The organism is Streptomyces sp. NPDC091376 (genome assembly GCF_044757085.1).
Lineage (GTDB): Bacteria > Actinomycetota > Actinomycetes > Streptomycetales > Streptomycetaceae > Streptomyces > Streptomyces pratisoli.
Window position 1 is genome coordinate 1 of sequence record NZ_JBIVUF010000028.1, and the last position, 50,841, is coordinate 50,841.

Consider the following 50,841-nt stretch of genomic DNA (forward strand, 5'->3'; position numbering starts at 1 on the left):
TCTTCAGATCCGGTACCGTATCTACCCATGGAGCTCATCGCCCTGGGGGACAGGGGCCAAGACATGGTCAGGGCAGCGACCTACGAGCGGCAAAGCCACCGTAGCGAGACTGACAGCCAGGCGTCACCGCAGATGCAGCGTGAAAAGAGTGTCGCGTTCATCAAGTCACAAAACAACTGGACGCACGTCGACACGGACTACTCCGACGTCGGGCTGTCGGGCTATGACCCCAACGTCGTCCGCCCCGGCTTCGAGCGGCTCATGGCGGACGCGAAGGCGGGGAAGTTCGACGTCGTAGTGATCTACATGCTCTCCCGATTGACCCGCCAGGGCGCCGCCGAAGCGCTACGAATTCAGCAGGAGTTGGCGAAGTGCGGAGTCGCGCTCGTCTCCACACAAGAGCCCTTCATCAACACGTCCGACGATAACCCCTTCGGTGTCGCCTTCTTCGCCCTCATTGCCGGCCTGGCACACCAGGAGTCGAAGAACAAGAGCAAGTTCATTCGCGACTCCTTCGCAAAGCTCCGGGCGAAGGGGAGTCACTCCAGCGGTCCCGTGCCCTTCGGATTCCAGGCCGTTCCCGTGAATGTCGACGGGCTAACGGTGCGCATCCTCAGCCCCGGAGCTGAGGGCGGGAAGGAGTTGGGTCCGGAATCTTCGCCGGCCGACGCTGTGAAGTTCATGATCTCAAAGGCTCTTGACGGGGCCAGGGTGAACGCCATTGCGACGAAGCTGACGGAACTGCGTGTCCCGACGGCGCTCGCGAGCCTGGACGACGAGGCTGCAGCCGCACGACGGAAGGTCGCAGCACGACGTCGAAAGAGCGGCCCAGCGGACGAGGCGGGGCTCGAATGGTCCCCGACCGTCGTCCTGCGTGTCCTGCGCGACCCACGATTGGCGGGCTTCGCCATCGGCCCCGTCGACCAGAAGACGAAGCGGAGGACCATCATGCGCGATGACGAGGGCGCTCCGATCCAACCGCACACGGGCTTCATGACCGCCACTGAGTGGTACCGCCTGCAACAGATCCTGGACGGCCGGAAGCAGGAACGCCGACGCGACCGGACGGGGGAGCGGACGCTACTTGGCTCGTGGGGCATCCTGCGGTGCGGGCGCTGCGAATCCGGACTTACCGTCGCGCGGGCCACCGAAAGCTACGTCTGTAACCTCCGGCGCTCCGTGGGTGACGAGCCGAAGCACGTGCTTCGCGTCGGCATGGACCATGCGGACTCCATCGTCGCGCAACGCGTGTGGGCGCGACTGGGAGCCCTGGACCCGTCGGACCCGGACGACATCGAGTGGCTTTCCGTGGCAGCTGAGCGATTCGCTGTGCAAGGCGCGGACCCGGAAGCAGCTGCGGAGTTGGCGGAGCAGGAGGCTCAGCTCCAGCACGTTCAGCAGAGCATGGAGGAGCTCTACGCCGACCGTCGCGACGGACTCTACGAGGGCAAGACGGGGCGCACGGCCTTCGCCGACACGATCCGGAAGTATCAGCAGCATGAGGAACGCTGTGCAGAACGGATCGCGGAGCTCACGTCGTCCGCCACGTCATCCGCACGGCTTCCCGTTGACGAGTGGTTCGCCGACAGCGACGGTGACCCATTCGCCCCGGGCGGGCTGTGGGAGAGATGGGACGTCGACGAGAGGCGCGCCTTCCTGGCTCTGTTCGTCGATCGGGTGACGGTAGCGGCGTCCGAGACGAAGCAGGGGCCGGCGAAGGAGCGCGCAGAGAAGCGAATTGAGGTCCACTGGGCGACGCGAGAGGTCGAAGAAGAGGACACTCAGGTAACGAACTGATAACAGTGCGGAACGTGCCGGAAGCCGCCTCCGGCCTCCTCGTCGCCCTCCGCGTCCGCCCCGTCGACGTCAGGGAGAGGCCGCCTCGTCCACAGGCTCCTGTGGATAACTGCGCAGAGTGAGCAGTGGAGTTGATCTGGCTGCGCTGAGTGATCGCTGAGCGCCAGACTGGGTCCAAAGTGCCAAACTAACCCCTACTTTCAAGTCTCTCTATAACGCGTTAAGAGGGAAGTGAAAATAGGGGTTAGTTTGTCATTCTGTCCCGCAGTCTGGCGGGAGGACGAGCAAGATCAACAAAGTGATACACGCGCCCCATAACCAATGTAGAGGGAAAGTGCGCGACGCCGGCGACTGGCGCGGCGTCCCACTCCCTCCGACGGCCGGCGCCGCTCCTGCGCTCCCGACCTCTCCTCCGGTAGAGCGCGGTTGCAGCGGCCCCGGTCGTCCCATAATTTTCCCGTCGACGTCCAAGGGACGGACGACGGGGGAGGTGGATGCGTGCCCGAGCTGTAACCAGGCCGAAGGGTGACACCGGATAGGACGGGGAGACCGGCTCCGGGTAGCCAACGGTCGACGCGCCGTGGGTTCGAATCCCACCCATCCACTGACGAACCGGAGCGATGCGCACGCTTGCGCGGTAGCTCAGTCAGGCAGAGCGCTCGTGAGGGGATAGTCACCCCTTGCGAGAGGGCGTGGGTTCAAATCCCACCCGCGACGGCTCGTCACACACCTTTCGTAGCTCAATGGTCTAGAGCCCCGCGTTGTGGTCGCGGTGATCCCGGTTCGACTCCGGGCGGAGGGACGCGGACCCGGCAGGGTCTAGCTTGTTGGTCTCGTAGCTCAGCCTGGACAGAGCGCCGTACTACGGATGCGGTGGGCGGAGGTTCGAATCCTTCCGGGACCACGTAGGGGTTGGGAGGTGTCGACGTCAGGGGAGGCCGCACGCGGAGCCCTGACGGACCGGGGTTCGATTCCCCGCAACTCCACTGCTGTAGCACGAGGCGCCGGTAACGGGGCTACTTGCCGTGCATAGAGGTCGTGGTTTCGGTGCTGTCATCGTGGCGCGACGGCCGACACCCGGGCCTCACGGTCCGGACGAGCGTTGAGCCCTGGGAGGCAAGCGGGCCTGTAAAGCCTGCGTCTTCGGACTAGCGTGGTTCGATTCCACGGCGGCGCACTAGGTACGGGGCTGCTTCGGCAGGAAAATCCTCCTCCCCGGACGTCGGTGCCTGAACGGATGCGGGTCACCCGTAGAGATCGCAGGAGCGGCTCGACGTCGAATGGGCGTAGCTCAGTGGTAGAGCAGCGGTCTCCAAAACCGTCCACGGAGGTTCGATTCCTCCCGCCTGTGCGTAACCCACCCCGTTCCTTGTGGGCGGGGTTTTGCCTCCGTAGCTCAGCCTGGCTAGAGCGCCTCTTTCGTAATGAGGAAGTCGCGGGTTCGAATCCTGCCGGGGGCCCTGTTAGGGGCGACCTCACAGAGGCCGCCCCGTCGCTCAGGTCAGACAGTCCGCCGGATGTACTGCAGGACGGCCATACCGCCCGTGAACGTAGCCGCGAGGGTGCTGCCGCTGGCGGCGAAGATCTCCATCGGACTGCACTCGGTCGCTATGGCGACGAAGGCGGCGCCTGCTGACGTCACGGTAGATCCGAGTGCGACGATCGCGACGTTACGCACCGGATGGGCGCACGTCTGAGGGGGATTGGTGGTCAACGCTTCTCCAAGACTGCTCGCTCACTCGCTGAAGATCCAGCGAGGCGCACAACGGGCTATGGAGCCCGACACCAGCGGGTTGCTGGCAAAGGCGCGTTCGGCGAAGCGGTCAATGGAACCTCCAGGGTGCGGACCTTCGGCACCACGGTAGCGACACACCAACTCCACAGCAAACGGGACGTAGTTCAGAGGTCAGAGCGCCCGGTTTGGGACCGGGAAGTCGCGCGTTCGAATCGCGCCGTCCCGACTTGACACAACCCTCTCGACAACGAGAGGGAAGACGCAACCGATGCCCCGCCGGAGGCCCGGAAGAGGGCCGACCATCCGGAGCCACCATGCCTCGCGTAACCGTTCCCGTCCTGCAGCTCACCCGCGCCGGCGTCACACTGACCCAGACCACGGGCGACGCGACCAACAACCACTACGTCGACAACGACGGATCCACGGCTCTCATCGTGGAGAACGCTGGCGCCTCGTCGCGCGTCGTGACGTTCCACATCGTGACGAAGGTCGACGGATTCACCGTCCCGCCGCGTACCGAGACGCTCGCGGCCGGAGAAAAGCAGGCGTTCGGACCGTTCCCGCTGGCTGAGTACGGCGGGAAGTTGAAGATCGACGTCGCGCACGCGGACCTGAAGCTGACGGCCATCAGGATCTGACCCAGAGACCGGCCCCGCCGCGGAGGACGACAACCCTCACCCGCGAGCGGGGCTGAGCTATTTCAGGCGCTGTAGTCGTACTGCAGGATGAAGACGGCAGCATCCATGACGAGCTCGCTCAGCTCCACCATGGAGCCGCCCTCGTCGACGGCCAGGCGCCGCTCACAGAGGACGACCGCATCACCGCGGAGGCTCAGCGCCTGTCGCTCATGAGCTGTCGCTGAGCGCGCCGTGACGTTGGACTGAAAGCGCACTGGAGCGCGCCCCAACTCGATGAGACGAGCGAAGACGCCGCCCGGTCCTGTGTCCTCCTGCTCGATGGCGGATCCCTTTGCGATGTCGGCCGGCACGTGGGACGCCGCCAGCATCACAGGGCAGCCGTCGACCACATACCGTCGCGACCGTGCGACGACGAGGGCGCCGGCAGGGATGCTCAGCGCGTCCGCGACGTACTCCGACGCAGGCTCCCGACCGACGGACACGCGGTCGACGACGAGCGCGTCAGGGTCCACGTCATCGACCCATACAGACTTTCCCGCGCCCCACACTTCGCGAGACATGCGGCCCGACCGGCGCCGGATCCGCGGGGTGGACGACGAGGCACGGACGAAGACGCCAGCACCCTTGCGAGCGTCGGTGAGCCCCTCCGCCTGCAGAACGCTGAGCGCCTGGCGCGCTGTCATTCGCGCGACGCTGTAGCGCTCCATGAGCTCGTTCTCACCGGGCAAACGATCGCCCGCGACGAGGCGTCCCCCGATGATCTCTGACCGGAGGTCGTCCGCGATGCGCTGATACTTCGGGTGGGACGGCATGGGACGAGCCTAGTCCGTTCGCCGGAACGTCAGCGTGAACGCCCGCTGGAGCCCCTCGCCTTCGACGTCCTGATGTTCCAGGCGCCATCCGATGGCCTCCACCTTCGCGATAGCCTCCGCGACGTCCGTGTCCCGTTTCGTCGGGGCGGGGTAGAACTTGCGGACGAAGATCATGTCTCCCCGCTTGAACGCCTCACCGGCAGCAACGTCTATCGGCGGTATGGCTAGCTTCTTCAACAGCTTCTTCAGCATGCGCGCAGCGTAAGCCATGGACCCGGACGAGGGAGGCGGAATGGCGTGGGCAGGAAGTAACCGCCGGAGCCGACTTCCGAAGGACTGGGCTCGCACCGTGCGCCGCATCAAGCGCCGCGACGGCTACCGATGCATGACGGTCTTCGAAGTCTCCGGACGCTGTACGCAGCCCGGAACCGACGTCGACCACATCATCCCCGGTGACGATCACCGGGACGAGAACCTGCAACTCCTGTGCTCCTGGTGCCACACCCAGAAGAGCGCCCGGGAAGGCGGCGAAGCAGCCGCGAAGACGCGCGTGAAGACATCACGCCCGAAGCCGACGCATCCCGCGTTGGAGGACTGATGGCAGACACCATGCGCGCCGGCATCCCGGTGTACGCGCACCCCGCGACGGACAGTCGCTCATGGGCCGCCCTGGCGACGCCGGAGCTTCCCGTGTTGTGGATCGTGGTCAACCAGAACAGCGGCCCCGGAGATCCGGAAGACACCGACCTGACGGACGCTGTGAAAGCGACCATCGCGGCCGGCGTCAAGGCATGCGGCTACGTCGACCAGAACTACGGGGCGGTTGTGGACTTCACCGTCGTGGAGCAGGCGACGGAGTGGGTCTCCCGCGGAATCAAGGGCGTCTTCCTGGACCGCGTTTCTTCGCAGGCCGAAGATCTGCAGGACGTCGGGATGACGGTGCTCCGTCTGCGGAAGGCCGGGGTGGAGTACGTCGTTCTCAACTGCGGCACCCTACCGGCTCCTGGGTACCTGGACATCGCAGACGTGGTGGTCACGTACGAGGGCAGCATGAGCGCATACCGTGCGCTGAGCGTGCCGGAGTGGACGCAGAGCTACCCGCCTGAGCGCATGGCCCACCTGATCTACGAGGCCGCATCTGCTGACGTGGTGGAGGCTGTAGCCCTGGCGCGTAGGCGTGGTGTGCACCACGTGTATGTGACCGCGGGTACCTTCGCCAGTGGTAACCCATGGGCAGGACTGCCCACCTACTGGGCCACGCTGGTAGCCGCACTCACACGCTACCCTGCGAGACCTACCCACAGGTGGGCCCGGTGAGTGGCGCCCACGTGGTGCTGGTGGAGGACGACGACGCTGGCGAAGGTGGAGTCATCGTGACTCGCGTGTTCGTCAACGGCGTTGATGTTGGAGCTGTTGCTGAAGCTCCGAAGATCAATGTCGGGACGAAGAGCGCAGGGACGATCACGACGCTCACGCTGACGTTGATCCCTTCGCGCGTAGAGATCAGGGGCGAGCACGCTGACGGTGATCGTCGCGAGCCGAGAGCCGGCTTCACGGCCAAGATCGACTAGCCCATAGGGCAGGGGGTGACCCCTGGCGGGCCACCCTCCAGACCGTCAAGGTGCTGGGTCTCGCTGTCTGTACGGGTCTGGGGGATCCGGACGAGGCTCGAAGGACGCCGGCGCTGGCGGCCCGGGAGACGCCCGCACAGGGCCTCCTAGGGGCATCTGAGCGCCACGGGAGGCGCGAAGTGTGACTCGCCGGCGCTGATCCCTTGGCGTATCGCTGCAGGTGAGAGGCTTGAAAGTGTGACACGTCCCCGTTAGGATAGAGCCATGTCAATGACCAGCCCTCCCCGCTATGACTGCCCGTTCTGCAAGATCGTGCGAGGTGAGGCACCAGCTGATGTGGTGCACGAGTGGTCCGACGCGCTTGCGTTCGTGCCGCTCAACCCGGTCACGCCAGGGCATGTGTTGGTGATCCCGCGGGTGCACGTTGCGGACGTTGGCCACGACCCCGAAGTCAGTGCCGCCGCAATGCGACGAGCTGCCGAGTTGGCGGCTGACACATTCTGCAACGTCATCACCTCGCGCGGATCCGCGGCAACGCAGACGGTGTTTCACCTGCACTACCACGTAGTTCCCCGACGCCCTGGCGATGCGCTGTCGCTTCCTTGGGACGTTCGATGACCACGCGAACCTGCGAGATGTGCCCGGAGCCGATGCCGATCACGGCACGGTCTCACGCGCGCACCTGCTCGCCTCGCTGCCGGAAGGCGCTATCCCGCGCACTGAAGGCGAACGCGCTGCCCCTCGAACTGACGACCCGCGACAGGTGGGTTCGACGATCCGCGACGAAGGCGCCGCTTACGATTGCCGGCAGGGCAGCGAGCAGCACCGACCCGCGGACGTGGAGCACGCACGCAGAAGCCGCCTTGTCGACGGCCGGCGTCGGCCTGGGCTTCGTCCTCTCCGACGTCGACGACGTGGTCTGCCTTGACCTGGACCACTGTCGTAACCCGCTTACGGGCCGCCTGGCGCCGTGGGCCGCAGCCATTCTCCGCGACGCGGGGGCCACCTACGTAGAGGTCTCCCCGTCCGGCGACGGACTGCACATCTGGGGCCGCGCCGACGTCCGCCATGGACGCCGCATCCGCCGCCCCGACGGCACGGCCGTAGAGATCTACGGGACCGGCCGCTACATCGCAATGACGGGGCGCCGACATGGCTCTTCCCCGTCCATCCTCGCGGACCTCTCCGCGGTGGTTTCCAAGCTGACGGCCAGGTAGCTCCCGACAGGGGACGGTACGGCCGTTCCTGACCCGGGAGGTACCCATGACGCCGTCTGTTGGGCGCGTTGTCCACTACGTCAGTTACGGCACGCCTGGCGGCGAGTACACATCGCAGTGCCGGGCCGCAATCATCACTGCGGTTCACGATACGGACCCTGTGCCTGAGCACGGCGTGCCCTATGTCGATCTCTGCGTACTCAACCCCACTGGTGTGTTCTTCAGTCAGGACTGTCGGTACGACGAGTGGGACGGCACGGACATGGTTCCGGGTGCGCTACCGCAGGGCGGCTCCTGGCACTGGCCGGAGCGCGTCTGATGGCCGGCCGCGGACCCGCTCCGAAGGACCCGACGAAGCGCCGCCGGCGCAACGCCGCAGACCCGATGACGACCCTCACCCCTGACGACGAGCTGCGCGGCCCGGAGCTTCCTGCCGGCGTCCTGGGCGAAGAGGACGGCGTCCCCGTCGACTGGCACCCCATGACGAAGCTGTGGTGGGACTCCTGGCGGACGTCCCCGCAGGCTCAGACCTTCATGGAGACAGACTGGCTCTTCCTTATCGACACCGCCCTGATGCACCACACGATGTGGGCGAAGGGCCGATGGGAGTTTGCCTCTGAAGTCCGTCTCAGGGCCGCCAAATTCGGCGCTACGCCAGAGGACAGAGCGAGGCTGAAGCTGAAGGTCGACGAGCCCACAAGCGCCCGTCAAACGCCCGCTCAGCAGCCCGCCAACGTCTCTGACATCAACTCGCGCAGGGCGCGCCTCACAGGCTAGGAGGCCGGATGCCGCGCGCTATCGTGCGCGCCCCCGGTCATGACCGCTCCCGCTCCCTGGGCTGGCTGTCGGTCGCATGGATGGAGTACTTCGTTGTGCACGGCCCTGGCGACGTCCAGGGCATGCCCGTGCGCCACGGTGACGAGTACACAGGCTTCGTCGTCGACTGCTACGGCCTTGACGAGGACGGCCGACGCTTCTACGACTCCGGGTTCTTCAGCCGTCCGAAGGGCTGCGACAAGTCCGGACTAGGCGCGCGTCTGGGTCTCTTCGAAGCGCTCGGACCCTGCCGTTTCGACGGCTGGGCTGAAGGCGGGGAGGTCTACCGCGACCCGTGGGGTCTGGGCTTCGAGTACGTCTACGAGCCTGGCGAGCCCATGGGCCGGCCCGTCAGCGTCCCGTACATCCGGATCATGGCCACTGAAGAGGGCCAGACCGGCAACGTGTACGACACCATCCACTACAACCTGACCGACGAGGACGCGCGACTCTCGCACGTTCCGGGCGTAGACCCGGGACTGACAAAGATCAACCTTCCCGACGGCGGAGAGATCACGCCGTCTACCGCCTCGTCTTCCTCGAAGGACGGCGGTAAAGAGACCTTCGTCGTCTTCGACGAGACTCACCTGTACAACACTCCTGAGCTGCGGCGCATGTACGCCACGGTGACCCGAAACCTTCGGAAGCGTAAGCGCCTCGCGGAACCCTGGTACCTCGAAACCACGACGATGTTCGCCCCCGGGCAAGACTCCGTCGCGGAGAAGACCTACGAGGAAGCCGAAGCGATCCGTGAGGGTCGGAAGAAGCGTGGTCGCGCGCGTCTGATGTACGACCATCGCTACGGCGAGTGCAAGGACCTCAAGAACGAGGCCGAACTTCGGGCCGCCCTCATCGACGCCTACGGCGACGCCATGGAGTGGATGGACCTGGAGTCGCTCGTCGACGACTTCTACGACACCCGCAACGACTCTGCCGACGGCCGGCGCTACTTCCTCAACTCCCGGACCGTCGCTTCCGATGCGTGGATGGACCCCGATGCGTGGGCCCTCTGCCGACGCACGGAGGAGATAGCCGCGGGCGACCTGATCACGCTGGGCTTCGACGGATCCATCCGTGACGACGCCACAGCGCTGACAGCCTGCCGCGTCTCCGACGGCCACCTGATGCTGCTCGGATGCTGGGAGAAGCCGGAAGGGCCGGAGGGCGAAGGCTGGCAGGTCGACCGGGAGTCCGTTGACTCAGCCGTCGCTCGCGCCTTCGACCGATACGAGATCTGCGGCTTCTACGCCGACCCGCCGCACTGGCAGGACTACGTGGACCGCTGGACCGCGGACTTCGGCGAAGACCTCCAGGTACGCGCCACGCAGGCGCGCCCGCTGGAGTGGTGGACCAACCGCCCGACGGCCATGGAATCGGCGCTCAACCGCTTCACGGAGGCCGTCGATGACAAGGGGCTGTCCCACGCGGAATCCCTGGACCCTGACGAGCAGTCGGAGCACCTGAAGCGCGGTGCGACGCTCTCCCGCCACGTGAAGAACGCCCGTCGACGGCCGATGGGGCGCAACCACATGGGCATCGGCAAGGAGCACCCGAAGAGCCCGAAGAAGATCGACGCCGCCATGAGCGCCGTACTCGCCTACGAGTGCCGCGCGGACGCCGTCGCTGCAGGAATCACGAAGCGCAAGAAGCGCTCGTCCCGTCTAGTCGCCTTCTGAGGGAGGTCCGTAAGTGCCTATCGACGCGTCGAAGGTGGAGTCTCCCGGATGGTGGCTGAAGAGGCTCGGTAAGCAGCTCCTGGGCGAGCGGGACGACTCCCGCGACACCGACGGTGAGACAACCCCGGGGCTCGACACCCTGAAGAAGTACGCCGAAGGTCGGCCTCCGCTCCCGCACGTCCCCGGTATCGACCCGCGGGAAGTCGCGGAGTGGATGAAGGACGCCCGGACCAACTGGACGTCCCTCGTCATCGACTCCCCGGTAGAGCGCATGGGCGTCGACGGATTCCGCTTCGGCAAAGCCAAGGGATCGAAGTCCGCGAAGACGGCCGACGACGACGCGAACCGCATCTGGCAAGAGAACGGCATGGACGCGGACTCAGACCTCGTCCATTACGGCGCTCTCAGCCAGCGGCGGGCCTTCGTGCTCGTCGAACCGGACGAGGACACGGGCCGACCGGTCCTTACCCACGAGACGCCCCGCCAGGTGGCTGTGGAGCACGCGCAGGGCAGCCGTCGCAAGCTGGCTGCCGGCCTGAAACTCTGGCGCGACGACTGGACCGGGAACACGCGCGCGACGCTGTGGACGCCCGACAAGGTCTACGAGTTCACCACGAAGACGGAGGCCCCGATCTTCGCCAGTGGCGCCGCCACACTCCGGGGATGGGACGCCTGCGCGCTCCCGAACGCGGACGACGGCAGCCGCCCGAACACGCTGGGTGTCGTCCCCCTCGTCCCCTTCGTCAACCGACGTAGCCGGCGCCCTGAAGGCTTCGCGGAGCACGAGGACGTGCTGACGATCCAGAACCGCATCAATCTGTCCCTGATCAACCTCATAGCCGCCATGAAGTACGGCGCCTTCAGGCAGCGTTACGCCGCCGGCCTGGAGGTCGACGAGGATCCGATCACCGGCAAGCCGATCCAGCCCTTCCAGCTGGATATCCGGAAGCTGTGGACGACGGACAACCCCGACGTGAAGTTCGGTGAGTTCAGCGCGACCGACCTGAAGCCCTACGTCGCGGCTGTCGAGTCGGCCGTTCAGGATCTGGCTGCCATCAGCCGCACGCCCCCTCACTATCTGCTCGGACAGGTCGTCAACGTCTCTGGCGACGCCCTGAAGGCCGCGGAAACGGGCCTCGTCTCGAAGGTCCGCGACAGACAGCGTGCCTTCGGTGAGAGCTGGGAGTCCGTCATGCGCCTGGCCTTCCGGGTGCTGGGCGACGAGACGAAGGCCGACGCCTACGACGCTGAGACGCTCTGGCGCGACCCTGAGTCCCGCAGCCTCAGCGAACTGGCAGACGCGGCCGTGAAGAAGAAGGCGGCCGACGTCCCATGGCGGCAGCGCATGGAGGACATGGGTTACACGCCACAGGAGATCGCCCGCATGGAGATCGACCGCGCGGCCGACGCCCTGAACGCGACTCCGCCCGCGGACCCGACGCAGCCTCCGCAGCTCCAGGCCGTCCCGCGCGACCCGCGGCCCGTGATCGGACGAGGAAGCGCCGATGACGCTGACGCGGCTTGACCGGCAGTACGGAACGGCCGTGCGCGGCGTATGGGTATCGACCCTGGGCCGCGTCGGCCGCTCCTGGACTGACCTAGGGTCCTGGCGCGAAGGCGACGTCCGGCGATTCCAGCGCACGGCACTCCCGACGCTGCTCGCCGGCCAACGTCAGGTGGCGTCGCTGACGGCGACCTACCTGGAGCGGCTCTACCGCGAGATTGCCGACGAGGACCATCGCGCGAGCCTGGACTTCGACGACGTTACGGGCCGCGCGCTTCGCGGCGTCGACCCCGAAGAGGTCTACGAACGGCCCTTCAAAGAGGTCTGGACGGCGCTGTCGAAGGGCACGCCACTGGATGCCGCGCTGGCGCAGGGCGCGAATCGCCTGGAGACCCTCGCGAAGACGGATCTGCAGCTCGCCCGGACCCATACGGTCCGGGAGGTCACCGCGGATCAGCCTGGTGTGGAGTACACCGTCCGCGAACTGCAGGGCGAGTACGACTGCGCGCTATGCATGATCGCGTCGACCCAGCGCTACCACAAGAAGGACCTAGCGCCGATCCACCCCGGATGCGACTGCCTCGTCAAGACAGTCCGCTCCGACTACGACCCGGGCCAGGTCATCGACGAAGAGCGCTTGGAGCGCATTCACGAGCTCGTCGAAGAGGCGCTGGGCAAGGCGGACCGCGGAGGCCGAGCCGTCGACTACCGAAAGATCATCATCGCCAACGATCACGGCGAAATCGGTCCCGTTCTGGGTTACCGGGGACAGCACTTCACGTCCAGAGACGACCTGAACATTCCAACTTGATAGGGGCGGGGTTGGCATTCGACGCATGCTCAGTGGGGTGGTGCACGCGGACGGCCACGAAGCGGGGGTTCTGCTCCGGCCACTACAAGCGGCACCGCAAGGGTGCAGACATGGATGCACCGTGGAAGGGCGGAGACCGAACTAAGCCGTGCTCAGTCGACGGATGCAGTCTGACCTCTGAATCGCAGGGGATGTGCTCTAGGCACTACCAGCGTGCGGCGGACGGCGTACCACTTGACCAGGAATGGCGCGGATACGGGACCTACCGGTTCACGGCTCCTGACGGCTACGTGATGGTCAGTAGTCCAGGCTCCGACAGGTACGTCCGGGAGCATCGTCTCGTGATGGCAGACGTGCTGGGCCGGCCGCTTCGTCCGAACGAGAACGTCCACCACAAGAACGGTGTTCGCCACGACAACCGCCCGGAAAACCTGGAGCTTTGGGTCACTACCCAACCCAGCGGGCAGCGCCCTGCGGACCTAGTCCAGTGGGCGCGGGAAATCCTCGCTCTCTACGGCGACGACTGCCCCGCCAACGACCAACCTTCCGACCTGACGCCCGCCATGGGCTGACGACTCCCGACAGGGGATACCCACATGCCACGTCGCACTCTGCCGCGCCACCGTGCGCTGCTCACGCTCGCTTCCCAGCCCTGGACCCTCTACGAGGCCCCTCCGGGCGACGGGGGAGGCGGTGGTGGCGGTAACACGCCGACGCTGAACGAGCACGGCTATCCCGACGGTACGCCCGTCGCAGACATGGAGCCGACGCATCAGGTGGCGTACTGGAAGCACCACGCGCGTAAGCACGAGCAGCGCGCCAACACCGCTCCGGACGCCACGGAGCTGCAGCGCCTGAAGGACCGTGACGCGGCCCTGAAGAAGCTCGAAGACGAGCAGCTGACCGACGCGCAGCGAATCCAGGCGGAGAAGGACGCGGAAGTCGCGCGAGCGACGGCAGCCGAGACCACAGCCGCACAGGCGGTGCGCAAGGCGCTCGTCCTGGAGATCGCGCTCGACAAGGGCCTGACCGTCGCGCAGGCGAACCGGCTCCAGGGCTCCACGAAGGAGGAGCTGGAGGCCGACGCCGACGAGCTCCTGAAGCTGTTCGGCGGCAACGCCGGCGACAAGGGCGACAAGGGCGGCTCCGGCTACCGCTCCGGCGGCAACCGCGGGGGCGACGTCGGCGGAGCCAAGACAACCGCCACGGGCGCGGAGCGCTACCGCCAGCGCCACGGAAAGCAGTCATAACTAGTCCACTGGAGGACACATGGACCTCAGCCTGAAGGTTGAGTCTTTCACGCAGGACCGTCGGGACTGGCTGGGGTCCGCCCACGGCACCGACGCTCCCGTTTCGGTGACGCTGGACGTCTCCAAGTTCACCGCCAACACGCACTACCCGAGCGGCTACATCAAGAGCGGTATCCCGCTCGGCAAGGTGACGGCATCGGGCAAGTACGGCCCCTACGACAACGCCGCGAGCGACGGCCGTGAAGTCTGCGTGGGTTTCCTGTTCACCGCGCAGGACGTCGACGCCCGACGTGTCGCGTCGACGAGCGTCGTGGGTTCGATGCTCATTCACTGCTTCATCCGCGAGGCGAAGCTCCCCGTGACCATCGACGCCAACGGCAAGGCGGACGTCGCCGGCCGCATCATCTTCGTCTGAGAGGTAGAGCATGCAGCTCTTCACTGAGTACGCCACGCCGGCGGAACTGACCGGCTACGCGCGTGAGGCCCTCCGGGACCGGGAGGAGAACCAGTTCTCCCTCAACCGCTGGCTGCCGAACGACACGATCAACGACCTGACCTTCCGCTTCAACCGTGGAGGGGGTGGCCTCGTGGAGGCTGCCGTCTTCCGGGCGTACGACGCTGAGTCGGACATCGGTTCCCGGGCCGGCGGAGCGCGGGTCACGGGCGAACTGCCTCCGATCTCCCGCAAGATGCCCGTTGGCGAGTACGAGCAGATCCGCATGCGGAACGTCGACTCGCAGAAGGACGAGATCCGCGACGCCATGGAGTCCGACTCCGTGAAGCTCGTCAGCGCCATCGCCGCGCGAATGGAGCTCGCCCGTGGTGAGGCCCTCTTCACCGGCGCTGTCGCCCTGAACGAGAACGGCGTCCAGGCTGGCGTCAACTTCGGACGATCTGCGTCCCACTCCGTCACGGCCGCGACCGTGTGGTCCGACACGGAGAACGCCGACGTCTACGACGAGCTTCAGGCGTGGCTCGATGTCTACAACACCACCAACGGTGGGCTGCCGGCGCACACGCTGATGTCGAGGAAGATCTACAACTTCCTGAAGCGGAACAAGCAGCTCCGTGAGCTCGCCTTCCGCGGCGCGTCGACGGCTCCGACGGTCCTCACGCGCGACGCGCTGAATGCCGTCCTGGGCGACTTCGACATCCCGCCCGTCGTCATCTACGACGCCAAGGTGTCCGTCGGTGGCGTCGCCACGCGCGTGACCCCGGAGGACAAGATCCTCTTCCTGCCTGAGCAGGGTGACGCGGCCGGTAAGACGCTCTGGGGCGTCCCGGTGGAGGCGAACGACCCGCGGTACGGCCTCCAGGGCGACGCGGCCGGTGTGGCCGTCGGTGGCTACAAGAGCGAGGACCCGCAGACCGTGTGGACCCGTGCGACTGCCATTGCGCTCCCCGTCGTCGCGGCTCCGGACCTCACCTTCGTGGCTGACGTCCTGTCCTCCTGATCAGAAACGTGAGGCACTCACGCATGGCCAAGCTAGCGGCGATCGTCCATGTGACGGACGAGAACGGAGTGAGCCACGCGTTCACCCCGGCTGACGAGGTCCCAGCGTGGGCCGCGTCGAAGATCACCAACCCGAAGGCGTGGGCGGAAGCTCCGGAGGTCTCCGCAAGTCGACTGACGGAGCCCGCCCCGCCCGTGAAGAAGGCGCCGGCCAAGCGCGCCGCGCCCCGACGGAAGGCGGCGCAGGATGGCACTGTTCGCGGCGACTGAGCTGCGCGTCCTCCTGAAGCGCCCGCTGACGGACGAAGAGTGCGAGCTCGCACACGAGCTGACGGCCGACGCCTTCTACGGCGAAGTGGGGGACCGGCTGACGGATCCCCCACAGCGGGGCGTAAAGACCGTAGCCCTAATGGTCGCCTCCCGGATCCTGACCAACCCTGGCGGGGTCCGCAGCGAGCAGGCGGGCGGCATGCTCGTGTCCTACGCCGACTCAGAAACCGGCATCGTCCTGTCCGATGATGAGCGACGCCGGCTCCGTCGGGCCGTGGGCCTGGCGTCCGGCGCCTCATCCCTGGACATCGCGCCGGAGGATGTGTGCCCGCCTATATCGGTCTGGAGGGCGCTGTGAGCCTGATCGGCGCCCTGATGAGCGAGACAGTCACGATCGAGCGCGCGGGCAGTAAGGTCCGCGACTCGACAGGGAGTTTCGTCGACGGGCCGAAGGTGGCAATCACCGTGCACTACTGCGCGGTGATGAGCCCCTACGGCGTCACCGTGGGCTCGTCCAACGAGACACACAACGCCAGCGAGACGGTCGTCACGGACCGCGTACTAGCGGCCCCGCTGGGCACCGACGTGCGGCCCGGAGACTTCGTCGTCCAGGCCGACGGAACACGCTGGCAGGTCGAAGGCCGGCCGCTCGTGTTCCCCCTGACGTCGCTCGCGCGCGTGGAGGCGCAACTGAAGGAGGTGATCGGCTGATGGCGCAGTTCCGCTCGAAGTACACCGGCCGATACTCCGGTATCGGCTCCATGCTCCAGCGCCCCGGTATGCAGCGCGCGTGTAAGGACGCCGCAATCAAGCTGATGGGGCTGGCTGAAGGCGTGTCCCCGACGGGTGACCCGGAAGAGGACCGTCACCCGGGCCTGTACCGCGCATCGTTCGACGTAGTTCCGATCTACAAGAACGTCCCCTTCCGCGGCAAGCCACGCATCCGGCCAGGCGCCCGACTGATCAACACCGCACCGCACGCCTGGCGCGTGGAGAAGGGCGACGGGCGAGTCCCGCGGTATGCCCCGATGCAGCGGGCCATTGACGCACTGAAGGTGACGCGTGGCTGACATCGAAGCGGTACTAGCGCCGTGGGTAGAGGCCACCTTCGACGCCACGGGCGCCAGCGCAACGCCGGACGACCTTCAGGACAGGCTTCCGTTCATCCGCGTGGAGCGGGTTGGCGGGAGCGACGACCGGTTCAAGGGCCGCCCGCGCGTGGCCGTCGACGTCTTCGCCGCAACGGCGGACGAGGCGCGGACGCTGGCCAACGACGTGAGGGACGCTCTGCTCTTCCTGCGCGGCCCTGTCAACGGCGCAGTCATCAGTGACGTCCGATGCGACTCCGGGCCCTCCCGGCAGCCGTGGGCGAATCCTGAGATCCACCGTCGCGGAGCTACGTACACGGTGAGCCTCCGGGACGCCTAACCCCCTGAAACCAACGACCCGAAGCCACGCCGGCGTTCGGGCCTTTCGCATGCCCTGGAGGGCTCATGGCGGACACCCGCAATGCCGATCTGACGTTCGGCGCAACCGACTATCTCGTGTACGCGGCGGCTGTGAACACCGCTGCTCCGTCGGCCTTCGCCGACCCCACCACCCCCTGGATCAACCTGGGGTGGATCACCACGGAAGGCGGCCTCTTCAAGATCGAGGAAGAGAGCCAGGACGTGGAGGCGGCTGGCTCTCTGGAGCCCATTCGCACCCTGATGACGAAGAGCGTCAAGAGCACGCAGGTCACCTTCCTGGAGGGCCTGAACCCGATGGTGCGGAGCCTGTACGACAACGTCCCGCTTGCCTCCCTGGAGCCGACGACGGACATCGCGGAGTACACGCTCCCCGACAAGCCGGCCGACCTTCGCTATGCCTTCATCTTCGACACGATGGACGGCACGAAGCGGATGCGGCTCTACATGCCGAACGGCAAGGTCACGGAGCGCGGCGACGAGCAGCCGCAGACGACCGACGTCATGCCGGTCCAGATGACCTTCAAGTTCTACAAGGGCGCCGGCAACACGGCGGCCGTGAAGCGCTCGCTGAAGTACGGCGGCGTTGACGTCTCCAGCTTCTTCCCGGAGGCGTAAGCCCCACATGCCAGCGGAGCCCTGTACCGCGCGGGTCCGGGGCTCCGCTCATCACTCACGCAAGACCTGACCCGCGCATCCCACATCACTGAGAGGCAGACCCGCGCATGTCTGAGACCACCACCACCCCCGCTGAGGCGCAGGAGAACGAGGCCACCGACGGCTACGGCACGGCAAAGCTTCTGGGCAAGGAGCTCCGCGTCAAGAACGTGGCGCAGTGGCGTCCGTCCTACCTCCGTGCGCTCCGACTGGGCGACTACGACACGTGGGCGGCCGGCGCACTGCACGAGGACGACGTTCAGACCTTCATCGACCTGGACGCCACCTTCGAGGAGATCAACGAGTTCACCGCCGACGCCATGAATGCCGCGGGGGAGACCCCGGGAAAGTCTGGCGGACCCTCCACATCGCGGAGGAGCACGCGGAAGCGCTAGAGGCCGACCTGGCGTTCCGCGGTATTGATCTCCTGGACTTCTACCGCGGACGCCTGTCGATCCGGCGACTTCGCATCCTGATCGACCACCTTCCGCCGGAGTCAGCGACGAAGACGGCCATCCGTAACAGCGTGACCCCGGAGCAGATGGCGCAAGCGCAGGAGCAGAGCGACCACCGGCCCGATCAGGCGCAGTGGAGCAACCTCGAACTCCTCGTCGCGGGACTGACGGACCGAATTCAGGTCCTGACGAATGTCTCCATCGCAGCCGCCGGCGGGAAGCCGCCTGAATTCAGGCCGACCCCACGCCCCGGAGTATCACCGACGTCAAGTAGCGGCCGTAGGTCGCTCTCTGACGAACAGCGCCGCGCCCTTGACCCGCGGCTGAGAAACCAGCCGAAGGAGGCGTGAGCATGGCGGACCTGGACATCGTCGGTACCGCAGCCGTTGACGTGGTGCCCATCGCACCGGGCTTCCACGACAAACTGAAGGCGATGGTCCTGCCGTCCGCCGACCGGGTGGGCGACGAGGCAGGGCGGAAGCTGGGTGACGCCATCGCAGACGCGATGATGCGCGCCGTCGCTCCTGCCCTGCCCAACGCCGTCAACGCGGGTGGCCAGGCCGCTCAGCGTGCTGCGACGAGGCAGGGCTCCGACACGGGTGGAGCGTTCGCCCGCTCACTGCGCGCGAAGCTGCAGGCAGCGTTCAAGGCGATGCCGAAGCTGGACGTGAAGCTGGGCGACACAGGCGTTGACGCCGAACTCGCCCGGATCCGGGCCAAGCTGGAGACGCTCTCCAACAAGCGCATCGGCATCGACGTATCCGCGGAAGCAGCGGAGGCGGAGATCACGCGCCTGGAAGAGCAGCTCCGGGAGCTTGGCGCATCGCACCCCAACGTAGCGGTCCGCGCTGACACTGCGACGGCCCGTGCGGCACTCGCGGAGATCCGCGCGGAGATCGCAGCCATCGGGGGACGACGAACTGTCGCCCTGGAGGTAGACGGTGCGTTCGGAGCTCGTCTCCGCGCTGTCGTCGAAGCTGCACAGGCGTCCATTCCGGACATCAACATCGACGCGGACACGTCGCCTGCCCGTGCTGAGATCCAGGGCCTTCGGGCTCAGCTTGCCGCCCTGGCAGACGCGCGCGTCGGGATCGACATTGACGCTGGCGAAGCCATGGCGCAGATCACCGCCATCCAAACGCGCCTGGAGATCCTCAGTATCCAGCGCAACGACATCGACGTCCGCGTAGACGCTGCGGCTGCCGCCGCTCAACTGGCGGCCCTGAAGGCGATGGCGGACGACACGAAGGTCTTCCGCATCAAGGCACTGGCTGACACGTCGCAGGCGACCAGTGCGTTGATGCATCTGGGAATTCAGATGGCCATCCTGACGGCCATCCCGCTGGGTCCCGTGATCGCTGCAGGTCTGGGCGCCGTGGTCACCATGGCGACGGCTGCGGCTGCCGGTGTGGGTGCTGTCGGCCTGGCTGCCGTTCCCGCCATCAAGGGCGTCACCGACGCCGTGAAGGCGAAGACAGCAGCTGATGACGAGGCAGCCCGCACGAGTCAGAACGCGGGCCAGGCCGCTGTGCAGGCTGCTCAGCGCGCCCTCCAGATGGCCGGCGCACAACAGGCCCTGGAGTCCGCGCACCGCAACGCCGCCCGCTCCATCGCACAGGCCAACCGACAGATCGAAGACGCAGAACGCGCCGTCGCTCAGGCAGCACAGCGAGGCGCGGAGCAGCGCCGTCAGGCCGTGGAAGCCGTGGAGCGCGCGGAGGAGTCGCTCGTCGACGCCAAGCGCGACGCTCAGCGTGCGGAGCAGGATCTGACGCAGGCCCGCGCCGACGCCGCGCGACAGCTCCAGGACCTGAACCAGAAGCTGGCTGACGGGGTCCTGGACCAGCGGGAGGCTGCTCTCCGTGTCCGCGAGGCACAAGAGGAGCTTCAGCGGGTCATGGCCGACCCAACGGCCACAGATCTGCAACGCCAGCGCGCACAGCTCGCAGCCGATCAGGCCGAAGCAGCCGCAGCCCGTCAGAAGCGCGACTACGCCGACCTTCAGAAGGAGGCGGCGAAGCAGAAGAAGGCCGGAGTCTCGGGGAACGAGGCGGTAAAGGACGCTGCAGAGCGCCTTGCCGACGCGCACGAGAACGTTCGCGATCAGACCGAAGCAGTAGCCGACGCTCAGCGGGACGCTGCCCGCGTTCAGGTCCAGGCCGCACAGGACGTCGCCGACGCTCAGCGTCGTGTGGCGGACGCCGTAGAGAACGCCGCCAACACTCAGGTGTCGGCCGCGGAGTCGATCGAAGCCGCGGAGCGCGGCCTGGAGTCCGCCCGTCTGTCGGGCCTCTCCGCGACGTCGAAGGTCATGACGAAGCAGGCTGAGTACGAGCGGCTGATGGCCAAGCTCACGCCGGCGCAGCGCGACCTATACGACTCCATTGCCGGTCCGAAGGGCCTCAAGAGCGCCTTCGACGCCTGGCAGAAGTCACTTCAGCCGCACACGCTCCCCATCTTCACGAGAGCCGTTGACGGGGCGAAGAACTCCCTGCCCGGCTTGACACCGCTCGTGGAGGGCGCCGCTAAGGGCATACAGAACCTGATGGACCGCGCGTCGGCTCAGATGAAGACGCCGTTCTGGCAGGGCTTCAAACAGGATCTCGCGGAGAACGTGCAGCCCGCTGTGGAAGGGTTCGGAGTCGCATTCGGCAACGTCATCAAGGGCATGGCGGGCATCATCGACGCCTTCCTCCCGCACATGGATGGGATTGCTTCGAAGTCGGACGCCATCACGTCGCGCTTCGCGAAGTGGGGGACGAGCCTCAAGGGCAGCCCTCAGTTTGAGAAGTTCCTGGACTACGTGAACACCGTCAGTGGCCCCGTGGGCGACTTCATCGGCAAGATCGCGTCGACGGTGCTCGACCTGGCGAAGGCACTCGCGCCGTTTACCCTCGTCATGCTCGCCGTTCTGTCGCCGATCCTGGACGGCATCTCCTGGCTGGCGGAGAACGCACCTGGCGCGGTACAGGCACTGTGGGGAATCTACTTCGCGACGAAGGCCATTGCCCTGGGTATGGCACTGTTCGCCGGCGCCATGCTCGTGTACGAAACCGTCGTGGCTGGCGCAACACTGGTGACGCTAGGCTGGGCAGCGGCAATCCATGCAACAGGCATCGGCGCGGTTCTTCGCGCTATCGCCCTGATAATTGGAATCGTCGTCGCGGCCGTCATCTACGCCTACAACAACTGGGACTGGTTCCGGGCGGTGGTGGACGGCGCTGTCAAGGCAATCGGTGCTGGCGTCTCGTGGCTCTGGGAGAACATCCTGAAGCCCGCATTCGACGGCATTTGGTGGATCATCAAGGGTGTTGGCGACGTCGCGGTATGGCTTTGGGAAAACGCCATCAAGCCAGCGTTCGGCTTCATCGCTGAGGCTGCTCAGATCCTGTTCACAGCCCTCGTAACGGTGCTACTCCTGCCCGCCTACCTGGCGTTCAAGTTCCTCGGAGAAGTCGCCATATGGCTGTGGGACCACGCCATCAAGCCGTCGTTCGATTTCATCGCGGACAAGGCCAAGTGGCTGTGGAACCAAGTTCTCTCACCTGTCTTCGGGTGGATCGGGGACAAGGCGAAGTGGCTGTACGAGAAGGCCATCAAGCCTTACTTCGAGTCGTCGAAGCGTAAGTTCGAGGCTCTGGCATCCGCGGCTAAGTGGATCTGGGACCACGTCCTCTCACCAGTCTTCGGATGGATCGGGGACAAGGCCGGATGGCTGTACGAAAAGGCCATCAAGCCGGCCTTCGACAACATCAAGCGAGCCATCAAGCTGGTCTCCGACTCCTTCGCCACGGCACGCGACGCCATCAAAAAGGCGTGGGACGCGGTGGCTGGCATCGCGAAGAAGCCAGTGAAGTTCATCATCGAGCACGTCTACAACGGGGGAATCGTCCCGCTGTGGAACAAGGTCGCATCCATCACCGGGGCAGACCCGCTGAAGAAAATGGACCTGAAGAACTTCCACACGGGCGGCATCATGCCCGGCTACACCCCGGGACGTGACAACCAAATCATCGCCGTTGGCGGTGGTGAGGCCATCATGCGCCCGGAGTGGACGCGGGCAGTCGGCGCGGACACGATCAACTCGTGGAACGCCGCAGCCCGTCAGGGTGGTGTCGGCGGAGTACGCCGCGCTATCCAGTCGGGAATGCCTGCCTACAAGGACGGCGGTATTGTCGGATGGTTCAAGGACCGTGCCGGCGACGTCGGTGACTTTTTCTCCGCAGCAGCTGACTTCGCCAACCCAGTGAAGGTCTTCGACAAGGCCAAGGCATTCATCGGTGAGAAGCTCCAGCCGATCCTCACTAACCCGTGGTCGAAGGCCATCGCCAACATCCCCTACAAGTTCCTGAGCGGCCTGAAGGATCGGGCTCTCGACTTCCTCGGCTTCGGCGGGGGAGGACCGGGAGGCGCAGGAACGTGGGCAAAGCCAGTGCACGCGCCCTACGGCACGCCGTTCGGTAAGCGCGGCTCCATGTGGTCGTCCGGCCGACACACCGGCCTGGACTTCCCTGCAGCCGTCGGCGCAGCCATCAGGGCCGTGGACAACGGTCGTGTGGCCCTGGCGAAGAGCGGCGGCCCCTACGGAAACCACGTCCTGATCAACCACGGTGGTGGACTCGCGTCGCTCTACGCGCACATGTCCAGCATGGTGGCACAGGTCGGGAAGTCGGTCCGCCAGGGCCAGACCATCGGCTCTGTCGGCGCGACGGGCAACGTCACCGGCCCGCACCTCCACCTGGAAGCGCGGGTCAACGGACGCGCGGTCGACCCCATGACGTACCTCCAGGGGTACGGCGGAGGGAACGGCGGCAAGGGCGTTGCTCGCTGGAGGCAGGTAGTCGAGCAGGCGCTCATGCGCACCGGCAACCCGATGTCCTACACGGACCTGACGCTGAGGCGGATGAACCAGGAGAGCGGCGGCAACCCGCGCGCTGTCAACAACTGGGACATCAACGCGAAGAACGGGACCCCGTCCGTCGGCCTGATGCAGGTCATCAAGCCGACCTTCGACGCCTACGCAGGCTCGATGCGCGGAGTCGGCCCGAAGCTCCACGGCGTCTCGATCAACCCACTGGCCAACGTGTACGCGTCCATGCGCTACGCCATGAGCCGCTACGGCAACCTGCCGAAGGCGTACAACCGCCCCGGCGGATACGCGGCCGGAGGCTTCCCCGGAGCCGGGGAGCTGGCGTGGGTTGGTGAGCAGGGACCGGAGCTCGTGCGCTTCCTCGCGCCGGCTCAGGTCTACAACAACCGCGACTCCATGGCACTGGCCCGCAGTGCGCAGGCCATCCCGTCGCGGGGCGCAACAACGCTCCACGCCGACGTGAAGGTCTTCGTCGGTAACCGAGAAATCACGGACATCGTCGACACCCAGATCGAACTGTACGACGCCGATGTGGCCCGTGACACCTACACAGGAAGGCGGCTTTGATGCCAGAGAATGACTGGCCAATCCCCGGAGAGCCGGAGCCCACTCCGGAGCAGCCGGGCGAGCCTCCCGTTTACGAAGCGGAGCCGGTAACTCCCCCGGACGACCCGACCACGCGCCCGCGTCGCGGTGAGCAGGGAGGCGACGGGGGGTGAGCGTAGTCACCAACCTTCTGCCCGCGAACACGTCGGGCATCGAGACCGATACGAGCGGATGGACGGCTGGTGGTAACACAAGCCTGGACAAGGCGACGCGGTTCTATCAGGGGGCCGCGTCGCTGGGCCTGACGGCGACGTCCACGGGCACCGTGTCAGCCACCACGGCTGCTCGCGTGGCCGTGACGGCTGGCACTGAATATCAGTGCTACGCCTACTTCGCCAACCGCTCTGTTGCCGTCGCCGGTAGAGCGGCGACGGTCCGCGTCGACTGGTACGCCGCATCCTCCGGCGGATCGGCCATCTCCTCCGTGACATCGACGGCAGGGACGATTCCGAACAGCACAAACTTCCTGACGCCGCCTCCACAGCTCGTGGCCGTGGCTCCCGCTGGCGCCAACTACGCGTCGGTGACCATCGCCGTAACGAGCGTCGCGGGTGGGGCTGGCAACGGCGTGGTGGCCGACGTCATTTCGTTCGGTGTCCCGGACGCAGTCGTTGGCAACCTGATCAGTTACGAGACGTCCAGCTCTGAGAGCGGGCTCGTGGGCTGGAGCGCGGTGTCAAACTGCGCAGTGGCAGCCTCCTCCGCACAGTCGTGGGAGGGCTGGAGGTCGCTCCAGGTAACCGCGACGGCATCTGGTGACGCGAAGGCCCGGACGACTGCCTCGTACCCGGTCACTGCCGGTACGGAGTACTTTGCCTACGCCTGGACTTTCGCCCCCGTGGCGGCGACGATGATCACGGATATCGAGTGGCTGGACGCCTCGTCGGCCGTCATATCCACTTCGTCGCAGAGCATGGCAGCGCCCGCAACGACGTGGGCGCGACTGGGCTGCATCGACTACGCCCCTGCGGGTGCTGTGACGGCGAGGGTCGTCCTTCGGCCGCAGGCGACGGCGAGCAGCCAGGTGTGGCTATTCGACTGGATCGCCCTCCGGCTGAACTTCCTGATCGAGGGCAACTCCATCAGGTATCGCGCTCAGTCCTTCGAGACAACCGTCAGCGACTGGACGGCTGTCCAGGGGTGCACTATCGCGCGGTCGACGGCACGAAGCTTCGACGGCACGGCATCCATGCTGATCACCGCTGACGGCGCGACGAACCCTATTGTCCGTCTGGTCGACCGAATCCCGGTCATCCCGCGGCGTCCGTACAGGCTCGAACCCGTCTTCTGGCACGACGGCAGCACCGGAGTGTGCGTCGTTGACCTCCTGTACACGTGGTACGACGGGGAGGACGTGGCCATATCGAGCAACTACTTCCGCTGGACCACGGGGTCAGGAGTGGGGTGGTACACCCTGCGCGGAAGCGGCGTTGCACCACTGGGCGCGGCAACCGTGTCCGTCGGGGTCCGGGTCCAAAGCGCGTCTACCGCGGGACGCACCTATCACCTTGACTTCATCTTCATGGCCCAAGGTGGTCTGGCGATCTTCGCCGACGCCATCCCGGGCCAGTACGCGGCGACGGTGACCCTCGAAGGGCTCACGCAGGGCGGGTACTCGTACTACGACCTGAAGCGGATGCTCTCCGACGGATCGATGGTCCCGGTACGCGGCCCATCCGGCGACATCGTGCAGGCGCCCATTACGGGCGCGATAGCGGTGATCGAAGACCATGAAGCGCCGCTAGGCGAGTCGCTCAAGTACTACATCCGGCTGCACACACCACCCAGCACCGGCTACACCGCCCAGACGTCGAACCCGGTCACCCTTCCGCAGCCCCCAGAGCTGGAAGTGGTGCTGAAAGACCCAACGCTTCCCGCGCGGATGACGACAGCCGTCGTCAAGAACATTCCCGACTGGCAGCGCTCAGCGCGTCAGGCAGTCCATCAAGTACACGGCAGAGAGCTGCCCATTGTCATCAGCGACGCACGAAGTGGGCGGACGGGGACGCTTGCGCTCGTCACTGAGACGCGCGAAGAGCGGGATCGGCTCGTCTGGCTGCTGAAGCCAGGCAATCCCATCCTCATCCAATGGCCGGAGGGCTGGGACGAGGACGCCATGTACGTAGCGGTTGGCGACCTCCCAGAGAAGCGCCTCGCGCGCTACGCCGGATTCACTGACCGGGACTGGGAGCTCCCCCTGATCGAAGTGGACCGGCCGGCAGGCGGCATCGTCGGCAGTGCTGGCACGACGTGGGGGACCGTGGACGGCGACAACGAGGATTGGATGTCGGTGTTCAGCGGGTCCGCGTCGTGGTTGGGTGTGCTCGTCGGGACTGATGCCTGATGCAGACGATCAGCAACACGTTCCGCCAGGCCCTCACGACGTCACACCGCATGGCGGCGAAGGTCGACGCCTACTACGACGGCGACCTCACGCGACCGGACCTCCCGATCACTGCGGGGTCCGTGACGATCGACCGCGGGTCAAAGGTGCGTCGGTCACTGTCGCTGACGGTGGCCGACGTGGGCCTTCTCCCGTGGAATCCGACGGACCCACTGGCGGTGTACGGGCAGGAACTCGTGGTGTCCCGCGGCATCCGCTTCGGCAACGGCACGACGGAACTCCTCCCGCTGGGCACTTTCCGGATCGACGAGCCGTCGGCCGACGTGCATTCCGGCCCGATCACCCTGACGGGGAAGTCGCTGGAATGTGCGATCCAGGATGACAAGTTCATCGCGCCGGCAACGACTCGCGGGCAGTCGACTTGCGTCGACGCAATCAGCACGCTGATTCACCAGACGCTCCCAACGGCCGTCATCGTGAACGCAACGTCGGACAGCCGGAATCCCGCTGTCGCCATCGCGACATGGGACGCGCGTTCGGACCGTTGGGATGCCGTTCAGCAGATCGCAACGTCGATGCGCGCGGAGATATTCGTCGATGCGTTGGGGCGTTTCGTCATCGCCGACATGCCGGACCCGTTGGTGAATCCCGTTGTGTGGGACATCGCGGAGGGGGAGGGCGGAACGCTGATGTCCGCCGCGAGGCAGATGTCACGGGCGTCCGTTTACAACGCCGTTGTGGCATCCGGCGAGAACACCGCTTCCAATAGTGCTCCCGTTTCGGCTGTTGCCTACGACGACGAGCCGACGAGCCCAACCCGCTGGAGCGGTCCCTACGGCCATGTCCCGAAGTTCTATTCCTCGTCCCTCCTGGCGACGGTGCCCGCCTGTCAGGCGGTTGCTGACTCGATGCTGTTCGACGCTACGGCGCCGAATATTCAGACGTCCATCACTGCCGTCCCTAATCCCGCTCTCGAAGCCGGCGACTGCGTTCGCGTCGCCTATTCGGGGCGCAAGGAGCTGTTCATCGTCCAGTCGCTGACCATCCCGCTGACGGTCGACGGCGCGTACACGTTGACCCTGCGGGGCGGAAAGGAAGACGAGTGACGCGCCGCAGAAGGGCTGTAGACGCAGCTCAGGAGGCCGCACAGCGGGCCGTGACGCAGGGCGCCGCCGGATGGATGCTGGCGACCGTCACGGCCACCTACACGGACGGCACCGTCGATATCACGACGGCGCTGGGACCTGTCGCGCGAGTGCGGCGACTGAAGTCCTACACGTCGCCGGCCGTCAATGACCGAGTCCGCGTCGACTACAACCCCGACGGCAATTGGCTCGTCATGGGCGCCCTGGCGACGTCGTAGTGACGTCATCAATCAACATGGTTTGGAGGGGAATTCCGGATGCCCGGAACTGACGGATACGGTCAGAACGTCCCGCGGCCCGTACTTGGCGACGCCGCAAACATCGAAACGGCCATGGCGGCACTGGTAAACGGCGTCGTTCCGCTCACCGTCATGCGTTTCGCCAACGCCAACGCGCGTGCTGCAGCGTTTGACAGTGAGTTCCCACTCGTTCCCGGCATGGTGACCTACCTCATCGCCGAAGACCGCTGGGAAGCACGCCGTTCCGACGGCACGTGGCTCCTGTTGAGCGACGGACCATGGCAGCCGTTGAGCTACGCATCGGGATACGTCGCGAATGCGGGCGCCCCGGCATGGCGCCAGAAGGCGGGAGGCGGAATCGAGCTCCGCGGACGCATCATGAAGAGCGGCGGGGCGAACTTCACCGCCGACAATCAGTGGCGCGTATTCGCGACCCTGCCGACGGTTGCCCGACCGGCTGCCGCCCGGTACTTCATTGCTGCCGCGCGCCACACCGTCGACGGAGACAATCAGTCACACCAGACCGCGCGAGTACAGGTGGCGACCGACGGCGAGATGTCGTTTGGAGTCGAGCTGGGAGGCGGCACCGGCATTCCCGGGTCCGACCCCGCGTGGTTCTCCCTGGACGGAATCCAGTTCAGCCCTGCCGGCGACTGACGACAGCCGCACACATCTTTCACGCCCCGCAGTGTCGGGGCCTTTTCTATGCCCTGGAGGGGATCACCAATGGGTGAAATCTGGATCAAGGAAGCGGAGCGGCTGGGGGACGGCACCATTGGCGGCGCAATGGACTCGCCGTCGGCTCCCGGGCGCGTCGTCTGGCACACCACGGAGAGCGGGCACGGAAACACCAGCTTCACCAACGTCGGGCGGTACCTGATCAGCGTTGGCGCGGAGCCGCACATCCTCTACGACCCCACGACGGACCGCCTGGCGCAGTATGGCCCGCTGAACCAGTCGGCCCGCGCGCTGCGGAACGACGGGGCAACGAGGACGAACCGCACCGGTCGCGTCTGCATTCAGATCGAAGTCCTGGCGCGAGCGTCGAAGCCCTTCACGGGCTACTGGAAGCCGGGCCCGAACTTCAAGGCGCTCATGCGCGCGATCCGCTCGTGGGGCGTCCCTGACGTCTGGCCTGCCGGCGCTCTCGCCACGTCCTACGGCTCCAACACGAGCCGCTCGCGCACCACGTGGGCGACGAAGGGCGGCCACTACGGTCACTGCAACATCCCGGGCAACGACCACTGGGACCCGGGCAACATCGACCGCGCCGCCATCTTCAAGGCGGCCCCGAAGGCCACGGCTCCAGCGCCGTCCACCTCGAAGCCGTCGACGCCGACGAAGCCCGCGACGCCCGCGAAGCCAGCCACAAAGCCGACGGTCGACCTCTCCAACCTGACCGCAGCTGCGCGGCGCGACCCGGGCCTGAAGCAGGGTGGGGCGACGCACCCCACGGACGTGCGGATCGTGGAGGCAGCCCTGAAGGCTGAGGGGCTGCTCTCCGCCTCCTACGCCTCCGACGGCTCGTTCGGCTCGTCGACGATCGCGGCATACCGCAAGTGGCAGCAAAAGTGCGGCTACACGGGCTCCGCGGCCGACGGCATCCCTGGCGCGACGAGCCTGAAGAAGCTGGGCGCGAAGCGCGGCTTCAGCGTGAAGGCGTGACGTCGTGGTGGAAATCATCGTCGCAGTGATCGGCGCCGTTGCTGTCATCGGCGGCGCCGTCGTCACTGCCCTCATCCCTCTTGTCCGCCGCACGACCCGCGGCGCTGTCGCGGAGGACGGAGAGGCCACCCGCGCCGCAACCGTCGACGCGATGGATGTCGTACTCACCCGCGTGGAGGCGCTGGGCGAACGCCTGGACTCCCGCATCGACGACGTCCGCGATGACCTGGACGAGGTCCGCGAAGGCGTCACCCGCGTCCGTGAATGGCAGGCAGGCCACGACGCGGAGCACCTTCTGATCGGGCAGCGCCCGCGACCAAACGGCGAAAGCTCGTAAGTCACCCGACACATTTTCGCACCCACGCCCCATAACCCCTTTGTCACCGACGTAGGGGAGAGGACGCAGGCATGGGCAACATCGGCATCATCGGGCGCGCCAGGGTGGGTAAGGACACCGCCGGCGCGTGGTTCGTAGCCAACCGCGGATACCGGCGCGTCGGATTTGCGGACGCCCTGAAGGAAGCAGCGCTGAGGCTGGACCCTGCCATGGGGGAGGACGTCAACGGCAATCTGATCCGGTTGAGCGACGTACTGGACAGCTACCGCGTCCCGGTCTTCGGCGGGCGCGATCCGATGGAGTTGGTGAAGGACAACGACCCGGAATTCCGACGCATCCTCCAGGAGCTGGGCGCCGCCATCCGCGCCATCGACGAAGACTTCTGGCTCCGCGCCGCCCTGAAGAAGGTCCAGGAGGCGAACGAGGCCGGAGTCCCCTGCGTCATCACCGACGTCAGGTACCCGAACGAGGCGGCAGCCCTGAAGCGCGCCGGCTTCCACCTTGTCTACGTCGACCGCCCCGGAGTTCCGCAGATGGACCACGCGTCGGAGAACTCCCTGACGGCGGACGACGCGGACTACACCATCGAGAACTTCGGCTTCCTGGAGGACTACCTCTCCAAGGTGGAGCGGTTCGCCCTCCGAGTGGAGCAGCACGAGTCCCGCCGTCACTTCGCCCGCCTCTAACGAAAGGCCCTCATGAAGCGAATCCTGTCCTACCTGAACGCCCTCACTCTCCGCGGCTACGCCCGGCTGCAGGTCTTCGCCGCGCAGGAGCCCGTCCGCCTACGTGCGGCCCTCACGTCGGCCGCCCTGGCTGTCGCCCTCGTCGTCCCGGGCCTGGCTGCGGACGGGATAGCGGAGAAGATCGGCGCTGTCGGCGCCATCGCGCTCCCGATCCTCGTCGGGGAGTCCGCCCGACGGAAGGTAACGCCCACAGACTGACCGCTGAGCCCCCGCTCTCCCACGTGGAGGGCGGGGGCTTTTTGCGTTTACCGGGAACGTTCAGATCCTTAGCTAAAGCTTAGGCCAACCTTAATTGTGTTCGATTTTACCTCTGCGGTAAGGGCGTCCTGACGTGCAGGAACCTACAGTAGGGGACGATTTGTCTCCGTCAGTCGACTAGCGGAGCGGTTGTGTTGGTCGCCATAACAGCAGTACGTTTCGGGCATGCCGACCTCACCTGGCCCCCTACTGCAGTCGCTGAACGAGTTGTGGCAGCGACTACGGGAGCGATTGCCCGACCTTCCATCCGTCCGGATAGCGATCTCGCCGTCCCCTCCATCCTCCGACCACGGTCAGGAGCGATGGACGAGGGAAGAGGACGAGACGGTATCCGGCCTCGTCGTGTCCGCGGACACTCTCCGCGAGGGAGACGAAGCCCTCCTGACCTGCATCCTTCATGAGGCCGCGCACCTACTGTGCTGGGTACGCGGGAAGCAGGACACCGCCACGCGCGGTGCGTACCACAACGCAACGTATCTAACGGCAGCGGAGGAGGTCGGCCTCATCTGGCCGGCCGACAAGGCGCGCGTTCAGGGCCGCGGGTATCCTGACCCGGAGCTCACCGACGAGCTGCGGGACCTCTATAAGGACGATCTGATCGCCCTATCGGAGGCCATCCCGCAAGTCCTGCCGCATCTGGTCATCCCCGACACACAGAAGCCGTCGCGACCGGACCGCCTGACGATCGAGTGCCAGTGCACGCCGCCAAGGAAGCTCCGGATCTCCCAGACAGTTCTAGCAAGAGGTCCGATTACATGCGGTGTCTGTGGGCAGTCATTCGCGTGACGTAGATAGGTGTGGGGTACCGGGGTGCTGGACACTGCGACTAGCACTCGCGGTACCCTCCTGCCATCACCCAAAGACGGAGCTACCTCATGCCCTCCTCAAAGGCTCCCGCCCGACGCGGGAGGACGACGCCTGCGACGCCAGCGAGCGACGCGCCAGTCCCCGTTGAGAGCCTGCCCACGCTGGACCCGTCGGAGATCTCCGGCGAGACGACGCGCCAACTGATCGCCCGTGGCGCCGCCTATGTCCGCGAGTACGCAAACGTGGAGCATCAGCCGACGATCCAACTGCGGAATCTCGCGGTAGTCCTCGTAGAGCTGCGCCAACGCCACACGGACAGCGAGGGGCGTCCGGACCTACTGGGTCGCTCACAGGCGTACAGGAACGACGCTGCGGAGGTCTACTCCGTCGCCGGCGTCGCCCCTGACAGTCAGGCGCGGACGCAGACCAACGTCAGGTGGCACGTCGGCAACCTCCTCCGGGAGGTCTTCGACGGAGACACCATGCGGGAGTACAAGCTAAAGACGACGTCTCCCGTGGAACGACTCCAGGACGCACGCGAGCAGCGGGCCGCCATCGTCGCAGCTGCGCGGGCTGAGGAGACTGTGGGGACGGCTCAGGTCCCCACAGTCAGGGCGACGGCAGATCACATCCGTCTGGGCTCGGCTGTCGCCTCCATCGTCGGGCAGATGTCCGTGGAAGTGATCTCCAGCGAGATGACCGACGGGCAACGTGCCAAACTGGACGCTCAACTTGCAGAGGTACAGCAGCTCGTGGCCAAGCTCCGCCGCCACACACGAAAGCGCAGCTCAGACGCCTGATTGCCCCTCCACGTCGCTGACGTCCTCCGCCGCCTCCGGGGCCAAAGTGTCAAACTAACCCCTACTTTCAAGTCTCTCTATAACGCGTTAAGAGGGAAGTGAAAGTAGGGGTTAGTTTGTCATTCTGGCCCTCGATCTGGCCGGGGGAGGACGCGGACAAGATCTTCTAAAGTCACCCGACACATTCTCCGGCCAACGCCCCATAACTACCTCGTCAGCAACGAACGACGAGGCAGCGGAGGCCAAGTGGCCGGAGTACGCACACTGAAGCGCGGCGGGAGCCGCTTCTACATCGACCCGGACGACGCTCACATCAAGGTCCCGGGCGTGACCAGCATCGTCGGGATGCTCCCGAAGGACTTCCTGACGTTCTGGGCGGCGAAGGAGGCGGCGACGGCAGCCGTCGACAACTGGGACATCGTCAGTGAGCTGTGCAAGCGAGACCCTGCCGGCGCCATCGACTACCTGAAGGGCGCGCACCGGAGGAAGAGCAAGGCGGCGACCGATCTGGGATCCGCGGCGCACGACCTCTTCGAGCGACTCGCGCGGGGCGAGCGGATCAACCCCCGTCACATCCACGTCGACGTGAAGCCCCACGTCCGGTGGTTCGAGCAGTTCCTCCAGGAGGTCCAGCCGGAGTTCCTCCACCTGGAGGAGACCGTCTGGAGCGACGAACACCGCTACGCCGGCTCCTTCGACGCGATCGCGAAGGTCGACGGAGAGACGGTCGTCCTGGACTGGAAGACGTCGAAGGCCGTCTACGACTCCGTGGCGCTGCAGCTTTCCGCCTACCGCTACGCGGACCGGATCATCAGGGCTTCCGACGGTGAGTCCCTCCCGGTGCCGGAGATGAGCGGCGGTGCCGTCCTCCATGTCCGCCCGGAGGGCTGGCAGTTCGTCCCTGTGGAATGCGGTCCGAAGGTCTTCGAAGCTTTCAAGGCGCTCCGTGAGGTCTTCGACTGGGAAGCCGACGGAAAGAAGAAGGTCGTCGGCCGGCCCATCGCGAGCGGTGGCGAGCAGGAGACGGGTACTTCGCGGAGGGCAGCATGAGCGACATTGAGCCGGGGCTGAAGCGCCTGATCGACGAGGTGCAGCGCAACAAGGCGGCTTACAGAGCAGTTTGGGCACTGCATCAGCAGCGTGGCGCCCGGATCTTCGAGTTGCAAGGCGAAAAGGTCAGTCTTCGTGAAGCCTACGAACAGGCCCTCACCGACGTGGAGCGCGACGCGCTCAGGGCGGCGCAGCATGTGGTATCCGCACCGCCGGAGGAGAGCACTCCCTGGTTGGGCACAGGCGCACTCTGGAATCTCGGCAGCGTGACCGTGTACACCGCGGAGACCGTCGACGAGCTGAAGGCCGTCATCGTCAGCCAGGCGCGGGAGCTCGCGCGACTGAAGGGAGAGAGCAAGTGAGCGACACCGTGTACATCGTCACGCGTGGCGAGTACAGCGACTTCCGCAACGTTCAGGTCTTCTCCGACGAGGACGCGGCAAAGAAGTATGCCGACCTGATCAACGCCAGCGATCCCTACGCTCATGCCGGCGTGGAAGGGTACGAGCTTCGCGACACGGACTGCACGATGCCCATGTGGGCTGCGAAGTCCACGACGATCAGCCACGCCGGCGCGGTTCTGAAGTCAGTGGAGGAGACCACTGCCGACGAGTGTGGTGACTACGCGGGGAAGGCGACGACCCGCGTTGAAGGAGGCCGGATGGCGCTGGAGCCGGCTGTGATCCGCACGTACGGCGATGCGTCGCGCGTACCGCAGGCGCACTCCGACGCAGTGGCCAAGTATCGCGCGGAGGTGATGGGGTTGTGAGCCTCTTCGAGCAGGCATGCCGCGCGTACTTCGCGGAGAAACTGGGCCGCGAGATCGGCGGCGTCACCTTCGAGTACGACGAGGGTTACCGCTACTCGTCGTACACCTACGAGGATCCCAGCTTCAAGGTCGTTGTTTGGGACACGGATGACAGGTACTGGCTGGAGACGTACACCAACACGACGGCCGGCGAGTTCCTGACGGAGCTCTTCGCGTGGGAGTCGTCGAAAGCCACGTAGCACACAGCACACACGTAGCGGGGCGTCCATCGCGGGCGCCCCGCTCTTACGCATGCACTGAGGAGAGAGCATGAGCGACAGCTTCGCCCCGGAGTTCCGCGAATGGCCGAAGACGCCGCGCCTGTTCCGGGACATCGTGGTTACCGAAAAGATTGACGGCACGAACGCCGCAATCCACATCGAGCGCGGGACGGCGATTGAGTACGCCGCCGTCTTCGACGCCTACCCGCTGAAGCCGTGGGAGATCTGGGACGGCGAGCACGTGTGGCGCATCGCGGCTCAGTCGCGGAAGCGGCTGATCACCCCGGAGAGCGACAACTACGGCTTTGCTCGCTGGGTCCGCGAGAACGCCGCGGAGCTCGTCAAGATCCTGGGTCCGGGCCTGCACTTCGGCGAGTGGTGGGGCCAGGGGATCCAGCGGCGCTACGGCCTGGATCACAAGCGGTTCAGCCTCTTCAACACCGCGCGGTGGTACGAGACGGCGGAGGACGGCCTGGACTCCATGGCGACGAGGGCGGAGCTGTCGTCGCTCGCCGGACAGATCGGCGCCGTTCCGGTCCTGTACGAGGGCCCGTTCCGGGAGGCCGAGATCACGTCATGGCTGGGGAGTCTCCGTGAATTCGGCAGCATGGCAGCTCCCGGCTTCATGAACCCCGAAGGCATCTGCGTCTATCACACGCAGACCCGCGGGGTCTTCAAGGTCACGCTCGACAACAACGACGCGGGGAAGTGGGAGGCAGCATGACGTACCGACTGGCCGGAGTCGCCGTCCTGGCGGCGTTCATCGTCATCATGGTCGGCTGCCAGGCCGAAGTGGACGAGTGGTCGCAGGCCCCGGACACGGGGATTGAGATCGACGTCGACGCCCCGAAGGTGAAGAAGCCGAAGGCGCCCACCTACAAGGCGCCGAAGCCGGCCTACAAGGCGCCGTCGACGTCGAAGGCGAGACGCTGATGGGTGGCGCCGGGGGAGGGGCCGCGCTGGTCCTGATCGTGATCGTTCTCCTGCTCTGTTCAGGCAACTCGAAGGGAAGTTCATGACCCTCGAAGAGCACGCCCGCGCCATCGAAGAGGCGATTCAGGCAGCCGCGGACGACGGCTTCTACCTGGACAACGGCAACAGCAACGGCGTCCGCGCCCTGGAGCTGAACAAGGTTGACGACTACGGCGCCCCGCTGACGTGGGAAACGCTGACGCTTCCTTACAACCCGATGGACTGACGCGAGTCACACACGCACGACCTAGCCCCCGGTTGCTTCGGCGCCGGGGGCTTTCGGCGTAGGAGCAGACGAGAGGAGAGCCACATGAAGCGCTCACTGAGCACCATCCACACCGCCGACGGTTCGATCGTCACCGTTCGCCGGCGCGGTCTGGAGTACGACCTGGAGACCGTCAACGCGCGGGGCGAGACCATCGCGACCGTCGTCATGAACCAGGACGACCTCCACGCTCTGTACAGCGAAATGGACGAGTACACGGAGAACGACGCCTACGACGAGGGCTACCAGGATGGCTACCGCGACGCGCAGGGGGAGGCGGCGTGACCCACATCGGGCAGTGCGTCAACGACACCGACGGAGACGGCGACTGCGCCGCGTGCGCGCGGAACCCGAACGCCCCATGTCGGACGACCGGGTTGCCGGAGGTCGACACCTGCTGCGTCGGATGCGGCGAACCGCAGGACAACGGCCAGGCGCACGGCTACGGCGCGGAGTTCGGGGGGTGCGTCTGATGCACATCGGACGCTCCTTCGACGGCCCTGGCCACGTCGAAGCAACCTGCCCGTGCCCGCTCGCCCCGTGCGGCCTAGTCGACACGGACGACGTCGACGAGGCGTGCGAGCAGCACCCGCCCACGCGGTGCAAGACGATCCGCACCGGCCACCCTGCGGACGCTTGTCCCGGGACGGGGAGGGCCGTCGTCGTCGCCATGGGCAAGACGGAGGCTGCTCATCAGGCCGTCATCGACGCTGCAGCGATGGGAGAGTCGGCAGGGACCGTGAACTTCTCCCTCTTCGGCGCTCTCGACGACTACCGCGCGGCCGTGGAGCACGAGGCCGCGGAGCGGATTCGTGAGGACTCCTGGAGCCGCCGGGATCGCTGGGGCCGGTACGAGAACGAGCAACGTGAAGCGGGTCAGTGCCATGGTGCCGACCTGATCGATCCGGAGGTCCCCTGATGGGCCGCCTATTCGTCCACTGCCCGATGGGCCGTCCCGGTCCTCCGGGAATTGGTGACGGCTGTGGGCACTTCGAGCGCCTGGAGCTGGCGGACAGCCGACCGGCATACGAGTCCATGCGACGCCATCTGTCGGGACTTCACGGCGGGTTCGCCTACACCCCGGAGGAAGTGACGCGGATGCTGTCAGACCTTCAGGTCTGGACACCGATCCGCATCACGCCGAAGGAGGCCGACTGCTACACGCACTGCGATCACGATCCGCACGATGTTCGGGGCGGGCGCTGCTACGGCAACGGGCCATTCCGTCAGGTACCGCGAATTGACTACTGGCCTCCGTTGCGGGGCGACGAGGACGAGGAGGACTGATGCACTCCCGTGGCGGCACATGCCCGCGCTGTAAGGGCTACACCGGCTTCAGCGTGCGCGGCGGGGACGACCCGAAGCTGTACCAGCACCGCACGCCGGAGCCGTTCCGCTCGCGGTGCCCCGCCGGCGGCGTCACGTGGAGCGAGGCGAGAGCCGGATGGACAGCGCTCAGCTTGCGCACCTACCGATGGCTACTGATCAACAAGCCCGACGAGGCGCCGGCGTATCGGGCGGCGCGGATCAAGGAGGAGGAGCAGTGACCCAGATCGACGCCGGCGAGCGCCCGGCAGAAGCGCGCGTCATGGACCGCGGAGACCTCTTCCGCGCCGCGCACGCGCTCGTGAAGAGCCTGGAGTGGGACGAGGCGTTCAGCGTCTACGACGTGCTGCAGGTGTCGAAGTTCCTGGAGGAGGAGAGCGAATGAGCATGGCAGACCTCGTAGCGGCTGGCGCGCCGGAGCTGCCGCCCGGCTACTTCTACCGGGTGAGGCCGAAGTCCTTTGGGCTGCTGAAGGTAGAGATCCGGCGTCAAGGCCGATGGCTCTCTTCGTGCGTGGAGGACGTGTGCATTCGCCCCGCCAACTATGCGACGGCAGAACGCGCGATCGTGGCGGCGTGCGTTCAGGCCGTGGAGTGGTGGGGCGAACGGCAGGCAGACGCGAAGGCTCTTGCTGAAGCGCGGGCGTTCACCGGAGACCACGACCCGAAGGGCGGGCGCTGATGTTCGGGCAGAAGCAGCCTCCGACGCCGGAGGAGATCCGGCACCAGGTGTCCACGGCGATGCTGGACGTCGTTGGCGCCCTCCAGCCCATCTACGACGCGGCCGACGGCATCAAACGCGACCTGGAGTCGCGGGGTTGGTCGCCGACCATGGCGGAGCAGGCGGCCGGAACGTGGCTGTGCGCGGCGCTGAAGACGGTGATGGGCGGTGGCGGGTGACCCTAGCCAACCCCCGCCGCATCAGCCTGGCGGAGGCCGTACAGAGGGAGTTCGAGCGCACCCACCCGGGCGGGAAGGGTGCGCTTCTCTGCGTCCAGTGTCGGCGCCGGAAGGACCGACTGGAGTTCCGCGAGACGCCGTGGCACGGCCGCGCAGCGTGCTGCTCGTCCTGTGAAGGCGATCAGTGGCGGCAGCACCTGGACGCCCGCACGTGGTGGGAGCTCGTCCAGGCCCGGGAGAAGCTCCGGGCTTACCAGCGGTACGCGAGCTACCTGAAGCTGCAGCAACTGGCCCCGCGTCGCTGGGTCTACGGAATCGATCAGCTGGAGGAGAGATGACAGCCATCCCGGAGCACGAAGTCCAGGACTACGCGCTTGACGTCCTGGGGGAGTGGATCAAGGGCTACGAGACGCCCGAAGAAGGGCCGCAGCGCCGGTACCGGCTCCTGTCGTTTTCCGACGACGGGCGCAGCGTCGACGTCCGCGTAGAGACCTGCGACCCGCTTCCGTCGGAGCCGCAGGACTTCCGTATCTGGCTGGAGGTAGAGGCGCTGTGACCGTCGAACTTGTTCGGTCCGCCCCATATCTGACGTTCACGGCGGGCCCTTTCGTGCACCACGTGAACATCGTGACGCGGGACATCGGATGCACCATCGGCACGGAGCTGCGCTACGACGGGGTGGCTGGTCTGGGTACCCACAGCGTCCCCCTTGTCTCGTACCGGCCCGGGACGCGGTACCACGACGTGGCGGAGGAGTGCGCCAGTCAGCACCTGGAAGCCGCGCTGGAGCGTGCGCAGGTATCCACTCGCGTTGACGCAGTCGACGTAGAGACCCTGGCGCTGTGTCTGGCCGACGTCGTGCAGGAAGCCGGGTGCCGGCTTTGGGACCCCAACGCAAAGGAGGAAGACGCATGGTGACCCCGCTCCCCGGGGACTTCGCCCTGACGAAGATCCGCGGCATCACCGGCGCCTTCGTGTCCGCCGGCCAGGCCCTCGTGGGCGACGCTGCGCCCGTACAGCACGCCTTCGTGTACGTCGGGGACGGCCAGATCGTTCAGGCCATGCCTGGCGGGGCGGAGTTGATCCGCCTGGAGGATGCGTCGGAGCCCGTCGTGTGGTCGACGGGGCTGGTCCCGCTGCAGACCTGGCAGCGGCTGAGGATCGTCGACGCCGCGCGGGAGCTCGTCGGCACGCCGTACAGCTTCCTCGACTACGTCTCCATCGGTCTGGCCCACTTCCGTGTACGCCCCACGTGGGTGCGCGACTTCATCGCGGACACGGGCCACATGATCTGTTCGCAGCTTGTCGACGAGGTCTACCTCCGTGCCGGCGTGCATCTCTTCGACGACGGCCGACTTCCGGGCGACGTCACGCCGGGGGATCTCTGGAAGCTGCTCCAGGCGAGGAAGCGTGTGACATCGGCGGACAAGGATCTGTGGAGGTTGGCGGATGGGGCTGCGTGATCGGTTGTACGACGTCGTGGAGAACGTGCACGCGCACCCTCGTGTGCACTCGTCGACGTGGGTGGGCGACCTGATGGACGCCGTCTCGCCGGAACTGGAGGTGAGGGACTCGGAGATCGCGCGCCTGAAGGATCTCCTGCGCGTCGAGAACAAGCGCGCTGATGACGCCATCCGCCGGGAGACGGTGGCTGAGGAGCACGCGGAGGAACTGACTGCGAAGGTGGTAGAGCGGGACGGCCTCCTCGAGCGTGCCGGAGAGCTCTATCTGATGTTCAAGCGGCTCCGCGAGGAGGAGGCGGACCGCGCTGACCGCTACCGCCTGGCGTGGCTCTCTGCTCGTCGACGGGCCGCGGATGAATCCAACTTTGGCCTGGAGGCGTTGGAGCTGAAGAACGCGGAGATCCGTCGCCTGAAGGCGCAACTGGACGCCCTCCGCAAGTCGACTGACGGAGCTCCGCGCCTGGAGTGCATGGGCACGGAGGAGGACGGCAGCACCGTGTGGCGCCTGGCCAACGGCTCTGACGTCGCCCTGCCGACGATCCGTCGCGGGCTGGAGTACTGATGGCGCGGACGCGAGTGGAACTCCTGAAAGTCACCCGACACATTCCAGCGCTGACGCCACATAACTAAGGCGTAGGGCGCGCAGCCCAACGGCACACACTCACACGTCACCTACGAGAGGCACTCACACACATGGCGAACAACATCGGCCGCATCTGGGAGACCGACCCCGACAGCAAGCCTCGCGAGCGTCAGTTCAGTGAGGACTTCGTGGGCCGCTTCCGGTCTGGCCGGCTGGTCGGGAAGCAGCCCGAATCCCTGAACGAGTGGCGCGTCACGACCGGTGACCCGGTCGTCGCGGAGAAGATCGCGGAGCTCATGGGCGGCGCCGCGGAGGAGTGGGACACCGACAAGGAAGACAACCTGGAGATCCTGACCGACTCCGCGTCTGTGGAGATCATCATCGAGTCGTCGCACAAGATCGACGCCTCCATGAAGCTTTTCGGCATGTCCGGCCTCGTCCACCACTGCGACGGCGTGGAGTTCCTGTCGCCGGAGGAGGACAAGGGTCAGCCCTGCGGCTGCCCGAAGCTCCTCCAGGACCGCAAGGACAAGGCGAAGTCGGGGCGCGGCCCGAAGCCGTCCATCGACGTCGTCTTCAAGCTGGCGGATGCGCCGGAGCTGGGGCTCTTCCGCTTCAACTCCGGCTCCTGGGAGCTCGTCAAGGTGCTCCACACCGTCATCGCCGACGTGGACAAGGTCGGCGGCGCGACGGAGGAGGCGACGGGCGGCCCGGTCCGGGCGACGCTCTCCATCGAAAACGTCTCCTACACCACGAAGGCCGGCCGCGACGTCAGCTACAACAAGCCGGTCATCAAGGTCCTGAGCACCTACGAGGCCGCACAGCCCCTGGCCGACGCCGCCTGATCCACCTGCAACGCACTGCGCCCGCTCCTCCCGAATTGCGGTCGGGAGGGGCGGGCGTTCTCACGATTCTACGCACACAAGAGGAGAGAGGATGCCGATCCTTGAGCTTTGCGCAGGGTACGGCGGGCTTGGGATTGCCGTTGAAGCACTGACCGGCGACAAGGTCACGGTAGTGGCCGAAGTCCACGGCGCCGCCTGCCGAGTCATGGCCCACCGATTCCCTGACGCCCCGAACATCGGCGACGTTCGCTACCAGAACTGGGGCGCGTTGCTGGACGAGGGAATCGACACCATCACGGCCGGTTTCCCGTGCCAGGACATCAGCAACGCAGGACGCCGGGAGGGAATCAAGGGTGAGCGCTCCGGTATCTGGTTCAACATCGCCGACGGGATACGGGTTCTTCGACCGCGACACGTCTTCCTGGAGAACGTGGGAGCACTCCGAAATCGGGGACAAGGCCACGTGCTCCGTTCGCTTCACGAGATCGAGTACAGCGCTTCGTGGCTTTCTCTTCGAGCTTCCGACATCGGGGCTCCGCACCATCGCGACCGGTGGTTCTGCTACGCCACACCTTCCGACGCCGACGGTATCTGACGCTACCCGCGGCCCGGACTTCGCTAAGCGGGACCGGGAAGGGTCCGGTGGAGACGACCTCGTGACTGCGCTCGCGCGTCTCTTCCCGCGGGAGAAGGCGGAGAAGATCTTCAAGACGCCGACGGCGAACCTGGCATCGAACGGAAGCGCGCAGCATCCGGACAAGCGCAAGGCTGGAGGACACGGGCCGACCCTGGAGGACGAAGTCTGTTTCCTCCTGAACGTCGACCCGGACGACGTCGCCGACGACGGGCCGCATTCGCCGGCCGAATGGTGGGGCGAGTTCGCCACCTGCGTCTACCGGTGGGAAGTTTTCATGGGCCGACAGGCCCCGGTGCCGCTGGTGCGCGGCCCGCGGGGCGGCTTGAAGCTGGCCCCGAAGTTCGCTGAGTGGATGATGGGCCTACCCGATGGGTGGGTCACCGACGTCCCGGACCTCACGCGTGAAGAGCAGATCGGCCGTATCGGAAACGGCGTCTGCCCACAGCAGGCACACCACGCCTTCGGGTTCCTTCGGGAGCAACTGAAGAAGGCACTCACGGAGGAGAGCACAGATGGGTAAAGCCCGACTCACTGACTTCACGGGCGCGGAGATCCGCCCGGGAGTCGTCATCGCGTACCCGACCCGACAGGGCAACGTCGTCCGCAACAGCGAAGCCATCGTCCTGGAGACGATGAGCGACAAGTCCACGGGACGTGTCGTCCCCATGCTGAAGGTTCGCCCGACGGGCCGTGACTCCGGCTTCATCGCGCGCAAGACGCTCGCGGCGCAGAAGGTCAGCGCGGAGCACGTCGTCGTGATCGGAGAGGCGGAGGCGAAGTGACGGAGTTCAAGGCTGGCGACAAGGTGAACCATCGCGCTTACGGTGCCGGGGAGATCACCTACGGCCCGTTCCGCGGAGCGTTCATCGAGACGGCGTATCTGACGCGATTCGGCAACGGTCGCGAGCGCGTTGTGAACGTGGAGGCGCTGACTGCGTTCCCCGCGTTCGCCGTCGGCGACGAGGCGGACTACTTCCCCGGTGCCGTCTTCAGCTACCCGGGCACCCGCGTCAGGCTCGTGGCCGGCCCGTTCAAGTCGGAGCACCACGACACGGCCATCTGGGTCGTGGAGAAGGCCAACGGCACGCACATGACGCCGACGGAGAACGCGCTCCGGAAGGTGGACGAGCCTGCTCCGGACACCTACACGCACGGCGGTGTGACATACGACCTGACGGCGAGCTACCGCGACACCGACGGCGACGTCTGGAAGTTCAAGCGCTTCGACACGGGGGTCCGCGGTGAGTACGGCTACTACAACTGGGACGACGTCAGCAGGTACAGCCCGCTGATGTCCTCCGTCGTAGACAACCACGGTCCGCTGGAGCGCGTCGACAACTGACATTCACAACCCCTCAGCCCCCGGTGACTTCGGTCCCGGGGGCTTTCGGCGTAGGAGGACTCATGGCCAAACAGATCCAGAAGCAACCGCAGCCGGCGCCACGTCCACCCGCGCCGATCGACACCCGGACGCCGTCAGGGCGCCCGATGCCGTACTGAGGAGAGGGAGGAGACGTGGCACAGAGCATTGACGCGCACGCGGCTGCGATCGAGGCGGCAATCTGGGCCGCCCGCGTCGACGGCTTCGAGCTGTGTGACGACGACGGCTACATCATCTGGCGCGCGGATCTCTGGGAGATCCGGGACGGCCAGGGGACGACTTCCGGGCAGTACGCCTGCCGACGGAGAGCCTGGAGGAGCAGTGAGCGCCACAGACGAGCGCCGCAACGGCCTGCCCGGACGACAACTTGTCGTTAGCTCCGTCCCGGGTCGAAAGGGCAAGTGGCTCTGTACCGTCAACGGATCCGTCTTCCACAGCCTGGCGAAGTTCCGGGATCAGGACGCCGTGGACGAGTTCTTCAAGTGGGTCACGGAGAACGAGGGCAAGTACCTGCGGCGGGGTGAGGACGAGTGAGCGCCGTCCACCTGATCGACGACGCCAACGCCCCCGCGCTGGGCGACGTCCGTGACGCCGGCCCCGGTGACCTGATCTACATCCGCCCCGCAGCGACGTCGCGCCGCGACTTCCCGAAGTACTGGGAGGCCGTTGGCGTGGCGCTGAAGCGCGGGGCACTCGTGCACGTGATGAATCGAGAGGAGAGGTAGTGGCCAAATACACCATCCCGCTGAACGGCTACGCGAGCGCGACGCTCACGATCGAGACTGACGAGACCGATCCGGAGTTGATCCTCGAAGAGGCGCTGAACCAGGGTGTTCCCGGCATCTGCGCTCAGTGCTCCGGGTGGGGGCGTCCGTTCTCGATCGAGCTGGGCGACGAGTGGGAGGAGACCCGCAAGCCGGACGGCACTCCTGAGATCTACGAGGGGGCCTGATGGCGCGGCAGATGGTCGGTGACGACGACGAAGTGTTCCGCATCCGGCTCGTAGAGAAGGAGCGGGAGTGGGACGACGAGCTCCGTAGGTGGGTGGATACCGACGAGACACGGACGCGGTTCTTCGGCCCGTACAACTCCATCGGCGCCGCTCGCGGACAGCGGACGTCGCTGGGCTACGTCGACTACTGGGATCCGGAGACAGAAGAGAAGGTGCGCATGATGCGCAGCGGCGTCGTCTCGTGCCGGATCCAGAAGGCACACACCACATGGGAGGACGTGAACTGATGGGCGTCTTCGACGGTGGCACCCACCGCGTATCCATCCGCTGGAAGAGCGGCAGCGAGGACGACGTGTACCCCGACAACGTGGAACGGTGCGTTGCCGACCTTCGGGTAGACCCGGACGTGAAGGCCGTGGAGACCCGCTGGGTCCACTACGTACAGGGGGATGTCGACAGCGCCCTGTCGTTCGGCGATTACTGGGGCGACGAGGAGGACGACGAATGAGGTCCTACTTCCGCCCGCGCAAGGAACACAAGATCTGCCTCTACCTGACGCCGGACGAGGCCGCGGACTTCCTGGAGTCCCTGGACTGCCTGCCGCACGAGGCACACCCAACGCTGGTGAAGGCGAAGCGGATGCTGAACCGCGCCTTCGACGAGTTCGAGGAGACGCAGTGAGCTACATCGACGTCTACACCTACGACGGCGACCCGGAGGAGTACGGCCGCGACGAGCCGGAGACCGTCGGCAAGCGTGAAGCCGGGCACCGGAGCTTCACCGACGGCGAGGAGCTGGACGCCGTGTCGTACATCACCGGCCTTCTGTCCCGCGGCGTGCACTTCGACGTGCGACACACGATCTTCTGAGGAGCGTCCATGTACCGCGTAGTACAGACGAAGGAAGCCTTCCGCTACCCGGAGGGTACGACGTGGGGCCCGTACCTCGAAGAGGTCGACGCGCAGGAGCGGCTCGCCTCCATCCGTCGCCACGAAGGGGACGGCGTCATCGAGTCGGGCGAGTTCGGCGCACCCTGCGGGCTGACGCACGTCGACGCCGGCGGACCGGGAGGGGTGCTCACGAATGCCTGAGTGGAAGGGCGGTAGCTTCGTGAGGCTCTTCCGCAGACGGAGGCCGAAGCAGGAGCTGCCGCCCCGACACATCAGCGTGTCCTACGCGCGGGACCCGGACAGGCACAGACTGGACCTTGCCGGGAACATCGCAGACACCTACTGGTTCCTGCGGCCGACGGGCTACGAGATGGTCGACTGGCGCACGCCGCCGCTGGTGCTGACGTTCAGGGGACCTGACGGGGACGAGTTCACCGCGCGCATGGGCGACACGCTCGTCCGTTCTGGGCCTGAGTTCGGATCCCGCGTGTGGGCCGAAAGGGTGTGATGCAGCTCACATGCGAACTGTCGTCATAGTTTCAAGTATCGGCGCTCTCACCCGGCATGGAACCAACCACAGGAGGATTCATGACCGTCCCTGAGCAGCGTCTGGCACCGACCGTGGAGGCGGATGCGACCTACTCGGAGATCGTCGCCCGCCTCATCAACTGCCCGACGCCGGCACAGGTTCACGCCGCACTGGCCCACCACGCGGCGTACATCAGGGCGAAGGCCGCAACGGAGAACGTCCTCTGCTTCGACGGGAAGTCGGCCGTCGTGGAAGACGAGCCGCAGCTCGTCGACCGCGCGGAGGACAGCCTCCTCTACGAGGTCTGGGTGAAACGGGAGGAGGAGGGCCCATGAAGCACCCGCTGGAGGAAGGTCTTCAGCGCGTATGGCCACAGCCTGACACGGAGCCGGTCGATTTCGACCGGCCCCGCTGTGTTTACGCCTCGTGGCCCTGGCTGACGGAGGAGTTCATGAGGGAGGCGGAGCGCGGATGACGATGGTCATCGACGGCGAGAACTACGAGATCAGCCCCGAAGCATGGGAGATCTTCGAGGGTTGGCGCGACAAGGCGTACCGGGACGCATGGGTCGTGGAGTCCATCGAGTGGGCCGTCCGGAAGCAGGTGGTCGCCGATCTGAAGGCGAAGGCCGCGAAGGACTGGCCTGGCATCGGCAACTTCCTGGCGGACATCCTCTTCGTGGTGAGAGGCGGTGCTGATGGCGAACCCGAGCAAGGCTAAGGGCACCGCCTGGGAGTCGGACGTCGTCGCCTACCTCCGCGAGAAGCACAATCCCGCGGCCCGTCGCAACGTTCAGATGGGCTCGAAGGACATCGGGGACATCGACGGCTACTACCTCCACGCCCTGGAGGCGAAGGCAGAGAAGGAGATCACCCTCTCCTCCTACATCGCACAGGCCAACCGGGAGGCCATACACGCCGGCGCCCCGTTCGGCTGCGCCGTCGTGAAGCGCCGCATGAAGGGTACGCGTGACGCCTACGTCGTGCGGGATCTGGCCACGGACGTGCGGCTGATAAACCGGCTGAAGATCATGGAGGAGGCGCTCCAGGACGCCGACTTCGGCCGCTGGTTCGACATCGACGAGGAACTGCGGGAGGCAGCGTGAAACAGGCAGTCATCGAGTTCTCAGGGACTCTCACCGTCTACCCCGACGGAGACGAGTACGAGGGAGGAGAGATGTCCGATCGCGACGCACAGGGCTGGGTGTGGCACGCACTCGCCCGCGGGGACAAGCACGCGGGCAACTACCTGACGTCGGGCGGCGTCACGTCCGTCACCTACGAGGACTACGACGAAGACGAGTAGCCCAACAACCGAACACTGACCGACAGGGGCGTCCTCCGGGGCGCCCCTTCGGCATGCATGAGAGAGGGGAGAGACCTTGAAGCTGACGGACATCCTGGCGCGCCTGGACGGAGTGGAGGAGGACCACGACGGCTACCTTGCGTTGTGCCCAGTGCACAACGACCAGAACCACCCGTCGTTGAAGCTCACGCTGAAGGAGAACGGGAAGCTCCTGATCGTCTGTCGGACTGGCTGCGACCCGGAGAAGATCCGGCGGAAGCTGGACCTGACCCTGTCGGACCTCTTCGACGTCGACGGCCAGGGCTCGAAGACCGTCAGCGCGAAGGCACCGGAGGCCATAGGCGTCGCTGAGATCGCGGGTCTTCGGGTGTTCGTCGACGAGACAACGGAGGCGCTGGACGCCGACGACGCAGAGGCGGCACGCAACTACCTGTTCGACCGCTTTGGCGTGACGGCGGAGCTGGCGGAAGATCTGGGCGTTGGCTACTGCGCACGAGGGGCGCGCCCTCAGCCGTGGCTCTCCCGGGGCTTCACTCGGTACCCGCGGGTGACCGTCCCCTTCGCTGGTTTCGACGGCGTGATCCGTGGCCTTCAGGGACGGGACCTCTCTGGCAAGTGCCCCGCTCGCTGGGTCGGCCTGACGAACGTGGAAGGGCGAACGTGGGCGAAGTACGGCGTCCTGCGATCGGGCGCCGGCTTCGACACGGTCCTGATCTGTGAGGGCCCCGGGGACGCTCTGACGGCCGTCGGTGCGGGCTATGACTCCGTGGCCATCCGCGGCGCAGGGCTGGCCCGGAACGCCGCCCTCGTGGCGGAACTGGCGACCGGGCTGCAAGGACTGGACGTCGTGATGGCCGGCGACCGTGACAACGGCGGCAGGGGATTCAACGACGCGTTGGCCGTGGCTCTCGTTCGGGCCGGTGTCATGGTTCGTCGTCTGGAGATCCCGCACGACGGGGACGACCTGACGGACTGGCGGGAGCGTGACACGGAGAACTTCCCGACGGCTCTCCACGCTGCCGTTCGCGCGGCCGTGGTCGTGGAGCTGGAGCAGCCCGCGGAGAAGTCTGCCGCCTCGTCGGATGTGGAGGAGGCGGGTACAGACGCCGCCCTTCAGACGATGTCCGCGAACGCGCGCGAGATGTTCGACGCCACTGACGTCGGCCTGGCCGTCCGTCTGCGCGACTACATGCGCCGCACGGGTGGGGGAGTGAGGTACGCCCGCGGACTGGGCTACCTCGTCTGGGACGGGAAGATCTGGGTCTCTGGCGACAGCACGGTCCGGGAAGCACTTCACCGCATGGGCGCGGAGATGATCGCGGACGGGACGGACTTCGAGCGCCGTCTCGCGCTGAAGGCTCTGACCAACCGACACATCGAAGGGATTCTGAAGGAGCTGCCGTCGGTGCCCGGAGTGCCGGCGAAGGCGGAAGACTTCGACGCCCACCCGGAACTGATCTCCGTGGCGAACGGAACGATCAACCTCCGCACCGGGCAGATCCACCCGCACACTCCGACAGACATGATCACGAAGCGGCTTGACGTCGCGTACCGCCCGGATGCTCCGGCGGCCCGGTGGGAGGCGTTCCTGACGGAGATCTTCCCCAACCACCCGGAACTCCCTGCGTACATGCGGCGGCTCGTCGGCTACGGGATCACGGGATCGACGGCTGAGCAGTGCTTTGCCTTCATGCACGGCCAAGGGAGCAACGGCAAGAGCGTGTTCCTGGACGCGATCCTCCACGTCTTCCGCGGCGTCACGAAGTCGACGGAGTTCTCCACCTTCGAGCAGCGCACGGCCGTCGGCCAGGCGTCGCCGGAGCTCGCATCCCTCCGCGGGGCGCGGCTCGTGACGGCGTCGGAGACGGAGAAGTACAGCCGTCTTGCGGAGGCCCTCGTGAAGCAACTGACTGGCGGCGACCCGGTGACGTGTCGCTTCCTGAATCAGAATCCGTTCACCTACGTTCCGTCGTTCCTGCTCCTCGTCGCCGGCAACTACAAGCCGGCGATCCTGTCGCAGGATCTGGGTGTCTGGCGCCGGGTGAAGCTCATCCCCTTCGAAGCCACGTTCCGACGCGGTTCGACGGCGGACACGTCTCTCCCTGCGAAGCTGCGGGACGAGGCGGAGGGAATCCTGGCGTGGGCAGTCCGCGGCGCGCAGGAGTGGTACGCGAGCGGCCTGGAGGAGCCGACGTCGGTTCAGTCCGCGACGCAGGACTACCGCGAATCTGAGGACCGGCTGGCGGAGTTCATCGCCGCCCGCCTCGTCCAGGAGGACGGCGCTCGCGTCGCTCCGATGGCCATCCGTCGGGCCTACGCGGAGTGGGCGGAGGACGCCGGGCTCAGTCGGAAGGAAGTGCTCTCCGGCTGGGCGCTGGGCGTGGAGCTGGAGTCCCGCGGCTTCGCGAAGGACAGGCGCCGGAAGGCATGGGGATTCAACGGGATCCGGCTCATGACGGACGCGGAGCAGACGTCCGCAAGTCGACTTGCGGAGGCCGTCGACGAGGACGAGGCGCCGGAAGAGCCGGACGCCGCGACAGACATCTTCGGGCAGGCACGAGAGGAGGCAACGGCGTGAAGTACTTCCCGTACACCGTCGCAGGCGAAGAGACCATGACTCGCGTTCCGGAGACGGCTGCGGACCTGGACGAGTTCCGCATGTGGGTGGAGCAGAAGGCGTCGGCCGGCGAGATGATCGGCTCCGACACAGAAACCAGCGGGCTCCAGACGTTCTCTCCGACATACCGCCTTCGCACGGTGCAGTTCGGCGACGCGCGGAACGCGTGGGTCCTTCAGACGGAGGCTCGACCGGAGATGCAGGAGGCGGCCCGGTGGGCGCTCCTGACGTTGCCGCTCCTCGTGTTCCACAATGCACCGTTCGACCTCCTCGTCCTGGACCGCCACCTTCGGGTACCGCTGGCGACGCTGGCACCGAAGGTGACGGACTCAAAGATTATCGCTCACCTGTTCGATCCGCGACCCAAACACGAGGGAGGGTACGGACTTGCCCTGAAGGAGCTCTGCGCGCGAGACGTCGACCCGTCGGCGCCGGACACGCAGGGCGACTTGACTGCCGTCTTCCGCTCCATCGGGGAGACGAAGGCGACGGGGTGGGCGAAAATCGACATCAACCACCCGACCTACCTCCAGTACGCCGGCCTTGACGCGATCCTCGTGTCTCGGCTCCTTCCCATTCTCCGTAAGCGACTCGCGGACGCAGGCGTACCGCAGCGCCTCGTCGACTTCGAACACCGGGTCATGCTCGTGTGCGCGAAGATGGAGCGCCGCGGAATGCTCGTCGACCAGGGCTACGTCCGCACTCTCGTCGACCGGCTGCAGGAGGAGGCGACCCTCCATGCGGACCGGGCGAAGGAATACGGCGTAACGTCCGTCAACGCTCCGAAGCAGGTGTCCGAAGCCCTTGTTGGCATGGGGGAGACGCTAACGGAGACCACTGACAGCGGAGCTCTGAAGGTCGATAAGAGCATCCTTCTGGACCTGGCCGACCTGGACCAGAACTGGCAGCCGCGCGGGACTAGGAAGCCGAACCTGCTCGCGGACGCTGTCCTCCGGTCAAAGCGGGCAGGGAAGTGGCGGACGTCCTACGGGATCCCGATGCGGGATGACCTGGACTCCGATGGTCGCGTTCACGCGAAGATCAACTCACTCCAGGCTCGGACAGCTCGCATGTCCGTCGCCGGGCCGCCCTTCCAGCAACTCCCGTCGGGAGACTGGACCATCCGTCGGGCGATCCTCCCCGACGTCGGGCACCGCATCTTCTCCGTGGACTACTCCGCGGTGGAAATGCGCGTCCTGGCGGCCCTGGCGGACGAGAGCGTCATGAAGCGCGCCATCGCGGAGGGGCGGGACCTCCACGGCTTCACGGCGGAGCTCATCTACGGCCCCGACTACACGAGCTTCCACCGGAAGCTGTGCAAGGGAGTCGGCTTCGGAAAGGTGTACGGCGGAGGCGCGTTGACGCTCAGCCGCCAGACCGGAGCCCCGCTCCCCGACGTGAAGAAGGCCATCGGCGCCTACGACCGCACGTATCGCGGCATCAAGCGGTACTCGTCGAAGCTGCAGCGTGAAGCCCGCGCTGACGGTTACATCGTATGGACGCCCGTCGGCCGGCGGCTGCCGCTGGACCGCGACCGGGTGTACGCGGCGACGAACTACGCCGTCCAGTCGACGGCCCGGGACGTCCTGTGTCAGGCCCTGATCGACATGGACGACAGGGGCCTGACGGAGTACCTCCTTCTGCCGATCCATGACGAGGCGCTTGGCTGCGCCCCGGACGACATCGCGGACGACGTCGCGAGGGAAGTGGGGGAGGCCATGGCGATGGACTTCTTCGGCGTCCCGCTCGAAACGGCCCCGGAGGTCGGCGGCAGGAGCTGGGGCTCTCTCTACATGAAGAAGGCGGAGACGATGATCGAGCATGACCCGTGGTACGCGGCGCATCCGGACGAGGCGCGCGCCGCGGAGGAGCGACGCAAGTGACGCGCATGACGGCCCCGCCGCCAACTGTGCGGCGGGGCTCCGGTGTTGGCCGGCGTCTGGCGGAAAAGCGCCCGACCGACGTCCGCCCGGTGATCCGTCCCATGCGCATCACGCCGTCCTTCCGGCCTCCGGAGCCCCCGCACGGCCCCTCCCTAAGTGACACAGCGCGACGGTGGGAGGAGTCAGAGGAGTTCGCCTGTGCCTACTGTGACTCCGCCTTCGACGGAAAGGTTGTACGCGCGGAGGCGGACCACATCATTCCCCTTGCGA

78 protein-coding genes, 6 tRNA genes, 1 other RNA gene and 1 pseudogene (1 of these 86 only partly in view) are annotated in these 50,841 nt (G+C 66.3%); 83 read left to right on the plus strand and 3 right to left on the minus strand.

What is annotated here, in order from left to right; all coding sequences use genetic code 11:
* Positions 1-27 precede the first annotated feature (27 nt).
* The 8 genes and pseudogenes from ACIQMR_RS35010 (at position 28) to ACIQMR_RS35045 (ending at position 3,257) form a co-directional block, all read left to right on the plus strand.
* The gene (locus ACIQMR_RS35010; protein WP_401396246.1) at positions 28-1,797 is read left to right on the plus strand and encodes a recombinase family protein; all 1,770 of its coding nucleotides are present in this window, start codon (positions 28-30) and stop codon (positions 1,795-1,797) included.
* A gap of 490 nt (positions 1,798-2,287) precedes the next feature.
* Positions 2,288-2,403: pseudogene (locus ACIQMR_RS35015) on the plus strand.
* 25 nt (positions 2,404-2,428) lie between these two features.
* Positions 2,429-2,515, plus strand: a tRNA-OTHER gene (locus ACIQMR_RS35020).
* An 11-nt stretch (positions 2,516-2,526) separates the two neighbouring features.
* Positions 2,527-2,599, plus strand: a tRNA-His gene (locus ACIQMR_RS35025).
* A gap of 27 nt (positions 2,600-2,626) precedes the next feature.
* A tRNA-Arg gene (locus ACIQMR_RS35030) sits at positions 2,627-2,701 on the plus strand.
* Between the two features lie 4 nt (positions 2,702-2,705).
* Positions 2,706-2,786: a transfer-messenger RNA gene (ssrA, locus tag ACIQMR_RS35035) on the plus strand.
* 291 nt (positions 2,787-3,077) lie between these two features.
* A tRNA-Trp gene (locus ACIQMR_RS35040) sits at positions 3,078-3,148 on the plus strand.
* A 34-nt stretch (positions 3,149-3,182) separates the two neighbouring features.
* Positions 3,183-3,257: transfer RNA gene (locus ACIQMR_RS35045), tRNA-Thr, on the plus strand.
* 41 nt (positions 3,258-3,298) lie between these two features.
* Here ACIQMR_RS35045 and ACIQMR_RS35050 read toward each other — a convergent pair.
* Positions 3,299-3,439, minus strand: coding sequence for a hypothetical protein (locus ACIQMR_RS35050; protein WP_401396249.1), 141 nt, complete (start codon positions 3,437-3,439; stop codon positions 3,299-3,301).
* A gap of 246 nt (positions 3,440-3,685) precedes the next feature.
* Here ACIQMR_RS35050 and ACIQMR_RS35055 point away from each other — a divergent pair.
* Positions 3,686-3,758 (plus strand) — tRNA-Pro (locus ACIQMR_RS35055).
* An 88-nt stretch (positions 3,759-3,846) separates the two neighbouring features.
* A complete protein-coding gene (locus ACIQMR_RS35060) occupies positions 3,847-4,170 on the plus strand; it encodes a hypothetical protein (RefSeq protein WP_401396252.1) in 324 nt (107 codons plus the stop codon).
* 62 nt (positions 4,171-4,232) lie between these two features.
* Here the strand turns inward: ACIQMR_RS35060 and ACIQMR_RS35065 are convergent, their stop codons facing one another.
* Entirely contained in the window at positions 4,233-4,982 is a 750-nt protein-coding gene (locus ACIQMR_RS35065) for a GntR family transcriptional regulator (RefSeq protein ID WP_401396255.1), read from the minus strand.
* Positions 4,983-4,991: 9 nt separating this feature from the next.
* On the minus strand, positions 4,992-5,234 hold the full coding sequence (locus ACIQMR_RS35070) for a hypothetical protein (protein WP_401396258.1): 243 nt from the start codon (positions 5,232-5,234) through the stop codon (positions 4,992-4,994).
* A 97-nt stretch (positions 5,235-5,331) separates the two neighbouring features.
* Between ACIQMR_RS35070 and ACIQMR_RS35075 the strand changes: the two genes are divergently transcribed.
* From ACIQMR_RS35075 to ACIQMR_RS35435, 73 genes are all read left to right on the plus strand, one after another.
* Positions 5,332-5,580: an HNH endonuclease gene (locus ACIQMR_RS35075; RefSeq protein ID WP_401396261.1), complete on the plus strand. Its 249-nt coding sequence runs from the start codon at positions 5,332-5,334 to the stop codon at positions 5,578-5,580.
* The gene (locus ACIQMR_RS35080; protein ID WP_401396263.1) at positions 5,580-6,299 is read left to right on the plus strand and encodes a spherulation-specific family 4 protein; all 720 of its coding nucleotides are present in this window, start codon (positions 5,580-5,582) and stop codon (positions 6,297-6,299) included. Before ACIQMR_RS35075 ends, ACIQMR_RS35080 begins: the two co-directional genes overlap by 1 nt.
* Complete coding sequence (locus ACIQMR_RS35085) at positions 6,296-6,553, plus strand: hypothetical protein (protein WP_401396266.1); 258 nt, start codon at positions 6,296-6,298, stop codon at positions 6,551-6,553. The genes ACIQMR_RS35080 and ACIQMR_RS35085 overlap by 4 nt, the downstream gene beginning before the upstream one ends.
* A gap of 264 nt (positions 6,554-6,817) precedes the next feature.
* Positions 6,818-7,171: an HIT family protein gene (locus ACIQMR_RS35090; RefSeq protein ID WP_401396269.1), complete on the plus strand. Its 354-nt coding sequence runs from the start codon at positions 6,818-6,820 to the stop codon at positions 7,169-7,171.
* Between the two features lie 32 nt (positions 7,172-7,203).
* Positions 7,204-7,770 carry a bifunctional DNA primase/polymerase gene (locus tag ACIQMR_RS35095; RefSeq protein ID WP_401396507.1) on the plus strand — a complete coding sequence of 189 codons (567 nt, stop codon included), beginning with the start codon at positions 7,204-7,206 and terminating at the stop codon, positions 7,768-7,770.
* A 46-nt stretch (positions 7,771-7,816) separates the two neighbouring features.
* A complete protein-coding gene (locus ACIQMR_RS35100; protein ID WP_401396272.1) occupies positions 7,817-8,089 on the plus strand; it encodes a hypothetical protein in 273 nt (90 codons plus the stop codon).
* Entirely contained in the window at positions 8,089-8,547 is a 459-nt protein-coding gene (locus ACIQMR_RS35105) for a hypothetical protein (RefSeq protein WP_401396275.1), read from the plus strand. The genes ACIQMR_RS35100 and ACIQMR_RS35105 overlap by 1 nt, the downstream gene beginning before the upstream one ends.
* Positions 8,548-8,555: 8 nt before the next feature.
* Complete coding sequence (locus tag ACIQMR_RS35110; RefSeq protein ID WP_401396278.1) at positions 8,556-10,262, plus strand: terminase; 1,707 nt, start codon at positions 8,556-8,558, stop codon at positions 10,260-10,262.
* A 13-nt stretch (positions 10,263-10,275) separates the two neighbouring features.
* Positions 10,276-11,787 carry a phage portal protein gene (locus tag ACIQMR_RS35115; protein ID WP_401396281.1) on the plus strand — a complete coding sequence of 504 codons (1,512 nt, stop codon included), beginning with the start codon at positions 10,276-10,278 and terminating at the stop codon, positions 11,785-11,787.
* On the plus strand, positions 11,768-12,577 hold the full coding sequence (locus ACIQMR_RS35120) for a hypothetical protein (RefSeq protein ID WP_401396284.1): 810 nt from the start codon (positions 11,768-11,770) through the stop codon (positions 12,575-12,577). Before ACIQMR_RS35115 ends, ACIQMR_RS35120 begins: the two co-directional genes overlap by 20 nt.
* Positions 12,578-12,921: 344 nt before the next feature.
* Entirely contained in the window at positions 12,922-13,149 is a 228-nt protein-coding gene (locus ACIQMR_RS35125) for an HNH endonuclease (protein ID WP_401396287.1), read from the plus strand.
* Positions 13,150-13,173: 24 nt separating this feature from the next.
* A complete protein-coding gene (locus tag ACIQMR_RS35130) occupies positions 13,174-13,827 on the plus strand; it encodes a hypothetical protein (RefSeq protein WP_401396290.1) in 654 nt (217 codons plus the stop codon).
* A gap of 19 nt (positions 13,828-13,846) precedes the next feature.
* Positions 13,847-14,242: a head decoration protein gene (locus tag ACIQMR_RS35135; protein WP_401396293.1), complete on the plus strand. Its 396-nt coding sequence runs from the start codon at positions 13,847-13,849 to the stop codon at positions 14,240-14,242.
* Positions 14,243-14,252: 10 nt separating this feature from the next.
* Entirely contained in the window at positions 14,253-15,281 is a 1,029-nt protein-coding gene (locus tag ACIQMR_RS35140) for a major capsid protein (protein ID WP_401396296.1), read from the plus strand.
* A gap of 23 nt (positions 15,282-15,304) precedes the next feature.
* Positions 15,305-15,550: a hypothetical protein gene (locus tag ACIQMR_RS35145; protein ID WP_401396299.1), complete on the plus strand. Its 246-nt coding sequence runs from the start codon at positions 15,305-15,307 to the stop codon at positions 15,548-15,550.
* A complete protein-coding gene (locus tag ACIQMR_RS35150) occupies positions 15,528-15,908 on the plus strand; it encodes a hypothetical protein (protein ID WP_401396302.1) in 381 nt (126 codons plus the stop codon). Before ACIQMR_RS35145 ends, ACIQMR_RS35150 begins: the two co-directional genes overlap by 23 nt.
* Entirely contained in the window at positions 15,875-16,261 is a 387-nt protein-coding gene (locus tag ACIQMR_RS35155; protein ID WP_401396304.1) for a hypothetical protein, read from the plus strand. Before ACIQMR_RS35150 ends, ACIQMR_RS35155 begins: the two co-directional genes overlap by 34 nt.
* The gene (locus ACIQMR_RS35160; protein ID WP_401396307.1) at positions 16,261-16,620 is read left to right on the plus strand and encodes a hypothetical protein; all 360 of its coding nucleotides are present in this window, start codon (positions 16,261-16,263) and stop codon (positions 16,618-16,620) included. The genes ACIQMR_RS35155 and ACIQMR_RS35160 overlap by 1 nt, the downstream gene beginning before the upstream one ends.
* On the plus strand, positions 16,613-16,978 hold the full coding sequence (locus ACIQMR_RS35165; RefSeq protein ID WP_401396309.1) for a hypothetical protein: 366 nt from the start codon (positions 16,613-16,615) through the stop codon (positions 16,976-16,978). The genes ACIQMR_RS35160 and ACIQMR_RS35165 overlap by 8 nt, the downstream gene beginning before the upstream one ends.
* A 65-nt stretch (positions 16,979-17,043) precedes the next feature.
* Entirely contained in the window at positions 17,044-17,634 is a 591-nt protein-coding gene (locus tag ACIQMR_RS35170; RefSeq protein ID WP_401396312.1) for a phage tail protein, read from the plus strand.
* A 107-nt stretch (positions 17,635-17,741) separates the two neighbouring features.
* Positions 17,742-18,068, plus strand: coding sequence for a hypothetical protein (locus ACIQMR_RS35175; protein WP_401396315.1), 327 nt, complete (start codon positions 17,742-17,744; stop codon positions 18,066-18,068).
* Between the two features lie 412 nt (positions 18,069-18,480).
* Entirely contained in the window at positions 18,481-23,565 is a 5,085-nt protein-coding gene (locus ACIQMR_RS35180; protein ID WP_401396318.1) for a peptidoglycan DD-metalloendopeptidase family protein, read from the plus strand.
* Positions 23,566-23,713: 148 nt separating this feature from the next.
* Positions 23,714-25,948, plus strand: coding sequence for a hypothetical protein (locus ACIQMR_RS35185; RefSeq protein WP_401396321.1), 2,235 nt, complete (start codon positions 23,714-23,716; stop codon positions 25,946-25,948).
* Positions 25,948-27,054, plus strand: a complete 1,107-nt coding sequence (locus ACIQMR_RS35190) for a DUF5047 domain-containing protein (RefSeq protein ID WP_401396324.1) — start codon at positions 25,948-25,950, stop codon at positions 27,052-27,054. Before ACIQMR_RS35185 ends, ACIQMR_RS35190 begins: the two co-directional genes overlap by 1 nt.
* Complete coding sequence (locus tag ACIQMR_RS35195; protein WP_401396326.1) at positions 27,051-27,311, plus strand: hypothetical protein; 261 nt, start codon at positions 27,051-27,053, stop codon at positions 27,309-27,311. Before ACIQMR_RS35190 ends, ACIQMR_RS35195 begins: the two co-directional genes overlap by 4 nt.
* A 39-nt stretch (positions 27,312-27,350) precedes the next feature.
* On the plus strand, positions 27,351-27,989 hold the full coding sequence (locus ACIQMR_RS35200; protein WP_401396329.1) for a hypothetical protein: 639 nt from the start codon (positions 27,351-27,353) through the stop codon (positions 27,987-27,989).
* Between the two features lie 69 nt (positions 27,990-28,058).
* Positions 28,059-28,997, plus strand: a complete 939-nt coding sequence (locus tag ACIQMR_RS35205) for a peptidoglycan-binding protein (RefSeq protein WP_401396332.1) — start codon at positions 28,059-28,061, stop codon at positions 28,995-28,997.
* Between the two features lie 4 nt (positions 28,998-29,001).
* Entirely contained in the window at positions 29,002-29,334 is a 333-nt protein-coding gene (locus ACIQMR_RS35210) for a hypothetical protein (protein WP_401396334.1), read from the plus strand.
* A gap of 71 nt (positions 29,335-29,405) precedes the next feature.
* Complete coding sequence (locus ACIQMR_RS35215) at positions 29,406-30,020, plus strand: hypothetical protein (protein ID WP_401396336.1); 615 nt, start codon at positions 29,406-29,408, stop codon at positions 30,018-30,020.
* Positions 30,021-30,032: 12 nt separating this feature from the next.
* Positions 30,033-30,278: a hypothetical protein gene (locus ACIQMR_RS35220; RefSeq protein WP_401396339.1), complete on the plus strand. Its 246-nt coding sequence runs from the start codon at positions 30,033-30,035 to the stop codon at positions 30,276-30,278.
* 225 nt (positions 30,279-30,503) lie between these two features.
* Positions 30,504-31,124 (plus strand): hypothetical protein, encoded by a 621-nt coding sequence (locus ACIQMR_RS35225; protein WP_401396342.1) that lies wholly within the window; start codon positions 30,504-30,506, stop codon positions 31,122-31,124.
* 89 nt (positions 31,125-31,213) lie between these two features.
* Positions 31,214-31,945 (plus strand): hypothetical protein, encoded by a 732-nt coding sequence (locus tag ACIQMR_RS35230; RefSeq protein ID WP_401396345.1) that lies wholly within the window; start codon positions 31,214-31,216, stop codon positions 31,943-31,945.
* A gap of 246 nt (positions 31,946-32,191) precedes the next feature.
* A complete protein-coding gene (locus ACIQMR_RS35235) occupies positions 32,192-32,995 on the plus strand; it encodes a hypothetical protein (protein ID WP_401396348.1) in 804 nt (267 codons plus the stop codon).
* On the plus strand, positions 32,992-33,357 hold the full coding sequence (locus tag ACIQMR_RS35240; protein WP_401396351.1) for a hypothetical protein: 366 nt from the start codon (positions 32,992-32,994) through the stop codon (positions 33,355-33,357). The genes ACIQMR_RS35235 and ACIQMR_RS35240 overlap by 4 nt, the downstream gene beginning before the upstream one ends.
* Positions 33,354-33,764 (plus strand): hypothetical protein, encoded by a 411-nt coding sequence (locus tag ACIQMR_RS35245; RefSeq protein ID WP_401396354.1) that lies wholly within the window; start codon positions 33,354-33,356, stop codon positions 33,762-33,764. The genes ACIQMR_RS35240 and ACIQMR_RS35245 overlap by 4 nt, the downstream gene beginning before the upstream one ends.
* The gene (locus ACIQMR_RS35250; protein ID WP_401396357.1) at positions 33,761-34,003 is read left to right on the plus strand and encodes a hypothetical protein; all 243 of its coding nucleotides are present in this window, start codon (positions 33,761-33,763) and stop codon (positions 34,001-34,003) included. The genes ACIQMR_RS35245 and ACIQMR_RS35250 overlap by 4 nt, the downstream gene beginning before the upstream one ends.
* A gap of 70 nt (positions 34,004-34,073) precedes the next feature.
* A complete protein-coding gene (locus ACIQMR_RS35255; RefSeq protein WP_401396360.1) occupies positions 34,074-34,748 on the plus strand; it encodes an RNA ligase family protein in 675 nt (224 codons plus the stop codon).
* The gene (locus ACIQMR_RS35260; protein ID WP_401396363.1) at positions 34,745-34,957 is read left to right on the plus strand and encodes a hypothetical protein; all 213 of its coding nucleotides are present in this window, start codon (positions 34,745-34,747) and stop codon (positions 34,955-34,957) included. Before ACIQMR_RS35255 ends, ACIQMR_RS35260 begins: the two co-directional genes overlap by 4 nt.
* A gap of 82 nt (positions 34,958-35,039) precedes the next feature.
* Positions 35,040-35,222 (plus strand): hypothetical protein, encoded by a 183-nt coding sequence (locus ACIQMR_RS35265; protein ID WP_401396365.1) that lies wholly within the window; start codon positions 35,040-35,042, stop codon positions 35,220-35,222.
* 84 nt (positions 35,223-35,306) lie between these two features.
* Positions 35,307-35,546 (plus strand): hypothetical protein, encoded by a 240-nt coding sequence (locus ACIQMR_RS35270; protein WP_401396368.1) that lies wholly within the window; start codon positions 35,307-35,309, stop codon positions 35,544-35,546.
* On the plus strand, positions 35,543-35,734 hold the full coding sequence (locus tag ACIQMR_RS35275) for a hypothetical protein (protein ID WP_401396371.1): 192 nt from the start codon (positions 35,543-35,545) through the stop codon (positions 35,732-35,734). Before ACIQMR_RS35270 ends, ACIQMR_RS35275 begins: the two co-directional genes overlap by 4 nt.
* Positions 35,734-36,180 carry a hypothetical protein gene (locus tag ACIQMR_RS35280; protein ID WP_401396374.1) on the plus strand — a complete coding sequence of 149 codons (447 nt, stop codon included), beginning with the start codon at positions 35,734-35,736 and terminating at the stop codon, positions 36,178-36,180. The genes ACIQMR_RS35275 and ACIQMR_RS35280 overlap by 1 nt, the downstream gene beginning before the upstream one ends.
* Positions 36,181-36,296: 116 nt before the next feature.
* Positions 36,297-36,548 carry a hypothetical protein gene (locus ACIQMR_RS35285; protein ID WP_401396377.1) on the plus strand — a complete coding sequence of 84 codons (252 nt, stop codon included), beginning with the start codon at positions 36,297-36,299 and terminating at the stop codon, positions 36,546-36,548.
* Positions 36,548-36,808, plus strand: a complete 261-nt coding sequence (locus tag ACIQMR_RS35290) for a hypothetical protein (RefSeq protein ID WP_401396379.1) — start codon at positions 36,548-36,550, stop codon at positions 36,806-36,808. The genes ACIQMR_RS35285 and ACIQMR_RS35290 overlap by 1 nt, the downstream gene beginning before the upstream one ends.
* Positions 36,805-36,972 carry a hypothetical protein gene (locus ACIQMR_RS35295; protein ID WP_401396382.1) on the plus strand — a complete coding sequence of 56 codons (168 nt, stop codon included), beginning with the start codon at positions 36,805-36,807 and terminating at the stop codon, positions 36,970-36,972. The genes ACIQMR_RS35290 and ACIQMR_RS35295 overlap by 4 nt, the downstream gene beginning before the upstream one ends.
* Entirely contained in the window at positions 36,969-37,268 is a 300-nt protein-coding gene (locus ACIQMR_RS35300) for a hypothetical protein (RefSeq protein WP_401396385.1), read from the plus strand. The genes ACIQMR_RS35295 and ACIQMR_RS35300 overlap by 4 nt, the downstream gene beginning before the upstream one ends.
* The gene (locus ACIQMR_RS35305; RefSeq protein ID WP_401396387.1) at positions 37,268-37,486 is read left to right on the plus strand and encodes a hypothetical protein; all 219 of its coding nucleotides are present in this window, start codon (positions 37,268-37,270) and stop codon (positions 37,484-37,486) included. The genes ACIQMR_RS35300 and ACIQMR_RS35305 overlap by 1 nt, the downstream gene beginning before the upstream one ends.
* The gene (locus tag ACIQMR_RS35310; RefSeq protein WP_401396390.1) at positions 37,483-37,824 is read left to right on the plus strand and encodes a hypothetical protein; all 342 of its coding nucleotides are present in this window, start codon (positions 37,483-37,485) and stop codon (positions 37,822-37,824) included. Before ACIQMR_RS35305 ends, ACIQMR_RS35310 begins: the two co-directional genes overlap by 4 nt.
* Complete coding sequence (locus ACIQMR_RS35315; RefSeq protein WP_401396392.1) at positions 37,821-38,042, plus strand: hypothetical protein; 222 nt, start codon at positions 37,821-37,823, stop codon at positions 38,040-38,042. The genes ACIQMR_RS35310 and ACIQMR_RS35315 overlap by 4 nt, the downstream gene beginning before the upstream one ends.
* 62 nt (positions 38,043-38,104) lie before the next feature.
* Complete coding sequence (locus tag ACIQMR_RS35320; protein ID WP_401396395.1) at positions 38,105-38,404, plus strand: hypothetical protein; 300 nt, start codon at positions 38,105-38,107, stop codon at positions 38,402-38,404.
* Positions 38,398-38,949 carry a hypothetical protein gene (locus tag ACIQMR_RS35325; RefSeq protein ID WP_401396398.1) on the plus strand — a complete coding sequence of 184 codons (552 nt, stop codon included), beginning with the start codon at positions 38,398-38,400 and terminating at the stop codon, positions 38,947-38,949. The genes ACIQMR_RS35320 and ACIQMR_RS35325 overlap by 7 nt, the downstream gene beginning before the upstream one ends.
* Positions 38,950-38,965: 16 nt before the next feature.
* Positions 38,966-39,511 carry a hypothetical protein gene (locus tag ACIQMR_RS35330; RefSeq protein ID WP_401396401.1) on the plus strand — a complete coding sequence of 182 codons (546 nt, stop codon included), beginning with the start codon at positions 38,966-38,968 and terminating at the stop codon, positions 39,509-39,511.
* A 131-nt stretch (positions 39,512-39,642) separates the two neighbouring features.
* Positions 39,643-40,377, plus strand: a complete 735-nt coding sequence (locus ACIQMR_RS35335) for a hypothetical protein (protein ID WP_401396404.1) — start codon at positions 39,643-39,645, stop codon at positions 40,375-40,377.
* Positions 40,378-40,468: 91 nt separating this feature from the next.
* Positions 40,469-40,972 carry a DNA cytosine methyltransferase gene (locus ACIQMR_RS35340; RefSeq protein WP_401396406.1) on the plus strand — a complete coding sequence of 168 codons (504 nt, stop codon included), beginning with the start codon at positions 40,469-40,471 and terminating at the stop codon, positions 40,970-40,972.
* A gap of 61 nt (positions 40,973-41,033) precedes the next feature.
* Complete coding sequence (locus ACIQMR_RS35345; protein WP_401396409.1) at positions 41,034-41,534, plus strand: DNA (cytosine-5-)-methyltransferase; 501 nt, start codon at positions 41,034-41,036, stop codon at positions 41,532-41,534.
* Entirely contained in the window at positions 41,527-41,796 is a 270-nt protein-coding gene (locus ACIQMR_RS35350) for a hypothetical protein (protein WP_401396411.1), read from the plus strand. Before ACIQMR_RS35345 ends, ACIQMR_RS35350 begins: the two co-directional genes overlap by 8 nt.
* Positions 41,793-42,356 (plus strand): phiSA1p31-related protein, encoded by a 564-nt coding sequence (locus ACIQMR_RS35355; protein WP_401396414.1) that lies wholly within the window; start codon positions 41,793-41,795, stop codon positions 42,354-42,356. The genes ACIQMR_RS35350 and ACIQMR_RS35355 overlap by 4 nt, the downstream gene beginning before the upstream one ends.
* Before the next feature lie 360 nt (positions 42,357-42,716).
* A complete protein-coding gene (locus ACIQMR_RS35360) occupies positions 42,717-42,929 on the plus strand; it encodes a hypothetical protein (RefSeq protein WP_401396417.1) in 213 nt (70 codons plus the stop codon).
* Entirely contained in the window at positions 42,926-43,120 is a 195-nt protein-coding gene (locus ACIQMR_RS35365) for a hypothetical protein (protein ID WP_401396420.1), read from the plus strand. Before ACIQMR_RS35360 ends, ACIQMR_RS35365 begins: the two co-directional genes overlap by 4 nt.
* Positions 43,120-43,347 (plus strand): hypothetical protein, encoded by a 228-nt coding sequence (locus tag ACIQMR_RS35370; protein ID WP_401396422.1) that lies wholly within the window; start codon positions 43,120-43,122, stop codon positions 43,345-43,347. Before ACIQMR_RS35365 ends, ACIQMR_RS35370 begins: the two co-directional genes overlap by 1 nt.
* Complete coding sequence (locus ACIQMR_RS35375) at positions 43,347-43,634, plus strand: hypothetical protein (protein WP_401396425.1); 288 nt, start codon at positions 43,347-43,349, stop codon at positions 43,632-43,634. Before ACIQMR_RS35370 ends, ACIQMR_RS35375 begins: the two co-directional genes overlap by 1 nt.
* A complete protein-coding gene (locus tag ACIQMR_RS35380) occupies positions 43,616-43,855 on the plus strand; it encodes a hypothetical protein (protein ID WP_401396427.1) in 240 nt (79 codons plus the stop codon). The genes ACIQMR_RS35375 and ACIQMR_RS35380 overlap by 19 nt, the downstream gene beginning before the upstream one ends.
* Positions 43,852-44,028, plus strand: a complete 177-nt coding sequence (locus ACIQMR_RS35385) for a hypothetical protein (RefSeq protein WP_401396429.1) — start codon at positions 43,852-43,854, stop codon at positions 44,026-44,028. Before ACIQMR_RS35380 ends, ACIQMR_RS35385 begins: the two co-directional genes overlap by 4 nt.
* A complete protein-coding gene (locus tag ACIQMR_RS35390) occupies positions 44,025-44,216 on the plus strand; it encodes a hypothetical protein (protein ID WP_401396432.1) in 192 nt (63 codons plus the stop codon). Before ACIQMR_RS35385 ends, ACIQMR_RS35390 begins: the two co-directional genes overlap by 4 nt.
* 9 nt (positions 44,217-44,225) lie before the next feature.
* On the plus strand, positions 44,226-44,438 hold the full coding sequence (locus ACIQMR_RS35395; protein ID WP_401396434.1) for a hypothetical protein: 213 nt from the start codon (positions 44,226-44,228) through the stop codon (positions 44,436-44,438).
* A complete protein-coding gene (locus ACIQMR_RS35400; RefSeq protein WP_401396437.1) occupies positions 44,431-44,745 on the plus strand; it encodes a hypothetical protein in 315 nt (104 codons plus the stop codon). Before ACIQMR_RS35395 ends, ACIQMR_RS35400 begins: the two co-directional genes overlap by 8 nt.
* An 80-nt stretch (positions 44,746-44,825) precedes the next feature.
* Positions 44,826-45,101, plus strand: coding sequence for a hypothetical protein (locus tag ACIQMR_RS35405; RefSeq protein WP_401396440.1), 276 nt, complete (start codon positions 44,826-44,828; stop codon positions 45,099-45,101).
* A gap of 136 nt (positions 45,102-45,237) precedes the next feature.
* Complete coding sequence (locus ACIQMR_RS35410) at positions 45,238-45,486, plus strand: hypothetical protein (RefSeq protein ID WP_401396443.1); 249 nt, start codon at positions 45,238-45,240, stop codon at positions 45,484-45,486.
* Entirely contained in the window at positions 45,464-45,871 is a 408-nt protein-coding gene (locus ACIQMR_RS35415; protein ID WP_401396446.1) for a hypothetical protein, read from the plus strand. Before ACIQMR_RS35410 ends, ACIQMR_RS35415 begins: the two co-directional genes overlap by 23 nt.
* Positions 45,868-46,071: a hypothetical protein gene (locus ACIQMR_RS35420; protein ID WP_401396448.1), complete on the plus strand. Its 204-nt coding sequence runs from the start codon at positions 45,868-45,870 to the stop codon at positions 46,069-46,071. The genes ACIQMR_RS35415 and ACIQMR_RS35420 overlap by 4 nt, the downstream gene beginning before the upstream one ends.
* 76 nt (positions 46,072-46,147) lie before the next feature.
* Entirely contained in the window at positions 46,148-48,649 is a 2,502-nt protein-coding gene (locus ACIQMR_RS35425) for a phage/plasmid primase, P4 family (RefSeq protein ID WP_401396451.1), read from the plus strand.
* Positions 48,646-50,571 (plus strand): DNA polymerase, encoded by a 1,926-nt coding sequence (locus tag ACIQMR_RS35430; RefSeq protein WP_401396454.1) that lies wholly within the window; start codon positions 48,646-48,648, stop codon positions 50,569-50,571. The genes ACIQMR_RS35425 and ACIQMR_RS35430 overlap by 4 nt, the downstream gene beginning before the upstream one ends.
* A 101-nt stretch (positions 50,572-50,672) precedes the next feature.
* Positions 50,673-50,841, plus strand: the 5' portion of a protein-coding gene (locus ACIQMR_RS35435) for an HNH endonuclease (RefSeq protein WP_401396457.1). It continues 119 nt past the right edge of the window; the window shows 169 of its 288 coding nt (coding positions 1-169); the start codon lies at positions 50,673-50,675; its stop codon lies off the right edge, out of view.

What these genes read in the sequence shown, in the direction of transcription:
- ACIQMR_RS35010 (WP_401396246.1), top strand. Translation starts at nt 28, where the DNA reads ATGGAGCTCATCGCCCTGGGGGACAGGGGCCAAGACATGGTCAGGGCA.
- ACIQMR_RS35060 (WP_401396252.1), top strand. Translation starts at nt 3,847, where the DNA reads ATGCCTCGCGTAACCGTTCCCGTCCTGCAGCTCACCCGCGCCGGCGTC.
- ACIQMR_RS35065 (WP_401396255.1), bottom strand. Translation starts at nt 4,982, where the DNA reads ATGCCGTCCCACCCGAAGTATCAGCGCATCGCGGACGACCTCCGGTCA.
- ACIQMR_RS35070 (WP_401396258.1), bottom strand. Translation starts at nt 5,234, where the DNA reads ATGCTGAAGAAGCTGTTGAAGAAGCTAGCCATACCGCCGATAGACGTT.
- ACIQMR_RS35080 (WP_401396263.1), top strand. Translation starts at nt 5,580, where the DNA reads ATGGCAGACACCATGCGCGCCGGCATCCCGGTGTACGCGCACCCCGCG.
- ACIQMR_RS35090 (WP_401396269.1), top strand. Translation starts at nt 6,818, where the DNA reads ATGTCAATGACCAGCCCTCCCCGCTATGACTGCCCGTTCTGCAAGATC.
- ACIQMR_RS35095 (WP_401396507.1), top strand. Translation starts at nt 7,204, where the DNA reads ATGCCGATCACGGCACGGTCTCACGCGCGCACCTGCTCGCCTCGCTGC.
- ACIQMR_RS35100 (WP_401396272.1), top strand. Translation starts at nt 7,817, where the DNA reads ATGACGCCGTCTGTTGGGCGCGTTGTCCACTACGTCAGTTACGGCACG.
- ACIQMR_RS35105 (WP_401396275.1), top strand. Translation starts at nt 8,089, where the DNA reads ATGGCCGGCCGCGGACCCGCTCCGAAGGACCCGACGAAGCGCCGCCGG.
- ACIQMR_RS35110 (WP_401396278.1), top strand. Translation starts at nt 8,556, where the DNA reads ATGCCGCGCGCTATCGTGCGCGCCCCCGGTCATGACCGCTCCCGCTCC.
- ACIQMR_RS35120 (WP_401396284.1), top strand. Translation starts at nt 11,768, where the DNA reads ATGACGCTGACGCGGCTTGACCGGCAGTACGGAACGGCCGTGCGCGGC.
- ACIQMR_RS35125 (WP_401396287.1), top strand. Translation starts at nt 12,922, where the DNA reads ATGGCAGACGTGCTGGGCCGGCCGCTTCGTCCGAACGAGAACGTCCAC.
- ACIQMR_RS35130 (WP_401396290.1), top strand. Translation starts at nt 13,174, where the DNA reads ATGCCACGTCGCACTCTGCCGCGCCACCGTGCGCTGCTCACGCTCGCT.
- ACIQMR_RS35135 (WP_401396293.1), top strand. Translation starts at nt 13,847, where the DNA reads ATGGACCTCAGCCTGAAGGTTGAGTCTTTCACGCAGGACCGTCGGGAC.
- ACIQMR_RS35140 (WP_401396296.1), top strand. Translation starts at nt 14,253, where the DNA reads ATGCAGCTCTTCACTGAGTACGCCACGCCGGCGGAACTGACCGGCTAC.
- ACIQMR_RS35145 (WP_401396299.1), top strand. Translation starts at nt 15,305, where the DNA reads ATGGCCAAGCTAGCGGCGATCGTCCATGTGACGGACGAGAACGGAGTG.
- ACIQMR_RS35150 (WP_401396302.1), top strand. Translation starts at nt 15,528, where the DNA reads ATGGCACTGTTCGCGGCGACTGAGCTGCGCGTCCTCCTGAAGCGCCCG.
- ACIQMR_RS35160 (WP_401396307.1), top strand. Translation starts at nt 16,261, where the DNA reads ATGGCGCAGTTCCGCTCGAAGTACACCGGCCGATACTCCGGTATCGGC.
- ACIQMR_RS35170 (WP_401396312.1), top strand. Translation starts at nt 17,044, where the DNA reads ATGGCGGACACCCGCAATGCCGATCTGACGTTCGGCGCAACCGACTAT.
- ACIQMR_RS35175 (WP_401396315.1), top strand. Translation starts at nt 17,742, where the DNA reads ATGTCTGAGACCACCACCACCCCCGCTGAGGCGCAGGAGAACGAGGCC.
- ACIQMR_RS35180 (WP_401396318.1), top strand. Translation starts at nt 18,481, where the DNA reads ATGGCGGACCTGGACATCGTCGGTACCGCAGCCGTTGACGTGGTGCCC.
- ACIQMR_RS35190 (WP_401396324.1), top strand. Translation starts at nt 25,948, where the DNA reads ATGCAGACGATCAGCAACACGTTCCGCCAGGCCCTCACGACGTCACAC.
- ACIQMR_RS35200 (WP_401396329.1), top strand. Translation starts at nt 27,351, where the DNA reads ATGCCCGGAACTGACGGATACGGTCAGAACGTCCCGCGGCCCGTACTT.
- ACIQMR_RS35205 (WP_401396332.1), top strand. Translation starts at nt 28,059, where the DNA reads ATGGGTGAAATCTGGATCAAGGAAGCGGAGCGGCTGGGGGACGGCACC.
- ACIQMR_RS35215 (WP_401396336.1), top strand. Translation starts at nt 29,406, where the DNA reads ATGGGCAACATCGGCATCATCGGGCGCGCCAGGGTGGGTAAGGACACC.
- ACIQMR_RS35220 (WP_401396339.1), top strand. Translation starts at nt 30,033, where the DNA reads ATGAAGCGAATCCTGTCCTACCTGAACGCCCTCACTCTCCGCGGCTAC.
- ACIQMR_RS35225 (WP_401396342.1), top strand. Translation starts at nt 30,504, where the DNA reads ATGCCGACCTCACCTGGCCCCCTACTGCAGTCGCTGAACGAGTTGTGG.
- ACIQMR_RS35230 (WP_401396345.1), top strand. Translation starts at nt 31,214, where the DNA reads ATGCCCTCCTCAAAGGCTCCCGCCCGACGCGGGAGGACGACGCCTGCG.
- ACIQMR_RS35240 (WP_401396351.1), top strand. Translation starts at nt 32,992, where the DNA reads ATGAGCGACATTGAGCCGGGGCTGAAGCGCCTGATCGACGAGGTGCAG.
- ACIQMR_RS35255 (WP_401396360.1), top strand. Translation starts at nt 34,074, where the DNA reads ATGAGCGACAGCTTCGCCCCGGAGTTCCGCGAATGGCCGAAGACGCCG.
- ACIQMR_RS35260 (WP_401396363.1), top strand. Translation starts at nt 34,745, where the DNA reads ATGACGTACCGACTGGCCGGAGTCGCCGTCCTGGCGGCGTTCATCGTC.
- ACIQMR_RS35265 (WP_401396365.1), top strand. Translation starts at nt 35,040, where the DNA reads ATGACCCTCGAAGAGCACGCCCGCGCCATCGAAGAGGCGATTCAGGCA.
- ACIQMR_RS35270 (WP_401396368.1), top strand. Translation starts at nt 35,307, where the DNA reads ATGAAGCGCTCACTGAGCACCATCCACACCGCCGACGGTTCGATCGTC.
- ACIQMR_RS35280 (WP_401396374.1), top strand. Translation starts at nt 35,734, where the DNA reads ATGCACATCGGACGCTCCTTCGACGGCCCTGGCCACGTCGAAGCAACC.
- ACIQMR_RS35285 (WP_401396377.1), top strand. Translation starts at nt 36,297, where the DNA reads ATGCGACGCCATCTGTCGGGACTTCACGGCGGGTTCGCCTACACCCCG.
- ACIQMR_RS35290 (WP_401396379.1), top strand. Translation starts at nt 36,548, where the DNA reads ATGCACTCCCGTGGCGGCACATGCCCGCGCTGTAAGGGCTACACCGGC.
- ACIQMR_RS35300 (WP_401396385.1), top strand. Translation starts at nt 36,969, where the DNA reads ATGAGCATGGCAGACCTCGTAGCGGCTGGCGCGCCGGAGCTGCCGCCC.
- ACIQMR_RS35305 (WP_401396387.1), top strand. Translation starts at nt 37,268, where the DNA reads ATGTTCGGGCAGAAGCAGCCTCCGACGCCGGAGGAGATCCGGCACCAG.
- ACIQMR_RS35315 (WP_401396392.1), top strand. Translation starts at nt 37,821, where the DNA reads ATGACAGCCATCCCGGAGCACGAAGTCCAGGACTACGCGCTTGACGTC.
- ACIQMR_RS35325 (WP_401396398.1), top strand. Translation starts at nt 38,398, where the DNA reads ATGGTGACCCCGCTCCCCGGGGACTTCGCCCTGACGAAGATCCGCGGC.
- ACIQMR_RS35335 (WP_401396404.1), top strand. Translation starts at nt 39,643, where the DNA reads ATGGCGAACAACATCGGCCGCATCTGGGAGACCGACCCCGACAGCAAG.
- ACIQMR_RS35340 (WP_401396406.1), top strand. Translation starts at nt 40,469, where the DNA reads ATGCCGATCCTTGAGCTTTGCGCAGGGTACGGCGGGCTTGGGATTGCC.
- ACIQMR_RS35350 (WP_401396411.1), top strand. Translation starts at nt 41,527, where the DNA reads ATGGGTAAAGCCCGACTCACTGACTTCACGGGCGCGGAGATCCGCCCG.
- ACIQMR_RS35375 (WP_401396425.1), top strand. Translation starts at nt 43,347, where the DNA reads ATGGCGCGGCAGATGGTCGGTGACGACGACGAAGTGTTCCGCATCCGG.
- ACIQMR_RS35380 (WP_401396427.1), top strand. Translation starts at nt 43,616, where the DNA reads ATGGGAGGACGTGAACTGATGGGCGTCTTCGACGGTGGCACCCACCGC.
- ACIQMR_RS35385 (WP_401396429.1), top strand. Translation starts at nt 43,852, where the DNA reads ATGAGGTCCTACTTCCGCCCGCGCAAGGAACACAAGATCTGCCTCTAC.
- ACIQMR_RS35395 (WP_401396434.1), top strand. Translation starts at nt 44,226, where the DNA reads ATGTACCGCGTAGTACAGACGAAGGAAGCCTTCCGCTACCCGGAGGGT.
- ACIQMR_RS35400 (WP_401396437.1), top strand. Translation starts at nt 44,431, where the DNA reads ATGCCTGAGTGGAAGGGCGGTAGCTTCGTGAGGCTCTTCCGCAGACGG.
- ACIQMR_RS35405 (WP_401396440.1), top strand. Translation starts at nt 44,826, where the DNA reads ATGACCGTCCCTGAGCAGCGTCTGGCACCGACCGTGGAGGCGGATGCG.
- ACIQMR_RS35410 (WP_401396443.1), top strand. Translation starts at nt 45,238, where the DNA reads ATGACGATGGTCATCGACGGCGAGAACTACGAGATCAGCCCCGAAGCA.
- ACIQMR_RS35415 (WP_401396446.1), top strand. Translation starts at nt 45,464, where the DNA reads ATGGCGAACCCGAGCAAGGCTAAGGGCACCGCCTGGGAGTCGGACGTC.